Below are 56,369 nucleotides of genomic sequence, written 5' to 3' on the forward strand. Positions count from 1 at the left end.
CCTTACATACCCATTGAAAAAGACGCCTCCTGCTCGCTTCCGATTGTTACACCCGGCCTGTTCGAAGGCTTTGAAAACGGTTCGATCCGCCCGGTGAAAGGCACGTATGAACGCTATGAAGACGGCAAGATCGTTCTGACCAGCGGCGAGACAGTGCCCTGCGACCTGTCGATCCTGGCCGTTGGCTGGAAGCTCGGCATTCCCTATCTGGCCAAGGCGTATCTGGACAAGCTGATCGAGCCTGACGGGCAATACCGTGTCTACCGGCTCTCGGTGAATCCGGACCTGCCCGAGATGGGCTTTGTCGGATTCAATTCCAGCTTTTGCACGGTCTTGTCTGCCGAGATGATTGCCAACTGGCTCGTGCGCTACGCGGATGGCAAATTGGCGAACCAGCCAAGCACAGAGGGCATGATCCGGAACATTGAGGAGATGCTGGCCTGGCGCCGCCAGGAACGTCCTGCCGCAAAGGTCTATGGGGGCCTTTACTCAGCGCCCTTCCACTTCCGCCATTTTGATGAATTGCTGTCAGATATGGGGGCGGCCTGGACCAAGCGGGCCAATCCGATTGCCGAACAGTTTTCCTATCCGGATGCGGAGGCCTATGGGCGCTTTCTGGCCAGCACGCCAGCCTATATGGCCGGCTGAAGCATGCCGGAAGATTTGAAGCCAGCCGGCCTGTAAGCCGGGTTCTGTATGGCCTGCGCGGACCGGAGCCCGGCACAGGCGTGACAGCCATTCATCTGGGATGCCTGTTGCCAGACACCTCTCGCAACCAACCCGGGCAACTGGCCTGGAAACGGACCTGGTCCGGACCCCGGACCGCGCTGCCCCTATTCGGTTTTGCTCCCGGTGGGGTTTACCATGCCGCCCCTGTTGCCAGCGGCGCGGTGGGCTCTTACCCCACCCTTTCACCCTTACTCCGGCACGCCGGAGCGGTTTGCTTTCTGTGGCACTGTCCCTAAGGTCGCCCTCGCCGGGTGTTACCCGGCACCGTGTTTCCCTGGAGCCCGGACTTTCCTCCCCCGCGGCCTTTCGGCGCTTGCGGCAGCGGCTGTCCGGCCGACTGGCGCTTGCGGACTTAAGTGGCTTTGCCCAGAAGGTCAAGCAACGCCGCAAAGCCTTCTGGTCCCACAGTCACCACAAGTCCAAAGAGAGATCAGCCTCCGCCGCAGACCGAATCGGGCCTGCCACCCGATTGAGATCTCTTAAAATTCGCCAAATCTGGTTTTATTTTTAATTTTTACAACCATAAATAACACATCAATAAAGTGCGCTCAAAACCTTAGTAATTATAGGTTTATATACTCTACTTTTACGATAGGGTGCGAACTACTTACACTGCGGAATTAGACGATAGTTTGACAATTTTCAGCCTTAGATACGCGTTTTTTATTTCATGTTAAGGAAACAAGGCGAGCTTCTACAAGTAATTCCTCTAGTGGAGCAACGTCATGCATAGATGGCTAATCTCTTTATCTGCGGCCCTCATTGCCTCTCAGGCGTGCGCAGAAACAGCACCAGACCCCAAGAAACTGATCACGGAACCGGTTATCGAAAGCGTCAGCGAATGGCTGTCCAACCCGATTGTCGCCCTGTCGATCCATGCACAGAACGACCTGCGCGGCACCCTGTCCAGCAGCGAGATTGACGCTCTTGACCAGCAATGGCGCAAGGAGCGGGAAGCAAGCGACAAGCCTCTGATTTCCGCCACCCTGTCAGCCCCTCTGTCCATCTACCTGCTGCGGGTGCAGGCTTCCTCCCTTGGTCTTTATCCGGAAATCTTCGTGATGGACGCCAACGGCCTGAATGTCGGCCAAAGCGCGATCACCGGCGACTACTGGCAGGGCGATGAAGCCAAGTTCCAAAAGACCTTTCCCAACGGTCCCGATGCGGTGTTCATCGACGAAGCCGAATGGGACGAAGACCGGAAAATTTGGCGCGCGCAGCTCAATCTGTCCGTCAAAGACCCGGAGACCGGCAAAGCCATCGGCGCTGCGACGGTGGAATTCAACCTGACAGAACTTCAACGCCGCCTGGCCCCGAACTCGTAAGCGGATCTCCAAGATGCTGAAAAATCTTTCCGTCAGCAAGAAAATTGCTGCAGGCTTCCTGACCCTGGCCCTGATCGGCGCTGTTGCCGGTGGCACCAGTGCCTTCAAGGCGGTGTCGGCTCTTCATGAGGTCACAACAGCCAACCATCTGGCCGATCTCAATTCCGAAACCGCCAACCTCAATCAGGAAATCGTGGCGCAATCCCAGGCGGTCAAATCCTTCCTGCTGACTGGCAACCGAGACTGGCTGGCCAAATCGAACCAGCTGAACAACGACATTTCGGGGCAACTCTCCACGCTGCGGGACGCTATCAGCGGCCCCGCTCCGGAATTTCTGCCCCGCATTGATGCGCTCGAGACAAGCTGGAAAACCTGGTACAGCAAAATTGCCGCCCGCCAGATCGACCTGATGCGCTCCCCGGACACCGTGGACATGGCCCGCGCGATTGAAGTGACCCCGGAAAGCACTCAGCTGCTAGCGGCTGTTCAGGAACAGAGCAAAGTATTTGCCGATGCTGTGGCTGCTGAACGCCAGAAGTCAGCAGCGGCCCAGAACGCGGCCATGAGCACAGTCGTCACCGTTGCAGTTGCAAGCGCGATTGTGATCACGATCCTGGCCATGGTCCTGGGGTTCGTAAGCCATGTTCTTGTGTCCAGCCCGCTGACGGCCCTCACGAAGATCACTGAAAAACTGGCAACAGGCGATACCTCCCAGGCGGTTGAGACCGGCGACCGCCGGGATGAAATCGGCCTGCTGGGCCGGTCCTTGAGCGTTTTCCGCGACAACCTGATCCGCACCCGGGAGCTGGAAGAAGCCGCCGCAGCCGAAAAGGAAAATGCCGAGCGGGTGAAACGCGAGGAAATGGAAAAGGTCGCCAGCGAGTTCGAATCCACCGTTCTCGACATCTGCACCAACATGATCGGCCGCCTGGACGAACTCAACGGCAATGCCGGGTCCCTGTCCAACATTGCCAACCTGACCACGGACCAGGCCTTGTCTGTGTCTGCCGCCGCAGAACAGGCAACCACCAATGTCAATACGGTGGCCAGTGCGACGGAAGAACTGTCCGCGTCGATCCGGGCCATCACGGATCAGGTTCGGTCCTCTTCCGAAATCGCCCATTCGGCCGAACAGGGCGTCAACCGCTCCAACGAAGCTGTTGCCACCGTGCAGCAGGTGGTGGCGCGGATCGGGGATGTCACCAAGCTGATCACCGACATTGCCGAACAAACCAACCTTCTGGCGTTGAACGCGACGATTGAGGCAGCCCGGGCCGGTGAAGCCGGCAAGGGCTTTGCGGTTGTTGCCTCCGAGGTCAAGGCCCTGGCCGAACAGACCTCCAAGGCCACCGAAGAAATCGACCGCCAGATCAGCGAGATGCGCCAGGCGGCCGACGCTTCGACCGACGCAACCGCCTCCGTTGCGGAGATGGTCCAGCGCATTGCCGAAAACACCTCCGCCATGGCAGGGGCCGCTGAAGAGCAGAACCAGGCAACGACCGAGATCGCAGGCAGCGTTGCAGAAGCAGCGCAAGGCACGGAAGGTGTGTCCCAGTCGATTTCAGAGGTCAGCAGCGCTGCAGGTGAAACCGCTCAGCTCAGCTCCAACATGAACGACGCCATCGGCCAGCTGCACGAGCAGTCCAACACCCTGCGCAGGTCTATGCAGGACTTTCTGGCAAAGGTCCGCGCAGCGTAACACATGCCTTGATGCCCCGGTCTTTCAGAAAACCGGGGCTCCCTTGAACCGCCGGAAAGCGTCTATGCAGCTTTCCGGCGTTTTTTGTCTCCCCGCGAAATTCCCCCCAGTTCCGCATCCGTAAGACTACTGCGTCGCACAATCTTCATTTTTCCTGGGACGGTTCAGCCGCTAACGTTGCCGGAAAGGATCGATTGGCGGGGACCTGTGATGAAACGTGCAATCAAGGCAGCCGAAGCAGCCGGGCTCATTCCGGATGGAGCCACTTTGCTGATCGGCGGCTTTATGGGGGTGGGTTCGCCCCACAGGCTGATTGACGCCATTGTCGCGCGCGGCACAAAGGACCTCACCGTTGTAGCCAATGACACGGCCATGCCCGGACGGGGCATCGGCAAGCTGGTGAGTGCGGGCTGCCTGTCCAGGGCCATTGTCTCCCATATCGGGCTCAACCCCGAGACCCAGCAAAAGATGATCGCAGGAGAGATCGCGGTCGAACTGGTACCCCAGGGAACCCTAGTGGAGCGGATCCGCGCGGCCGGTGTCGGCCTCGGCGGCATCCTGACACCGACCGGCATCGGCACGCTTGTGGAAGAGGGCAAACAGACAGTCACCGTCCAGGGCAAGGACTTCCTGCTGGAAGAGCCGCTCCCCGGAGATTTCGCCCTCATCGCCGCCCATCAGGCCGATTATGTGGGCAATCTGGAATATTCGCTCACCGCTCACAATTTCAATCCGGTCATGGCCCTTGCGGGCGGGACGGTCATTGCCGAACCGCAGACCATTGTTCCGGTTGGGGTCATCTCCCCGGACAGCGTAAAGACACCCGGTATCCTGGTGGATCATCTTCTGGAGAGACAGCCCGATGGAAGCTAAGGAAATCATCGCCCGGCGCGTGGCACAGGAAATCGCCCCGGACACGCTCGTCAATCTGGGCATCGGCCTGCCATCCATGGTGGCCAACTACCTGCCCAAGGGTGTGCATGTGTTCTTTCAGGCCGAAAACGGCGTAATCGGCTTGGGCGCCCGCCCTCCTGAAGGCATGGAAGACCCGGACCTGACCGATGCGGGCGGCGGGTTCGTGACCGCCGTTCCGGGCGCCGCCTCCATAGACAGCGCCATGAGCTTCGGCCTCATTCGCGGCGGTCATCTGGACATGACCGTTCTCGGCGGCCTGCAGGTGGACGAACGCGGCTTCCTGGCCAACTGGATGATCCCGGGCAAAATGGTTCCGGGCATGGGCGGGGCGATGGACCTGGTGGCCGGTGCAAAACGGGTGATCGTCTCGATGGTCCACACAGCCCGCGGCAAACCGAAGATCCTGCGCGAATGCACCCTGCCCCTGACCGCCCAGCGCCAGGTGAGCCTGATCGTCACCGAGATGGCCGTGATCGAACCGACCCGGGAGGGGCTGGTGCTGAAGGAAACCGGCCCTGGAACCAGTGTTGACGACGTGATCTCGGCAACCGATGCCAACCTGATCGTTCAAGGCGACGTTCCATCCATGCGGCTTTAAACAACGGTCCCTCAGACAGGTTCCAAGCGTGCCCTGTCATAGCAGCTCAAGAAATAAAGCCCTATTGGATGGTCTTCAGGTTCTCTGGCAAGGAAAGGCACGCAGATCGGCCGGTTGCTCGGGCATGCGGCGAGACTCAGCCCGGCGGGCCTGAAAGAGCCACCGGAGGCTGCGGCATGAGCGCATTCCGCCGTGTCGCGCGTTCTGGACGATGCCCCACATGGCCCTGTGACACGCTCCTTGCTGAACGCTCCCATCTCACGGTCGAATAGGGTCTTCATGGTTGAGGTTGAGGTTGATATCAGATCAGCGCCAAACGCGGATGATCCAGCGGCTACTGCCCCTCAGCCGTTTTTGCTTGCATTGCGCGCGTCAACTCCCTCTAAGGAAACTGGGCTGTGCTCTCACTTGCCGTGCGGGCGCGCCCAGCACCAGGGTTACGACCCGATTTCAGTTCAAGGAGGACCACCATGGGATTTTTTGATTTTGTAAAAGACGCCGGGAAAAGCCTGTTTGGCAGCGATGACGCAGCAGATGCCAGCGCAGAAGCCATTCGGAAGGAAGTGGCCGATCTGGGGCTTGACGGAGATGTCTCCGTTCAGGTCGAGGGCGACACGGTGAAGATTGCCGGCGCGGCGCCGACGCAGGAAGACCGCGAAAAGCTCATTTTGGCTGCCGGAAACGTGCTCGGTGTATCCCGGGTGGCGGAAGAGATTTCCGTAGCTACCGAATCCCCGGAAGCCTCATTCCACACGGTCGAAAAAGGAGACACGCTCTGGAAGGTGGCTGAAAAAGCCTATGGCGACGGATCCAAATATCCGCAGATCTTCGAGGCGAACAAGCCGATGCTGTCCGATCCGGACAAGATCTATCCAGGCCAGGTTCTGCGCATCCCGGCGCTCTGCCCCCCCACGCGGACGGAGGCGCGCACTGCCTCCGGCCGCTGTCATGTCCCTTCAAGCCCGTTGACACTCAGCTTGCGCTGTCTGCTGATCCAGCAGATCACTCAGAACATCAATCCCTTGCCTGATCTGGCTTGGCGCGGCATCGGCAAAACCCATGATCAGCCCTGGCCTTGTCCCTGGGCCCAGATAACAATTGCTGAGCGGTGAAACGGCGAAACCACGGCTCTGCATGGCCAGCGCCAATGCCTTGTCGTCGATGATGTCCCGTAACTGGACAGCGATCTGTACATTGCCGCTTGGCGGCGCCACGCTGACCCGGTTGCCGAGGCGCTCCGCAAGCGAGCGCACCAGGTAGAGCCCCCGTTCTTCATAGACCTGCCGGATGGTTTTCAGATGTTTCTGATAGGCTCCGCTGTCCATGAAATGCGCCAGAGCCGCCTGGACCTGAACACTCGCAGCACAGCCCATATTGCGCATGAACTGTTTCAAGGGGTCTGCCAGACAGGATGGGACAACGCAATACGCTATCCGGAGCCCCGGCATCAGGCTTTTTGAGAAGGTGCCCAGATAGATCACCTGCCCGTCTCCTCCCAGACCGTAAAATGCTGCCACTGGACGGCCGGAAAACAGGAACTCGCTGTCATAGTCATCTTCCAAGATGATTGCGCCTGCGCTCTGCCCGGCGTCCAGAAGGGCAAGGCGCCGGGCCAGAGGCATGCGGGCGCCAAGCGGATAGTGATGGGAGGGGGTCACATAGATCAGCTTCGGCGGCGTGCCACCACCGGGCAGGCGCGACACATCCGCCCCCTGCCCGTCAACCGGCAGAGCCCGGATGGTCAGGCCTGCCATTTGAAAGGCTGTGCGGGCACCTAGATAGCCTGGCTCTTCCAGCCACGCCTCGTCCCCCGGGTCGGACAGGGCCAAAGACAGCAGCGACAGGCTGGCCTGCATTGAACTCGTCACCAGGATCTGATCAGGATGCGCGCGCACACCGCGTTCGGCCGCCAGATGCCGGACCAGCTGCTCCTTCAGCGCAGGCAGTCCGCAGTAATTTCGGTATTGCAGATCCGCACTGCGCTCCATCCGGGCTGCGCGGCGCAAACAGCGCGCCCACTCCTCATAAGGAAAGAGATCCAGCGCCGGGGCACCGGGTTGAAGCGCCCCTTGCCGCTGCGCCCAGCCGTCGCCCCGGCAATTGGCCGACATGGCCTCGCCGCGCGCGGACAAGGCCCGTACAGCGGCAGCAGGCGGACCCGGCACCGTCCTGCCTTCCAGACGCAGCCCCTCGCAGATCTTGGGGCATGCGCCCGCCCGGACATGGACGATGCCTTCCGCCTGCAGCAGCTCATAGGCCCCATTCACCGTGTTTCGGGCCACTTTGAGCGATGCGGCCAGACGCCGTGTGGAAGGCAGCCTGGCACCGGAAACCAGAAGCCCGCTGCGCACAGCTTCACGAACCCCGCGATAGATCTGCTCGGCCAGGGGAACCCCCGAGAACCGGTCAAGGGACAAGATGCCTTCGGGAAAAACTGGTTCTTTCATTTTCTCAAAACCGGACCTTTAACAAGACCAGTTTATCGAAGAAAGACATCCAATCAAGACAAACCTCCCCGAAGACACGGACAGCATCAGGAGCCACCCATGTCAAAACCGCAAAACCGCACCACGGCAAACCTGCCGGGCTACGCCAAGATCCGCCAGATGAACAGGGGCAGCTATGACCGGGATCTTGCCTACGAGATTCTGGATGGGGGCCTAATCGCCCATTGCAGCTTTGTTGATGAGAACAGGCCAATGGTGATCCCGATGGCTTATGCCCGGATCGGAGACAAACTCTATATTCATGGGGCCAGCACAACCCGGATCATCAAGAGCAACGGGACAGGCGTTCCGGCCAGCCTTTGTGTCACGCTGGTTGACGGGCTTGTGGTCGCCCGCTCCGCCATGCACCTTTCCATGAACTACCGCTGTGCCATTGTGCACGGCACGGCCCGGCTTGTGGAAGATCATGACGAACAGATCGCGGCGCTAACGGCCATTACCGACCATCTGCTGCCGGGCCGGTGGGACGAATGCCGGGATATGATGGCAAAAGAGCACAAGGCAACCGGTGTTCTGGAGCTGGAAATCGAGCACCTGAGCACCAAAGTGCGGACCGGCGGCCCGGTTGATGACAAGATTGACCTTGGAAGCGACATCTGGGCTGGTGTCGTGCCGGTGACAACCGCCCTCGGCCAACCCTTCACCGCCTATGATGTGCCCGAGGGAACGCCGGTCCCCGCGTCCGTTCCCGCCGCAAGGCGCAAATTCTCCTGATCCCTGGAAACGCCCCCCCGGCCAGATTTTGAGCGGGGGGAGCCAATTGACCGGCAGACGGTCAAAGGTCAGATGCCTTCCAGAGACCTGCAGTCCTGTTCAGCTATCGGCAAGAATGCTCTTGACCTTCCTGCAATAGCGGCGGCTGACCGGGTTCATGCGCTTGGCATAATGGCCGGCGTTGTAACGCAGGATCGTGCCGCAAAGGTCGCCATTGGCCCTGTGGTGGGCCTCGGCCAGGTATTTCATGCCCCATTCCAGATTGGTTTCCGGATCATAGAGGCCTTTGGTCGAGCCCCGGTAACCGATGCCCCGCGCTGTGGCCGGTTTGATCTGCATCAGCCCGACTTCTCCAGCACTGCCCCGGGCCCGCGGGTTGAAGTTGCTTTCCACCTCAACAACGGCTTTTGCGATCTTCACCGGAACACCGTGTTTGGCCGCGGCCTTGCGGATCAGCCGTGCATAATGCTCCCGCTTCGGCACCCCTTTCCCAGCCCGGGCCTTGGTAACCCTTTTCTTTGCTTTGCCGTACGCAGCCGACTTGTTTTTTTTCTTCGCCTCTCCGCCGCCGGATCCGATCACATAGAGAACCGGCTCGGCCCCGGAGCCAACATGCTCGTGTGTGGCCAGCTCTGCAGCGTCCTTTTTCGCTTTGTCCGGATCGATGATGTGCAAAACTGGTTCGGAACCTGATCCGCTTGCCAGCGCCAGTGGCGAGAAAGCAGATGTTGCAAAGGCGAAAAGGCACAGCGCCCCAGTGAGTTTTTTGAATGACCGTAACATTGTCCAGCCCTTTTGATTTTTGTGGGTGTTGAAATCGGAGCGGAGAAATGCCGGACGCTTGAGACAGAAATGCGCGCAATCAAATAACGAATTATTACATTTTATTTCAGAAATTCATCACAAACCTTGCTTTCAAATTGTCAATTATACGGATTTGCGGTGAAACTAAGACGAAAGTCCGGCCAATTACCGGCAAACTGAAGAAGACTTGTGGCAAGACTGTCTAAGACGGCAAACAAGACATGCTGCACTGCGGGACGTCAGCCCACCCGGCCAGCGCCCGGACATGTGGCAACAGCCCATCCAACGGCCCATCTGGAAAGCAAGACAGCCCGCCTGGTTCTACGCGGAAAAGGACGGCAACCGGCGCAGCAGAAGGTGAAGCGTTTCGATTGTCGAGTGATCGGCAACCCCATCCACCTTTTCCGGCCGGAAATGACGCTGAAACGCCGTCACCACATGCCGTGTTTGCGTGTCAAAGTGGCCACTGATCTCAAGTCCGTAACCATAAAGCCCCAGCATGGATTGCAGGGCCTCCACCGGTTGCCCCTGATCCCCTTCCTGCATCAAAAGACCTGCGACAATCGGATGCGGTTCGACATAAAGGCCAACACCGGCAGCCGCCAGCCGCTCCCAGGGAAACAATTCTCCCGGATCTTCCTTGCGGTCCGGCGCGATATCGGAATGGGCAAGCACCATCCAGGGCTGGATGCTGTGGCGCGCGCAAATATCCTGCAGCAGGCCGGTCAGCGCCTCAACCTGAGCCTCGGGAAAAGGCCGGTAGCCGAACTCATGCCCCGGATTGACAACCTCCACGCCAATGGATCGGGAATTGACGTCCGTCTCCCCTTTCCAGAAACTGCGCCCGGCATGCCAGGCCCGGCGGGCTTCCGGTACACATTGCAGGATACTGCCATCTTCATGAACCAGATAATGGGCGGAGACTTCTGCCCTGGGATCACAGAGCCTGGAGAGCGCTTCCCCGCCGGTCCGCATGCCCGTGTAGTGCAGAATGAGCATATCAATCGGCGCATCCTTTTGCCGGGGCCCGTGGTTGGGGGACGGATGCACTTTGGCCGCCACGCCGGTATCGGTTTCAACGCTCATATGCCTCTTTCCGCGCAGATCTGGGCCCAGGCCTCATTCAAGGCTGCGAGCCGGTCATTAGCGATGCGGACGAATTCTTCCGGAACGCCCCGGGCAATCAGCCGGTCTGGATGGGTTTCCTGAACTTCCCGCCGGTACTGGCTTTTGAGTTCCGCGTCACTGGCTTCCGGCCCCAGCCCAAGAACCTCATACGGGTTGCCATCCTTGCGCACATGGCGGGCAAGAACCTTCGCAAATTCGCGCTCATCCAGACCAAAGACTTCAGCGACCTTGGCAAGGTAAACGATTTCGCTGTCATGGACGATACCATCTGCCTTGGCGATGTGAAACAGACCGTCCAGAATATCGAGAAGTGTCTTGCGGTCATAGGGAAACAGATCTGCCAGCTTTTTGGCATAGACTTCAAAACCGGCCACATCTTCCTGGGCCAGGCTGAACAGCCGGAAGACATTGCGCTCTTCCTTCGGAGGAACTTCAAACAGATCGCGGAACGCCAGAACCTCATCGGTTGTGACCACGCCATCGGCCTTGGCCATTTTGGCCGACAGAGCAATCATCGCGACGGTAAAACCAACCGTGCTGGTGCCCTCAGGACGCGCCAGAACAAGCTGAACAAGCCGGTCGACTATCTGGGCACCACCGGTGCCAATGGCGCTAACAATGCTGCCGATGCTGCTCCAGACGCTCAAAAAGAAGCTCCCCTTGCCCCCGGAAACCGGCGTTGCGCCGTGAGATGAATCACACTTTGAAACCACTCTTATCGGCAGGAACAGGATTTGACTAGGGCGCTCCAGCGATTGCCCGCCGGGTGGGGTCCCAGGGCCCCAAACACGTTCAAGCAGTCCCCGACCCCGGACCGGGACCGCCTCGGCTCCCAAAATTCATCCAATTTCTCTAAAATTCTAACGTAACGTCAAAAATCCATTTTCCTGCAATGGGATTCATGATGGCTAAAGACTTTCATCCTAGGATTATCCCGTATTTGTTCGAACAATGGAACCGGGCCGGATGGCATTCCCTCCTGCTAAAAATAACATTGTTACTCTTTTCATGTCCCTGTCGCTGCTCGCCGCACTGACATGCGGGGTTTATGTCGGCAACCGGATGCTGACCCATTGGATGCTGGTCCGCGGTCTTGAACAGACATTCCTGCCGCAGGAAAGCAGCGTCGCCAGGATCTTGAACACCTTCACGGCCGGGGCTGCGCCCCGCCCGGAGGGCCAGCCGGAAGGCCTGCGGCTGACCCGGACGGATGCCCGCACGGATGACAATGCTCTCCTGCAGGCCAAAGTGGCTCAGATCCAGACCGCACTTGACCAGCAGCGCGCGCCCGCTCAGGTCCTCGATGCCGCGCTTGTCTATCCGGCCGAGACCGTAGCCACAAGACCGGGCCTGCCCGGCTTCTCGCAAATCCCCTGGGCAAAGAACCAGGATCTCAAATCGCCCCGCCCGGTGAACCTTGCCTGGTCCGCCTATAAATCCGGCGACGCAGCCACCGCCATTCCCGACATGACCTGGTTCGGGACATTCGGTGCCAATGCGCTTGTCGTGTTCAATCCGAAAGCCGCCGGGCCAGGTGTGCCCAGCCTGGTGCTCCTGGTCAGCCAGGCGGACCTCCTGAACTCTCTTGCAGGGCTTTTGTGGTGGTGCAATGCGGTCGCAGCCGCCCTGTGTGCCCTGTCCTTCCTGGGCGCAGGCCTCTTGTGGTGGCAGCGCTATTCGGACCAGTTGCGGGCCAACAGCAGCATTCAATATCTGGCCCACCATGATACGCTGACAGGCCTGCCCAACCGGGCGGTCTTCAACGCCAAACTGGCAGAGGCCCTGCGCACCGCCCAAGCCAAGGCCTCCAACATCGGCGTCATGCTGATTGACGTCGATCAATTCAAGGATATCAACGACACCCATGGGCATGGCGTGGGTGACGTTTTCCTGCAGATCGTTGCCGAGCGCCTGGACACGGTGTTTCACAAACACATGGTTGCCCGGCTGTCCGGGGATGAGTTTGCGGTTCTGTTGACCTCGATCTCCGATCCCGCCCGCATGACCCGCCTGGCTGCCGACATGATCTCGGCGACGTCCGCCCCCTGTGTGATTGACGGCAAGGAGATCAAACTGTCCCTGTCCATCGGCATCGCACGGGCGACCGACGGGTCCTGGCGCCTGTCGCGGCTAATGCATTGCGCCGACCTTGCCCTCTACAAGGCCAAACACAGCGGCCGTTCGACCTTTGCCTGGTACACACCGGTCCTGGACGCGGAAGCCCAAAAGCGCAAGGAAGTGGAAAACGGACTGGTCAAGGCCCTCAAACTCGACCAGTTCAAGCTTGTCTATCAGCCCCAATACGGCCTGCGGGACGGAGTTCTGCATGGCTATGAGGCCTTTGTGCGCTGGGAGCATCCGAGCAAGGGGGAAATCCGGCCAGACCTGTTCCTGCCGGTTGCCGAGGATTGCGGTCTGATCGACGAGATCGGCACTTGGGTGCTCAACCACGCCTGCCGGGAGGCCATGCTGTGGACCGACCAAACCCGGCGGATCTCGGTCAATGTCTCAACGGCCCAATTCGTGCCGGGAGAAACCCAGAAGAAAGTGGCCCAGGCCCTGAACAATTCCGGCCTCGATCCCCGCAGGCTCGAAATTGAAGTCACCGAAAGCCTGCTGATCTCCAACACGGAAGCGGTGATCGCCACCTTGCGCCAGATCCACAATATGGGCGTGTCCATTGTTATGGATGACTTCGGCACCGGCTATTCCTCGCTGAGCTATCTGAGCCGGTTCCCCTTTGACAAGATCAAGATCGACCAGGCGTTCGTACACAATCTGGGTAAGGATGAAAGCACGGATGCCATCGTCACATCGATTGTGGGCCTGGGCCGGTCCCTGGATGTGACCATCATTGCCGAAGGTGTCGAAACCGAAGAGCAGGCCGTGCTCTTGAGTGCAGCTGGATGCGATCAGGTCCAGGGCTACATGTTCGGCAAGCCGAACACAGTCGAACACCATGAAGCCAATTACCCGGTCTTTGCCTTGAACGAGACCGGCGGCCTCTGGCTTCCCAACCTGCGCGTGCCCTCAGCCCCGCAGCCGAAGATCTCCCTGTCTCCGGAACTGGCCCAGTTTGCAACACTTGCAGAAAGCGCCCCGCAAACAGACAAGGCCAGCGGCAGCGGCGGCTAAATGTCGAGCCTCGGATGGAGTTGTCTTTCGCTGCCTTTCGTCAGAGGGTTCAACGCAAAAGACAAATCAGTCTGAAACCGGATGAACGTGGCACACGCTAAACGGCAGGCCTGTCAGGCCAACATTCAGCGGGCTTCTATCCTGGTGACGATCGTACCAAGAGAGGATGAGTGATGTATCACCTCATCGCCCGGCATCAGCATGATCTTCTCCTGAAGCGTTGCCTCGGCAATATCCTTCACAACCGAACGGAAGCCGGACATTCCTGACAAAAAGCGCCCGGTCATGACATATTTTGCGCCGAGGATGATGCGGCTGCCAAGGCTCGGGGGCCGAAACAGCACCCCCCCGGCCGTACCTGACAAGAGCACTTGCCCCGGCTCGATCCGCCCGCTCGGCAAAAGACTGACAGGTTTTCCCTGGTAAGACCATTTTGTCTTGTCACCATCTTGAAGCGCAATCCCGGCCATGGAACGGAAATCCTCAATCATCTTGTCACCGGTCGTATATTGCATGGACGCCCCATTCAGACTGGTGCCAATTGCTTGATTTGAGACGAACACTTTCCAATCCTTCGGAACCACCATGTACGGACCGGTGGGAAAGAAGCCCGGAAGGCTCTTTGCGTCGGTAAAGCCAATGCCGCTCAACGTGTCCTCGTTTCCGGGCATGCCTTCCAGCATGCGCTTCCGGTCGGTGAAGTCACCGCACAAAAACAGCACCTTGCGCGCACGGTCAAAATCGTCCAGCGTCGCAATGGCCCTGTCAAAACGCATACAGATCTCGACTTCATAATCGATCATCTCAGTCTCTGGATCAATCAAGAGCGCCGAGCGGGACGCCGTCGGCTCGCTCAGCCGGGGAAACCGGAAGGGGGTGACATTATCCACCTCTTCCCCGTGATCACGGAAATTTGTTCCAAAGGAAATGTGGTGTGCACCCGCTGCTGCCGGCAAGAGAGCGGATTGGGCAAAGGAAGAGGCACGGCCGCCTTGCTCGCGCGCCAGCTTGGTCAGCGTCTGGGCTCCAAAAACATCCAGCGCTTCAAAAGGCTCCTCCAGCGGACGGCCCGCCAGATCCGTCAAATCAATCGCCTTGATGCCGTTTGCGGCGTGCTCTGTGACCAGCAACAGATGCCGGGCACCGGATATGAGGGTTCGGGCAAAGGTCAAGGCGTCCTGGCGCGGCGCCAGCTGTGACACGGGTTGAGGGGCATTTATCGGCTTCGTGCGGAAAACGAGCGGCCGCTGAAGAGCCACCCACAACGCTGCATAGCTGAAAATGATCAAGGCGGCAAAAGACATGGCAAATCGAAGCATGGCATCCTTGGGAATATCTGCTGCCGGAGACGGTGTGCCCCCAACCTGCAAAAATAGATAGGATCACAAGACCAGATCTTGAATTCGCGTTTCCCGGCACCAGAAAGAGAAGATAATCATCTGAAAAAAATATCTTTTTCAGAATGGCCATTGGAACTAACCCTCGGGCCTTCATATTTGGAGGGCATGGCAAGACAGCGATGACAAGCAAAACAGAACGAACAAAGGCTGGCCTCCGGCGTCCGCCCCGGCAGGCAAGAGCGCGGGCAGTGGTGGACGCCGCCCTTGAAGCCACCGAACTTCTTCTGGTGGAAACGGGATATGAAAGTGCCACCACGACACGCATTGCTGAACGGGCCGGAATAAGCATCGGCTCGCTGTACCAGTATTTTTCAAACCGGGACGCCATTTTCGCGGAACTGCAGCGCCGGCATCACCTGAATGCCGCAAAGGTACTGAAAGCTGCCTTTTCTGACGCCCGGGGCTTACCGCTTGAAGCAGCCGTGAGGGCCCTGGTCAAGACCACAGCCAGGCTCCACCTGGACGCTCCGGAGCTGCACAAAGTCCTGCGAGATACCGTTCCTCTGTCTGTCAATGCAGAAAGCCGCAGCGCGTTGCTCAAAACAATCGACGCGGCACACAAAAACTGGCTCCTGACCCACAAGGATAGTTTGAGCTTCACCGACTTTGACGCGACGGCGCTCGTGATCCGCGAGACCGTCGACGCCGGTATTCACAGCGCCTTGCAGCATGGCAGCAGCACGGTGGACACTGTGTCCGAGGAACTTTCCACCATGCTGATTGCCTATCTCCAGTCCCGGACGGCAAAACCCGCGGCAGAACAAGGGCCTTTGGTGCCCCCAGCCTGAAAGCAGAGGAAACAGGCCGCTTCCAAGCGTCATGCCACGCTCACATGAGAGGCCCCGGCGTTGCGCCGCAGGCCATGTCAGCGGACCGCGCCCAGCGCGGCGGTGTCCACTTCCTTGTTTTTCTCCGAAACAGCCTTGCGCTCCGAATACCGGTCGACAAGATACTCAGAGCGGCCCCGCACCAGCAACGTGAACTTCATCAGTTCTTCCATGACATCCACCACCCGGTCGTAGAGCGGGGACGGGTTCATGCGGCCGGCCTCGTCGAATTCCTGATAGGCCTTGGGCACGGAGGACTGGTTGGGGATCGTGACCATGCGCATCCAGCGCCCCAGAACCCGCATCTGGTTGAGCGCATTGAAGGATTGCGAGCCGCCAGAGACCTGCATCAGGGCCAGAGCCTTGCCCTGGGTCGGACGGACCGCCCCTGTGCTCAAGGGAATCCAGTCGATCTGCGATTTCATAACACCGGTCATCGCGCCATGGCGTTCCGGAGAACACCAGACCTGGGCTTCGGACCAGATGCTGAGGGCGCGCAATTCGGCAACCTTCGGATGATCGGCGTCAGCATCGTCCGGCAGTGGCAGGCCCGAGGGGTCGAAAATCTTCGTTTCCGCACCATACGCTTCCAGCAGCCTTTGTGCTTCCAGGGTCAGGAAGCGGCTGTAAGAACGCGCGCGCAAGGACCCGTAGAGCAAGAGTATCCGCGGGGCGCGGTCTTCCGGGTCCGGCGCAAACAGGCGGTCCCGGTCCACAGGCTGAAAGTCGTCCAGGGCCACATTGGTCAGATCTTTGAGCATGTTGCCTCTGTCAGTCATGAGCCGTCCCAGAGCCGACCACCTGACCGTCTTCCTTGGTGAAGGAGCCGATATCAACGGTCAACAGATCCAGGACCTGTTCCGAGGGGCGGCACAGGCGCACGCCCTTGCTGCTGACAACGATTGGCCGGTTGATCAGGATCGGATGCGCCATCATGAAATCGATCAGGTCGTCGTCAGACCATTTGTCCTCCCCGAGACCCAGCTCGTCATAGGGCGTCCCCTTCTGGCGCAGCAGGTCTCTGACCGAAATACCCATCCGGCCGATCAGATCCACCAACTCGTCCCGGCTGGGCGGGGTCTTGAGATATTCGATCACGACCGGTTCGACACCGGCTTTCCGGATCATGGCCAGCGTGTTGCGGGACGTGCCGCAATTTGGGTTGTGATAAATCGTCATGGTCATGGGACATGTCCTGTCAAGTTTCAGAAATCCGGGGGGAGACTGCTCAAGAAGAAGAGAGCTTCAGGGCCTTTGCCGGTCCGCCACAGCCGTGCCGAGAGCCCCTGACGGCGTGTCAAAACAGCAAATCGCCGGATTGCTGCCGCAGCAATCCTCCATCAGAAATGACAAGAGATCCTTCATTTGCCCATATTCGACCGCATAGCGCACTTGCCGACCTTCCCGGTGTGCCGTCAAAAGCCCGGCCCGCTCCAGAGTGGTCAAATGAAACGACATGCGGGTCGGCTGAACATCCAGTTTTTCCGCAACGCTTCCGGAGGGCAGTCCTTGCGAGCCCTGGCTGATCAGCAGCCGGAACGCTGCAAGTCGGTCTTCCTGCGCAAGGGCGGACAAGGCGGCAATGGCTTTCTCTTCTTTCATATTTCGACCCTACAAGAAATCTTGTAGCTTTCAACAAAAAAACACTGCAGCACCTTTTGCGCCGGAGAGCTGCTTTTAAAGATTCGTTGCAACCTGGCCCGCTCACGCTACATAGCGGCAGCGGCCCGGGCTGCCTGATCGTAATTTCCGGACACAAGACGCAAGGTGGCCGCAAGGCGGGACAATTCCTGCTCGTCCAGGCCGAGCGCCTTCATCGGCTCGACGAGAAGCGCTTCCCGCAGGCGCTTGTATTCCTCACAGGCCTTTTCACCGGCCGGTGTGATTTCAGCCGTTTTCTCCTTGCCGCGCCGCCCGGAGACGACCAAACCGGCCTTTTCCAGCTTCTTCAGCGCGTAGGTCACTGTGTGGGTGTCTTCGATATTCAAGACGAGGCAAATATCGGACAAGGTTTTCTTTCGGTCCCGGTGATTGACCGAGTGCAGAATCAGCACGTCCAGCGGTGCAAGCCCTTCTGTTCCACCCGCCGCCATACAGCGTACCATCCAGCGGTGATAGGCATTGACCATCATGGTGACCGCAAATTCGACCTCCGACAGCGCGGGCATTGCCCCGGATGCAAGGTGCGCGGCCGAGACAACAGGGCCAATTCCGGGGGACGGATCTGCATCAGATCCGCCGGATGCGGAGGAGCGGGACGTATCGTTCAAGCGGTAACCCTCTGGCTTTGATCTTGAAAAAACCTGTGACAGTTTAGCGCCTCTTTTCTGGCGCCAAAATCCCCGCACAAAGATATTCTTCAAAGGGGCCGGGCCAAACACCATCCAGTAGGCCAGTACGGGGGAGCCCATGGAAACGGCAGAACATCAAGACAGATCCGGTAAGGTGGGCGGCCTGCTGCTTGGCGCCATTTTGGCCGTTGCAGCCGGCTTGCGGCTGTTAAACCTGGACCGGACCAGCCTGTGGTATGACGAGGCCGTGAGCTGGAATCAGTCCCGCCACAGTCTGCAGGATCTTCTGACAGCCGTTGCCGGGGACAACTATCCGCCGCTGCACAACCTGATCCTGTGGCTGACAATGCCCGTGATCGGCGACAGCGAAACCGCCTTGCGGCTGCCGTCCGCGCTTCTGGGACTGGCCGCCGTCTGGCTAATCTATCTGGCGGGAAAGGAGCTTGCGGGGCGGAACGCCGGACTGCTTGCCGCCACTCTTCTGGCCCTGTCGCCCTTTCACATCTGGTATTCCACCGAGGCCCGCAATTATGCTCTCCTCGCCGCCTGCGGGCTCGTGTTTTTGCTGTTTCTCTTCAAGGTGCTGGAGCGCCCGACCCACACCAGGTTTGCCGGACTCGCCATTGGCGGCACGCTTTTTCTCTACAGCCACACTTATGCGCTCCTGGGATTTGCCGGAACCGGCGCCATCTGCGGCCTGATCGCGCTTTCTGAGATCTGGACCGGAAAGTCTCTGCGCCGGTCAAATGCCTTTGCCGCCTGTCTTGCCATGGGGATCAGCGCCCTGCTGTTCCTGCCCTGGCTGTCCATTCTGGCGGACCGTGCCCACAGCGTTGCCAACAATGGTTTCTGGATCGCCTATCCGGATCTGCTCTTCCTGGAAACCATGGTCTTTACGATCACGGGCTCGCTTGCGCTTTTCTGGGTTCTGTGCGCCCTGGCGCTTACCGGTGTGGCAGCGCTTTGTGTCCGCCCCAACAAAGCAACGACAGGCCAAGTTGAGACACAAAGGACATGGCAAAAAGGCCTTGTCTGTCTTGGTTTTACCGTAGGTCCTCCGCTGCTCGCCTATCTTTATTCGATCACTGTTCAGCCGATCCTGTTTGACCGCTACCTAATCGGTGCCTGGCCGGGGCTTTTGCTGCTGGCGGCGGCTGGCGCAGTCTCGTACCTGCCCCACCTGGCCCTGATTGCAGTGGCTGCAGGCGCGCTTTGGCTCAGTTTTCCCGAGCTTGCCTACACAGTGACACAGAAGCTGCGGCCCGAATGGCGTAAAATCGCTACCTATTATCTTCAGAACCGCAGCCCCGCCGATCGCTTGCTGCTTCACAAGCGCTTCGCCGCACCCGCCCTGACCTATTACCTTCGAGACACAGCCAGCTTCGAACCGCTCATCGATTTCGACAACATCAAGGTGGTTCAGGAGCGGCCGGACGGCGACCGGTTCTGGCTGCTTCTAGTTCATAGCGACGACAGGGAGCTTGTGTTTGCGGAGCGCATCTTTGAGATCAGCAGCACGAATCCGGCCTTGAAAGTTTTCGGCTTTGGCGCGAGCGGCCTCACCCTGATGCCTCCGCCAGACAAGCCGGCACGGAAAGCCTCCGGCAGCCAGGACGAACCAGGCAGCTAAAATTTTCATCGACAATTTATCTATAAAATGTCAACGTATAATCTGAAAAAGATATGGAAGACTGCCGGCCCCTGATCCGAAACGGAAAAAGCGGCCGCACAGAACCGAGGGAAAACATGACGGGCAAATGGGATTTTTGGATCGACCGCGGCGGCACCTTTACCGATATCGTCGGCCGGTCGCCGGACGGAACCCTGCATCCGCACAAGGTCCTGTCAGAAAACCCGGAAGCCTACAGGGATGCTGCCATTCAGGGTATTCGCGACCTTCTGGGCGTAGCCAAGGGCCAACCGATTCCCTCAAATCAGGTGGCGACCGTAAAAATGGGCACGACCGTCGCCACCAACGCCCTATTGGAGCGCAAGGGGGAACGCACGGCCCTGTTCATCACGAAAGGGTTCCGGGACGCCCTGGAAATCGGCTATCAGGCCCGGCCGAAGATCTTTGCCAAGGAGATCCTCAAGCCGGAACTGCTTTACGAAAGCGTCCATGAGATTGCCGAGCGGGTCCGGGCAGATGGAACGGTCGAACAGAGCCTCGAAAAAGACAGCGCCCGCGCCATGATGCAGGCCGCCTGGGACGCAGGCATCCGCTCCATCGCCATCGTCTTGATGCATGCCTATGCATATCCGGCCCATGAAGTGGTGTTAAAGCAGATTGCCGGGGAAATTGGTTTCCCGCAGATCTCCGTCTCCCACGAGGTCTCGCCCCTGATGAAATTGGTCGGCCGGGGCGACACGACGGTCGTGGATGCATATCTGTCGCCGATCCTGCGACGCTATGTGGATCAGGTGCAGGAAGAGCTGGGCGACGGCCCGCGGCTGATGTTCATGCAATCTTCGGGCGGGCTGACCGCAGCGGATCTGTTCCAGGGCAAGGACGCCATCCTGTCCGGCCCTGCCGGCGGCGTGGTCGGTGCCGTGGAAACCTCGCGCATGGCCGGATTTGACAAGATCATTGGCTTTGACATGGGCGGCACGTCCACCGATGTCTGCCATTTTGACGGCGACTATGAACGCGCCTTTGAAACCGAGGTCGCCGGGGTGCGCATGCGCGCGCCCATGATGATGATCCACACGGTTGCCGCAGGGGGGGGCTCGATTCTTCACTATAAGGACGGGCGTTTCCAGGCTGGTCCCGATTCCGCCGGCGCCAATCCGGGCCCAGCCTGCTACCGCAGGGGCGGCCCCCTTACCGTCACCGACGCAAACCTGATGACGGGCAAGCTGGCGCCCGAATTCTTCCCGAAAATCTTCGGCCCCAATCAGGATCAGCCGCTGGATGGCGACGTGGTCCGCCGCAAATTCGCCGATCTGGCCGCAGAGATCGGCGATGGCCGGTCACCGGAGGAGGTTGCGGACGGGTTCTTGAAGATTGCCGTGGAGAACATGGCCAATGCCATCAAGAAGATCTCCGTGCAGCGGGGCTATGACGTCACCGAATATGCCCTGACCTGCTTTGGCGGCGCAGGCGGCCAGACCGGCTGCCGCGTGGCGGACAGCCTGGGCATGAAAACCGTCATCCTCCATCCGTTCTCCGGCATCCTGTCCGCCTATGGCATGGGACTGGCCGACATCCGGGCCGGACGGCAGCAGGCCGTGGTCAAGACGCTGACTGACGGCCTTTTGCCGGACCTGCATGCCCTGAAGGACCAGCTGGCGTCCCAGACCGAAGCGGAACTTGAACGGCAGGCAATTCCGGAAAGCGCCCGGCGCACGGTTGCCATGGCGCATCTGCGCTACGACGGAACGGACACCCCCCTGCCCGTGCCGCTTGCAGGCATTCAGGATATGCGCGCGGCCTTTGAGGACGCCCATAAGAAACAGTTCGGCTTTGCCTATGACAACAAGCCGATTGTTGTGGAAGCTCTGGAGGTGGAAACAGCAGGCGGTGGCGCCGGCCTGGTGGAGCCTGACCAGACCCTGTTCCAGGACACGGCCTCTGCTGAGACGCTGACGCGCATGTATTCAGAAGGGATCTGGCATGACGCGAAAATCTACAAACGCGATGCCCTGAAACCCGGCATGCGGGTCACCGGCCCGGCAGTCATCATTGAATCCCATGCCACCATTGCGGTTGAAGAGGGCTGGCAGGCCGAGATCAACACCAAGGATCACGTCATCCTGAACCGGATTGTCGAGCTGAAACATGCCGGAGCGGTTGGCACCCACGCCGATCCGGTCATGCTGGAAGTCTTCAACAATCTTTTCATGTCGATTGCAGAACAGATGGGCGTGACGCTGCAAAACACCGCCTATTCGGTCAATATCAAGGAACGCTTGGATTTCTCCTGCGCCGTGTTTGATGCGAACGGGGCGCTGGTCGCCAATGCGCCGCATATGCCGGTGCATCTGGGCTCCATGGACCGGTCAGTGGAAACGGTCATCAAGCTGAACAAGGGCAAAATCAGGCCAGGCGACGTGTTTGCCCTGAATGCCCCTTATAATGGCGGCACCCATCTGCCGGACATCACTGTCGTCTCCCCCGTCTTTGACGATGCGGGCGATAAGATCCTGTTCTGGTCCGCCTCGCGCGGCCACCATGCGGATGTGGGCGGCTCCGCGCCGGGCTCCATGACCCCGCGCGCGACAAATGTCGATGAGGAAGGGGTTCTGTTCGACAATTTCAAGATTGTTGATCAAGGCCGGTTCTGCGAACAGGAGCTGATTGAGCTCCTGACCAATCACCCTTACCCGGCCCGAAACCCCCATCAGAATGTGGCGGACCTGTCCGCTCAGATCGCGGCCAATGAAAAGGGCATTCAGGAACTGCGCAAGATGGTGGCGCATTTCGGGCTGGATGTGGTGCAGGCCTATATGGGGCACGTTCAGGACAATGCGGAAGAAAGCGTCCGGCGCGTGATCGAGGCGCTCAAGGAGTCAGATTACGAATATCCAACCGACCAGGGCTCCGTGATCAAGGTGAAGATCACGGTTGACCGGGACAAACGGGAAGCAACCGTTGATTTCACCGGCACATCACCCGTGAAACCCAACAATTTCAATGCGCCCGAACCGGTCACACGCGCCGCCATCCTTTACTGCTTCCGGGTGATGGTGGATGGCGATATCCCCATGAATGCGGGATGTCTCAAGCCGATCCGGATCCTCATTCCGGATGACTGCATGCTGCGCCCGTCCTATCCGGCGGCCGTGGTCGCAGGCAATGTGGAAACCTCCCAGCATGTCACCAATGCGGTTTTTGCGGCGCTGGGCGCCATGGCCAACGCTCAGGGCACGATGAACAATCTGACCTTCGGCAACGATACCTACCAGTACTACGAGACCATCTGCTCCGGCTCCCCGGCCGGGCCGGGGTTCAACGGGACGGATGGGGTTCACACCCATATGACCAATTCCCGCCTGACAGATCCGGAAGTTCTGGAATTCCGCTTCCCGGTGCTGCTGGAGGATTTCCATATCCGCAAAGGCTCCGGCGGCAAGGGCAAATGGTTTGCAGGTGACGGCACAAAGCGAACGTTGCGTTTTCTGGAACAAATGGACTGCGCCATTCTCGGCTCTCACCGGACCCTGCACCCGAAAGGTCTTGACGGGGGCAGCGATGGCGAGCTTGGCCGGACGGAAGTCCGGCGCCTTAACGGCACAAGCGAGACACTGGAAGGCTGCGATCAAACGGTTCTGGAACCGGGCGAAGCCGTTACGGTCATCACCCCGACAGCCGGTGGCTGGGGCCGTCCCTGACAGCCAGCAACCTCTCAACAGCAAACAATTTAGAAAGCCGCGCTCTGCGCGGCTTTTTTTTCCAATGACCTTATGGTCTTCCGGGACAGGAAAAATTCCGGGGTCGAACTTGATTACCGGAGAAGAAGAGGGTGAACTGCTCCTCAGCAATTTTCCTTATGACACTCCTACAGCAACCGGTTTCAAGACACATATGACTGCAAACTTTTCCAGACGTCTCGGCATCGTCTGCCTCACGATCCTCGTGGGCGCTTTCTTTCATCCGCTCGCCAAAGCCAGCCAGGTCACGAAGTCTGCGGCCCCAACCTGGGTCGAAGACGCTGACATTCGCGGACTGGATGCAACTTTCAGCGACGAACATCAAAATGGTGTCGCATGGATCCTGGATGACACCCAGTGGAACTGGGACGGACAGATCCAAACCATGTATGTCCGCTATGTGCTTGAAGTCCTCAACCGGGAAGGCCTTGAATATGCGGCCACGCTCGACATTGAGTTCAATCCGGAGGTTGAGGACCTGGCCCTGCATCGCGCCCGGATCCTTCGCAACGGAATAGAGATTGATATTCTGGACACTCTGGCCCCGGAAGTGCTGCGGCGAGAAGAAGATCTCGAAGAGGGAATCATAGATGGCTGGCTGACCGCACATGACGACATCGAAGGGGTTCAGATCGGAGACCGTATCGAAATCGCCTACACCCTGTCGGAGGTCCGTCCGCTGTTCAAAACAGCGCTCGGCTTCTCCAACGGACTGAAATTTTCCATTCCGGTGGGGCTCAAAAGGATCAAGCTGCGCGTTCCAGCCGGAACGGACTTTCAGCAGGCCACGCACGGCATCGACCTTGCGCCCGAAGTCGAAACGAAGGATGGCTCCGACAACTATGTCTGGCAACTGGACCGGTCAGATGCGGTTCCGGGGGAAGACGACCGCCCGCGCGAGTTCCCGCTCTGGGGCTATCTGGAAGTCTCGGGATGGGAGGACTGGAACGCCGTTCGGGACGAAGTGGCCGGCTATTACCAGCCAGAAGCGGGGCTACCGGACAGGTACCAAAGCGAAATCGCCAACATCCTTAAAACAGCCGCATCTCCTGCTGAGCGCATGAGCAAGGCGCTTCAGTTTGTGCAAAACGATATCAGATATATGAGCAATGCCGTCGGCTATGGCGGCTTTGTGCCGCGTCAGCCAAGCCTCGTGGTTGAGCGCGGATTTGGCGACTGCAAGGACAAGTCGTTGCTGTTGACCGCCGTCCTGCGGGTGATGGGCATCAAGGCGGCCGTTGCCCTCGCCCATACAAGCACTGGATACGGTCTTCCAGACCGTCTGGCCTCGCCTTACCGCTTCAACCATGCAATCGTGCGTGCTGAAATCGGCAAGGACGTGTTCTGGCTGGATCCTACCTGGACCCAAAGTGGCGGTTCGGGCAATTCCATTGTTCAGCCGGACTATGGCTATGCGCTGGTGCTCGACAAAGATCTGGACGGCCTTCAACCCATTGATCCCAAAAGACCGACAAGAACCGCCAGTACCGTTACCGAGAGCTATTGGCTTCCGGACAAGCCTGAAGATCCCGTCCGCTTCCAAATCACGTCCATCTTTCGCGACAGTGAGGCCGATTATATGCGCCGCCAGTTCAGCCGCGTTGGCAAACGGGAAATGAGCCGAAGATATGCAACCTATTACGAAAAGCGCTACCCCGGCCTGGAACGCGCCGACCGCTTGAAAATCGTCGACAACAAAGAAACCAACGAGTTCACGGTCTTTGAAAACTACAGGCTGAGCATAGAAGACTTCTCGCAACCGGAAACGGCAGAGGATTTCGTAATGCGGGCCTCAAGTCTCTATAACTCCCTGCCGACCCCATCCGGTTTCGACCGGAGATCCCCCATCAGGCTAGAATCGCCCAAAACCTATGAACATACAATCAAGGTCACAGAGCCCTTGCTCGGCTTCCGGTCTGAAGAAGACATTGCTATTGAAAATGAAGTCTTTTCCTACCATCGCACCTCACCTGTTACCGATAGGTCGATCGAATATAAATGGCGGCTCGATATCAAGCAGCGCTCCGTTCCAAGAGATCTCGTGAAAACCTATTTGAGAACAGCGAAGGAAGCCAGGCAGGAAAGCTACGTCAGCTACGACTTTTCCAACTATCTCAAAGCTTTGAACGGTGATGCTGAGACCGAACAACCAGAAAGATTCACGCAGCAGGTCGTTTGTGCTGGCCTTTGGAAATATCTTCCCTATTGCAATCCATAGCCCTTCGGGCAGCATTCGCAGGCATATAGGTTGCGAGGTTCCTCCTGGGCCACGCCCGTTTTTGTGTGCGGAACAAGAAAAAGCAGCGAGACAGAAATTCGGGATTGAAGGTTAACTGATTTTTCAACCATCAGTTACAGAATTTGCACTCAATTACGTAGCGTTTTTTTCAACCCAGGACGGGGCAAGCACGCTTATGGGGCAAAGATCCAATCCAATCTCGAAATCAGTAGCGGCGAAAATTCTGTCTCTGGTTTCTTTTCTCTGCATCGGCCTCGTCATTGTTGCCAGCGTGGCAATAATACAGATGAACCTTATCGGAAAAGAGCTTGAGAATATTGCGAAAAAGGATATTCCGCTCACCGAGGCCATCAGCCACGTGACAAACCATCAACTGGAGCAGGCGGCAGTGGTGGAGCGCATGATGCGGGTCGCGGGCCTGCGTGCAGAACACGAAAAAGCAGACCTTGCCGCCCTGCAGGACCAGTTGCGCAATCTTGAAACACAGGTGCGGGAAGAAATCCTGAAAGCTGAAACGCTGGCAGCCGACGCCTTGAAGAAATCAAACTCCGAGGCGGAGCGCAAGGAATTCAGCTCCGCCCTCAGCCAACTGAAACGGATCGACCAGGAATATCAGGTCTACAAGGGTCACCTGGACGACATCATGTTGCAGATCACCCGCAACGATCTAGAAACAGCAGTAGGCTTGCTCAGCACTCTGGAAGAGGAACAGCAGCGTATTGATCAGGAACTGGTGGCCCTGCTGGGAGAAATCGAAAGCTTCACACTGGCTGCAGCACGCGCTGCGGAGGCCCATGAGAAGCAGGCTTTACAGCAGATCATCGTGATTTCTCTCGGCACTCTGGTGCTGTGCAGTTTCGGCTCGGTTCTGTTTGCCCGCTACCTCATTTCAAAACCCTTGAATGAAGTTTCCGGCGGGCTTCTTGAACTGGCGAAAGGCAACACGAACGTTCAGGTGACGGTCCGGTCCGGCGACGAAATCGGTCAGGTGGCAAGTGCTTTTGAAACATTCCGGGAGAACCTGATTGAAATGCAGCGGCTTCAAGAACAGGCCCGGGAAGAGGAACTCCAGACGGAAGCCGCCCAGCGCGAAGCCCGCCTGCGGCTGGCAGATGAGCTGGAAGGCAAGCTGATGGCCAGCTGCGAGATGGTCGTGGAAGCGCTTGAGGACCTGTCGAACGGCGCTCACCTTCTGGCGCAAAACAGCAACGAAACACTGGAGCGGTCCAACACCGTGGCCGCTGCGGCGGAACAGTCGACCGCGTCCGTCCAATCTGTCGCCTCCGCCTCGGAGGAATTGGCCAGCTCCATTCAGGAAATCAGCCGCCAGATCACGCTGGCCAATGGTTCAACCACTCACACCAGTCAGCAGGCAGAAACTTCAAGCGTGACAGTCGGAAGCTTGTCGGATGCGGCGGAAGAAATCACGGATGTCCTGAAACTCATCAGCGATATTGCCGACCAGACCAATTTGCTGGCGCTCAACGCAACAATTGAAGCCGCTCGTGCTGGCGAGGCCGGCAAGGGCTTTGCGGTGGTGGCCTCGGAAGTGAAAGCTCTTGCCAATCAGACGGGCAAGGCAACGGATCAGATCGGCACACAGCTGAGCGGCGTTCAGTCAGGTGCTTCGACCTGTTCCGATGCCATTTCCAAAGTGGTCAAGTCCATGCAGGATATCCGCGAACAGGTCTCCGGCATTGCCTCGGCCATTGAAGAGCAAAATGCGGTCACCTCGGAGATTGCCAAAAACGCCAGCGACGTTGCCCAAGGCAGCGCTGAAATTGCGCACAACATTACCAGGGTCAATCAGGCGGCCCACGCCTCAGGAGACAAGGTCAAGGACGTGGTTGGACGGGTTGAAGACGTCTCCACCCAGATCAGTTCTATCAAGAACGGCCTCTCAGATTTTCTCGGCCATCTGCGCGCAGCATAGCGCGCAGAATTCAAGCATCGGGCGCAATGGCGTATCTTGGCTCTCCTTGTTTCACGGCGCCCCCAGAAGACGGGCATAAAGATCAGATTGCCACACCGGAGCAGCCGGGCTGATCTCAAACCTCACACCATGCCGAACAATTTTTCGGAACGCCCTACACCCTTCCCCGGTCAACCGCAGAGACCCGCTGTCCAAAAGCGCCAGGACCGTAGCGCGTGACATATTCAGCCCCTCTGCCAGGACCCTGTCGAGGCGGACCCGACATTTATCCGGGTTCCAGATCGTCAACCCCACAGGCGCACCAGCTTTGGCCGGGACGGCTCGCCGTGTGAGCGTGAATGCGGCAGCGGCCTGCCTTATGGACACATCTGCATGGGGGCTGGCTGCAAGGGCACATGTTCGGGCCATCACCGGATCGTTCGCCTGCAAGGCAAACAGCACGGAACTAGGGACAGAATGCACAGAGCGCCTTTCAAGAACCGGCCGGTTCCAGCGGGCTCCGCACTCGATGCATCTGTAAATCAACCAGGCATCTAGACGGCTGCCATTTGCATTCACGCGGAACTTTCCGCTTGTTTCAAAAGGTTTCGGACAGCCACAGCGCGCGCAGTGGCGTTCGAGCAAAGGCAGGCTGGCAGCTGATAGGGTCCATTCAATACAAGATAAAGACGACATTCCGTTGGTCTTCCTGAAAGGAGAAGTCCGTCAACGGAAGGTCGGGACGCCAAGGCAACTTATGCCTGTGGTGTGCGGTCTGGCGGCCGGTAACGCTTCAACAGGGAGCTTGCACGCAAACAGGCTGCGGCTGATCCGGCGTATCGGTTCTGGAAAAAGATGGCAAGGGCCGGCCAAACCGGTCCCGATCCGCCAATGACGAACACATCAAACACGCATTCTTGAAAATGCAGGGCGGGATCGAAGACCGGTTAAAGCGTAGGCAAAACACAACATCCTGATGGAAGAAGACGCTGGTTTTTAGCCGGAAACAAGCGCTTTCACAAGCACCTTAAGCAAGCCGTATTTCATCGGGTTTGCCTGTCACTGCCTGAAATCAAAGATCTTAACGCAAAGACAAACCCGTTTGACTCTATTGGAACGCGGCACGCCCTCCTCTAGGCGCCATTCGCCTGCCTGGCCTGTTTGGCCAAGGTTACCAGAAGGGGCCTGACATCCTGCGGCGTTTCCAGCGGCGCCTCGAACCAAAGGCGTTCAACCCGGTCTCCGGCCACCAGATCAAGCCCTTCCGGATCAAGACCTGAAAGAGTCCAATCCGCCGCCTCCGCCTTGCACAACACCTCGGCATAGAGCTGGACAGCATCCTTATGGCCCTCGTTCATATGGGCCACAGCGCCCCCTTCCATGGCCTGCCAGCCATCCGCATCCTTTAATGGGCTCAGAAGATCCTCCCGGGACAGCTCGAACGCCTTGCCAAAGCCGCCATTCAGGCTGGCCCGTTCCAGGTCAAGCCGGAAAAACGAGAAATCGCCAAAGTCCACATAGAGGCCGGCTTTCGGGTGGCGCAGCAAATAGCGTTGCCGCAAGCGCTGATGCGCCTCACTGTTCCGGTCGACCGGCCGGGCCTGACAAAACAACGTGGTTCTGGGATGCGCCAGAGGGTCTCCCTTACCCGGCTCCCCGACCAGGAGCGAGCAGGATGGTGTCTGGCGGATGGCAGCCGTGTGCCCCGACAAGGCGCTGGTCAGGATGACCGGTGTTCCATCAAGATCCGTCGCCGTCGCCACCCGGCTCGCCAGCGGATGGCCGGTTTCTGGTTCCAGAGCTGCCAAAGCACCGAACCGGGCAGTCCGGATCAGGCCTCTGGCCATGCGCCTCGCCTGGTCATCCGTGGGAAGGAGAACTTGCCTTGGCTCTTGATCGGTTTCATTTGAGGGTGTGTCCGGCGGTGTCACGCGCATCTCCTGCCAATTTCCTGCGTCCGGTAAGGTCTCCCAAATGAAGACTGACCACAGCCGGAATCTGAACGCAAGATGAACAGCAATCTCAGAACCGGTTCAGGGCACAAATGTCAATGTCTCATCATCAGACACGGCGCCGGACGATTAAGGCGCAGGTATTTGGAGACATCAGATATGACCCCTTTGAGCAAACGCCTTATTGCCATTGCCCTTTCCGGCGCGCTCGTTGTACCGGCATTTTCCGCTGCCCAGGCTGGTCCCAGAGATGGCTGGCGTGGTCATAACAATCACTATCATAACCACCAGCACCATCATCATCACCGGCACAAGCGTCACAGAAACAATGACAATGTCGGTGCAGCCGTTGCTGCTGGCGTGATTGGACTTGCAGCTGGGGCAATTCTTCTGGGGGCGACCCAAAGGCCGTCCTATACCGCGCCGCCCCGCACCAACTACTATCCGCCGGCCCCGGCGCCGGTTGCAGGGCCGGTTGGCTATCAGCCATGGAGCCCGGCCTGGTATCAGTACTGTACCTCCAAATACCGGTCCTTCAACCCCTCCACCGGTACCTACACCACGTATCGGGGCGTGCAACGTTTCTGCCAATAACCATCCAAGGACGCCCCGCACCTTCCGGCAACAGGCCCCTGCCAGCCCAACTGGCTTCGGCCCGTTGCCGGTTTTTTGCACTTCCTGCGCCCCATCTTCGTCACTGGCAGATCAGATACGTACAAGTTTTTCCGTGACAGCCAATATCCAGATGCAAATGTGATTTGTGAAACGCATCGCCCTCCGGACTGAGCACAGTCGTGAAACGCTTGCAGGCACTTTTTCGGATATGATCCAGAAACCGTCCCTTTGCGGAGCTCGTTCCCCAGTCCTTTTCAACGGAAATATACGTTCCGTCGCTCAGCGCAAAACCGCCAATATCAACGGCCATGCCCAGCGCATGCTCGGACAATTTGCCCTCCAGCCGGTTGTTGCGGCGGCGGCACTGATAGCCAGGTCCCGAGCGGATTCCTTTGAGGTCCAGCTGAAGCCGAGCACGCACAACTGGCGCCACCTCCTCTTTCAGCCAGGCTGTCAGAACCTTGGCAAACTTGCAGGAGACCGTCACCTTACGGGGAAACGCAATGGTCAACGTGCCCTGTTGCACGCCTGAAATGGCAACTGGCTGCTCAATACCACACCCCAAATCCCCAGATGTCTCACCGTGAATAGCCGGAACAGCGGTAAAAAGAACGCCGGATAAATCACATGACGAGGACTTTGCCGCCACGGCCTCTGTCTGGACACCGGATGGTCGGGGCTTCGCTGAAGGGGAACGGGGAGACCAGGACGGCTTTGGCTGAGGCGCATCAACACCTTCCAGAAAGGGCGCCTTGCCTGGAGCCAAAAGCGGCCGCGGGGCCGGAACCGCGTCGGCAGCCAAGGCAAGGGTCATACAGGCCATACCGCAAGACCAGAGAAGTCCCCCGGTCACGCACATCCTCAGCATGATCATTCACCCTCTTGCGGCCAGGTCCGGATTGTGCCTGACTGGGTCTCACAATTCCTGAAGTCAGATCCCTTGTCGAGCCTTCCATGACCCTTGATCTCTATTCAGCCTATATCGCCGCCACCCTTGTCGTTCTGGCCATTCCCGGGCCAACCATCATGCTGGTGGTGAGCTACGCCTTGACCCAAGGAAGCCGGTCTGCCTTTCCTGTGGTTCTGGGAGTGGGGCTGGGGGATGCGACGGCGGCAACGGCGTCGCTTCTGGGTCTTGGCGCAATCCTCGCGGCCTCTGCGACTGCCTTTTCAATCCTGAAATGGGTGGGGGCAGGCTATCTTGTCTGGCTTGGTATCAAAATGTGGCGCAGCCAGCCTGCCGTTTTTGGGGGGCAGCAGATGAAAGCCGTTTCCGCAGGCAAGATGTTCTGGCGTGCCTATATGGTCACGTCCTTGAACCCGAAAGGCATCATCTTTTTCATGGCTTTTCTGCCGCACTTCATTGCCCAAAAGGCAGCAGTCGTGCCACAGCTCACGCTTCTGGGAGCCACTTTTGTGCTTCTCGCCGTCTTCAATGCGACCCTTTACGCACTGGCAGCAGCTGCAGTTGGCACAAAATTGTCGAACCCCTCTCTGCTCCGCTGGATCAACAAGGCCGGGGGAGGCTTTCTGATTTCCGCAGCGGCCATGACTGCCACCTTGCAAAAAACTTCTGGCTAGGGCTCCGCCCTAGCGGCTGGAAGCGAAAGGGATGTCCTTGCGCGCTGAGTCGGCCTCTTCACAGACGGGATCTTCCCCCGTTTTCAGGCCGAAGCTGGCCCCTGATGTTTTCAAAGTGTCCAAGGACCTGCGGGCTCCCTCTTCACTCAAGACAGAATACCGCTGAATAGCAGCGTTCAACCCGCTGCCACCAAGACGCAACCGGCGCGCCCGCATGGTCAAAATGTCCTTGTAGGCGTCAGAGGTTACCCCGTTGGCCTTGCACAGAATGATCAGAGGTTTGTCGCTCGCGCTGAAAAGCAGCTGAGAAACGGCAGCTGGCGGCAGATCGCTCACCTTAGCCAGCAGCATGCCCAGTTCCGCTGTTCTGTCGGCACGTGCAAACTGCTTTATTGCCTCATCAATGGTGGTCTTTTTAGCCACAACATCTTTGATCAAGGCATTCGACTCATCCCGCGCCTTGTCAAGCTTTTGCGTGCGCGCCGCAACTTCTGTTGCCGCACGTTCGGCAAGCAATTGCACCAGCGTGTTGTCCGCACCCAAGGAGGAAATCCGCTCCTTCAACGCCTCCGTGAGAAACGGCAACAGGGCATGTGCCGCTTCTTCCGGTAGGTCCGTCCTGTTGACCAGCGCCGACTGGATGGCTTCATTGGCACGTGCTTTCTCCACCAGCTTCAAAAAGGAGGCATCTGCAAATTCTGCGCCTTCGTTCCCGGCAACCTTGGTCAGAACATTGCTGTCACCGCGGTCGACAAGAACGGTTGTAACCGATTGATCGACGGTTGCCCGGCCAGCAATCGCCCCGAGATGATCCATCGACGCAGATGAAGCAATGGAAACCAGATCATCCGAATTGAGCGCCGGTGAGTTCTCAAGAACCGGCTCGGCTACAGAAAATGTGTCCTGCGCCAGATGCACCATCAGATCGTGAGGCGCACTCGCTTCGGCCGACATCCGTTTGGCCAGGATCATGCGCGTTTCCTCCTCAAGCTGCCCAAGCACCTTGAGAACGATGTCACCAAACAGCAGGCTGATTTGCTCGTCGCGATCATCACCGGCACCGACGAAAAGATCCGTCAGCATGTTGACCAGGCTTCTCCGGCCAGTTGCACTGGTATCCCGAGCCAGTTCTGCCAGTTTGATAAGACTAATCATTGCCGTTCCGCTGCGCCCCCGCGACAGGCCTCATATTAGCGGGCGCTCCTTAATTTTACGCTACTGGAGCTTTTTGCCGTTTTTGCTGGCAATCCAGCTCCGCACTTCAGCTCCAGAAGCTCCATTTCAGGGCCCTCCAGAGGACAGAAACCGCAGAAAACAGCTTACCAGCGCAAAAAAACTCCGCTCGGAAGAGATGCAACAGTTAATGTTGATGATCAAGACCTTAACGGGGACTTAAAAACCGCTCAACCCGTAGATGCATCTCTTTCGCTGCAATGCAATAACTTTTTTCCTTCGCATCACGGCTTCTCTGGCCTAAGATCATGCGTCTAATCAAAGGTAATTCGGGAGTGTACAGATGACCCTTGCGCGGAACCTGAACAGGATTGCCTTCTTTGCAGCTTTCGCTTTTTTGGCTGCAATTGTGGTCGGGTTGATTTGAGGTCACAAAAAAGCGAGTAAATTGAAAGCACTAGAAAGTGCTTTCAATTGCTCCACGAAAAAAGAGAAATTCAGTTCCAAACATCACAGCCTCTGCACCAGAAGGTGCCGCAAAAGAGAAACTGAGCTGCGCTTGAATGAGAGCAATCTGGCTGAGCTTTAGGTTAGCTTTTGACGGCTTACCAAGCCGTCAAAAGAACTTGAAATGCCGAAGCCAAAATCACACTTTTTAGTTGCAATTTAGGCTCTTGGTTTTACCAAGATACTTAGGACCAAATTCAAATTGCCGATGTCCCGGCAGCTGGCTGTTAAGCGGCGAGAGAGAGAACCTTCGCCATCGCCTCTTCTTTGCTGGACGGATCAAGCATCAATTGATCAGCTGCGACGATCGTCACATCCTCAATTCCTATGAAACCAAGAACGTGTTTCAGATAAGTTGCGGCAAAGTCAACGTCGGAGCCCACTTTCGTACCTCCAGAAGCCACAAAGACATAGGCTTTTTTGCCTTCCAGCAAGCCGACTGGCCCTGTTTCCGTATATTTGAAGGTTTCACGTGCACGGGCGATCTGATCGATCCAGGCTTTGAGAGCTGCGGGCACTGAAAAATTGTAGATCGGAGTACCAATCACAATCACATCGGCAGACTTCAGTTCACTGACCAGAGTATCGGACAGGGCAAGTATGGACCGTTGAGCTTCGCTTCTGTCGGCAGGGTCTGTGACATTCGCCCCCACCCAAGCCTCATCGAGAAACGGGAGGCCCTCAGAGACATCCCGCTTGACCACCGTGAGATCCGGTGTCTGGGCCACAAGCCTGGTCACCAAAGTCTCCGTCAATTCCCGCGTCACTGAGGCTGTTTTTCGCGCAGAAGCGTCAATTTGAAGAATGTGTTTCACTGCTTTGGTCATCACCATCTCCAGTTTGCGGTGTCATTCACCGCCTTTGTTCATATTTGAAAGATAGTGATCGCCAAAAAGGCCAACTAGCACCGAATAGGTGAACAGTCTGTTGACCTTTAAACGGTTCAAAACACGAAAAAGAGAAAATTCCAGACCAGCAAACGCCCAACAAAACATGCCTTTGGTCCACCAAGCCACGTAACCAAAAAGCTCGGAGGCAAACACGGTTTCCGCCAAAAAAGCTTGAAATCTGAAACATTTTCCGGAAGGTCTCGAATAAAGTATCTGCGTCAAATTGGGGCCTGAACCGGCCCTGCATTGCGGCAAAAAGCTCCAGAAACCTTACCGTTTTGGCACAGACACGCCTTCCGGATCCAACAAGCGCCAAAAGACCAGGATTGAAAAGAAGATTTGTTTCTTTGTGCCTTGCACCGAATTTTTGGCACTCCTCGGCAGCTGTTCCGTTTCTGAACCGCAGGACATACATAAACCGGACTATGTGGGCTCGCGTATCTACAGCGGGTGTCACCCGGATCAAGCTATGGCCTGGCAACGATCACATCATTCCCAAGCATGTAACGAGTAATGTGTTAACTTAAAAACGCGGAACTTTCAGGGGAGCACGCAAACGATCTAGGTAAACTTGAATTAAGAGCGATTCCAGCTGGGGAAGACGTGATGCTTGTTGCACGGGTCACTCAAGAACAGTTTGATACGCTCTGCGCCCAAGGTGTCGCGTTCGAAGATTGGGAAGATGACGGCAACACAGAAGCTATCATGACAACGTACGGCTGGGTGAGTTAAGCTCTCTTAGGTCGCGGCTGGCTGGCGGGAAAGGTCGGCTATTTTTGCAGTCAGGCGCCGTTAACTGGAGACGATCACCTCAATCGCGTCCAGCGAGAACGTATCCCCTGGATCCCCGCCGCGTGCCCGAGGCCGAACCAGCATCTCAGTGACGTCAGCCGGAATTTCGAAAGAGCCAGTCATGGTTCCAGATGCACCCACACGGCTGGAGGTGCTAAAGATATCCGCAGCTGTGTCAACAGATGTTCCGCAGGTAAATTCCATCTGAACCCCCGTATCATTGTTGCTGGCCGTGACCGACACCGTCACGGTCGAGGACGGCCTCACTGAAAACAGGGCGGTTGCCACGCCGTCATACTCATCGGCAAACACATAGTCCAACTGTGTGTTGACGGTGTCATATGTCAGAGTACCGCCCTTGGTTCCGGTGTAGTTGGCTGACGTGTCCGCCGTGAAAAAGTCCGAGAATATAACGTTCGAGGGCGCTGAGGGTCCTCCGGGCTCGCGGTTTGAAAACCCAAGTTGAATGCTACACCGCATAGATTTGACCCTTTATTTCGAGATAAACGCGACCTTGTCGCCTTCGCGCAAACCAACATCGAGTGCTTGCCCCTGCGCCAGGAACCAGCGCGGCGCCTGGGAGGGGTTTGGAGAAGCGCCAAACGCCACATAAAGATCCGCGTCCCCTGAATTTACGACCCGCGCAAAATCCATAATTCCCGCCGAAATGGTGCTGGCGGTGCTGGCTGTGTCGAGCGTTTCGGATGCAGATGCGGCGCCATCGGGCGCGGGCATCTCTGAGCCGAACGCGGCTCGGCCGCCGACCGGCGCGAAAGTCACTTCAAGCTGTGCTGCCATTTTATTGTCCCTTCGGTAGCTGACATAAAAATAGCCGCCCAAATGAGCGGCCAAGTGAATGGAGGCATTGTTACTGCCCTTTCAGAAATTCCTTGAACCCGACCCATACGGCCAGGAGAGCGGCGGGGATCGCTACCGCGAAGACCGCGCCAAAAAGACGGCCCTTCATGGCGGAGGTTCCCTTGCGCCAGTCCCGCAAGAAAATCATGTCTTCCTGCGTTTCTCGCGGGTTATCGGGATCAAACCCGATCATTTTCAGGACCTCTTTAGCCCCTTCCCGCCCCGCCTCACGGGCGGCCATTGCTTCATCTTCCGTCACCGCCGCCCCCGGATCGCGCTCGAAAGTGCCTGCGCTGTTGCCACCAGCCCACCGGCCCCGAAGATCGAGGCAACAATCGTGTCCACATAAGATTTGACCGATGGCGGGTAATCGGCCACCGACCACGAGAAACTGAAAACCGTGTCCAGCGTGATCGCCAGGAACCAGAAACCGACCGAGCCGGCAAACAGACACCAGATGAACCAAAAGGCCCGATAGCGCCGGGCGTCGGCCCGTTCTTCCGCCGCCGCTTCCGCATAGCGGTTGACCGCGTTCGCCCTGATTTCCTGCCGTTTACTCTCATTGCTGACCGCATGGTCCACACTGTCAAAGATCCGGTTGAACGGACCCGACAGGAACAGGGCGGCAATCTTGCCAAACATCAGGCCACCTCCCGGCCGGTCAGCGCGTTCCAGCGGCGCTGGATGACATCCCGGTAGCGCCAGGCGAAGAAAGCCAGAGCCAGAACGGCCACGGACGCGGCAATGGCGCCCCAAGGAAGGCCGGAGACGGAGGCGATGACACCAGACACCGCAGAGAGCCCGCCGCCCTTCTGCAACGTGTCCTTGACGGCTTTACCATCGCGCCGAAGCTGCGCCAGGGTGGCGGGCCCGATAATCCCGTCATTGGTCAGATGCGGGTGCTGCTTCTGATAGGCCAGAACCGCCGCCTTGGTCTGCTTGCCCATCCAGCCGTCAATTTCGCCCGGATCAAAGCCGAACCGCTTCAAGGCTTCCTGCGCCTCTGTCACGACCGGGTCCGGCCGGACGGGGGCCTTTGCCGCCTCATGGCGCTGCTTTCCCTCGCCCTCGCCCGTATAGACGCCGGTCAGGAAAAGATGCGCCTCTTCCTTCCGGCGCCGGACCAGGCCGGGCAACTTGCGGCCGCCCGCCGTGTTGTAGTGGGTCGCCCAATGCTCCGCCGCCTCCTGGCGCTTGCCAGCCCTCCAGAGCTTTGCCGCCTTCCAGCCCATGAAGCGCGCCCCGAGATTGAAGGTTGCCGAAACCGCTGCATCAAATTCGTGCTGCTTGGCGTCCTTCGGCATCCCGGCCCGCACTGGCGGTTCGTATTCCTCCTTCAAGGCCGCCTTCAAAATCTTCTTGTTCTGGGCCCGGGTGATCGTGTCCCCAGGCTTCAGCTTGCGCCCCCAAAAAGAGCGGAACACGCCGCTGCTGTTGGTGAAGCCGGTCCCGATGGTCAGCACCCCCACCGGGTCCAGATAGGCCCGCGATACAAAGCCCTCATGGGCTTCAACGAAGGCAACCCCGCCCTTGCTCGTTTCCATGTTTCATCCTTTCAGGCACAAAAAAACCGCCTCAAGGGCGGTACCGACAGTTCAAGTTTTCAGATTGGCTAGTATCCCAAGGCCGCAAGCCACATTGTGTCCACCTGCTCGTCTGTCAGACCGATGGCGCTGGCGATGGAAACGACCAGCGAGTTAAGGCGCTCAAATTGAGCGGCCGTTTCCCACTCAATTTCGGCCTCTTGTCGTTCAAGATCATCGGTGATGGCTGCGATCTGAGCCGCTACCGTGGCGAGGGAGATGCTATTCCGAACCAGCCCGAGCTTGAATTGCCGGGCGGTCAAAGGGAGCATCTCCGCTCGTTTTTCCTCGTCTGTCAGCTCCGGCACAACTGGCCGCGAAAACGTACCATCTCCGTTATCCGTGTCTCCTGGGAACACATCGTCAGAAACAACAGGCCACCCCGTATCCGCCTCAAAGCTGATCGTGGTCACGACACCGTCTTGGATCAAAGCATATTTCGTCATTAAATCGCCCTCAGGGTTACTCGGCCGAACACTTCAGTGTCGTGCCCGTTCGCATAGCCAAGACCGTACGTAGTAAACGCGCTGTCGATATTGTACTCAATACGGTACGTCATGCCAGCAGTAAGTATTCCGCGCGCAGTGTATAGAATATACGGACCGTCGGCGGCGCGAGAATAACCGCTAGCGCCGGGGATATGCACAGAACTGCCCGTAACGTCGTACACGCGGATGACAGCGCCAGCAGTCCTATAAAGACCTGCTTCTGCTTGGATCTCACAGTCTACGGTAGGCGTAAAATCATTCCCGACCAGTGAGACGATGCCCTGCGGGTCCAATCTCTCTGTGTTCAGAGGGTAGGTCGTCCATGCGCCCGCAATGGGTGTACCCCCGTGGGTTCCGCTTGGCTGCTGATATTCCAGAATAGCCAATGAGCCCATGCGAGTATTTATGTCTGCGACCCCAGTCGTGTTGCTGCTGATATCGTTCAGGACTTCAGAAGCTTGTAGCTGAGCCGCATCAATAACCACGTGGTACGCAACAATTACTGGCAGGAAAGCGACGTTCTTTGGGCGGGTTTCGTCTGCGGTGCGCACGACGTTGGAAGCATCGAACTCGACAAGGGTTCCACCAGTGGCGGCGGACCCGTCATTTCGCTCAATGTTTCCGTCCCCCTCAGATGTGGAGATTGCCCCAGCGTCGTATGCGCCGTTGCCCGTCCTGTACTCTGCCGAGGATCCAAACGACGCCGTAATGTTCTGTAGGGCGTCGTCCTGATAAGAACCAACGTCACGTGCGTCCCCATAGGCCCGGATGAACTGGTCCCGCAGGTCCGGCAGGGTGAACGTGGTAGATCCATCGCCCGGCCCGAACTCCCCAATACCTTTCGCACCTTCAGTGGCGGCCAGATTTCCCGAAGCCTTAACCCACGTCCAAAGACCCGGATAAGCAGCGCGTGTGATGGTCTGACCGGCCAACGCAAGAGTGCTTGCCGGGGCGGTTGTTCCTGCCACCCAGAGAACCGTTCCGATGGGCATACGGCCGAGCCCAAGCTCTTGCTGTGCGTCGTCTACGTATTGGACCGCTTCATCTCTTGCGTCTTCAGCCCCCTGCCGCGCCGTCTGCGCGTCCGTTCTGGCCGTCTGCGCCTGGTCGCGGGCTTGACCCGCAGAGACCGCCGCGTCGGACGCAACCAAAGCCGAATCTTGCGCCACGTCCCGGGCCTGCCCGGAAGCGGTAACGGCCGAGGAGATGGCCGCGCTGTCGATCAGGGCAGGCACGAGGCCGTCGCCTTGCCGGATAAAGCCCTCGCCGTCCTTCAGGTCAGGCACTTCTAGATTTGGCAGGGTTCCGGCAAGGCTGGGAGAAACGGACAGGGACCGCTGAACCTCTCCGGCAATCGCCTGCACCTGCAAGGCCGTCCGGTCCATAGACCTTTGCAAAACATCGGGATCGATTTCCCCGCCTTCCAGCGTTTGAGGCTGATCATAGGCACTTACCAGAACAACAGTCAGGCGCTCGCCGCTGCCACAATCGGCTGCAGTGAAATGCAGAGTTCCCGTCCCATAGTCGCCGCCAGTAAACGACCAGTTCCCCGGCGATTGCTGATAGGTCCATTCAGTGTCGGCCCCGAGCGCATCCGTGTGGATCACGGTCAGGTCGTTCTGATTGATGAATTGAAACGGGATCGCGACCGTTTCCGTCACCCCGTCGCCGGAGATCTGGACGCGGGTTTCCGTCAAGGCTGCGATTGTCATCGAGCCCTCCTGTGAAGTTGCAGCGCCAAGGCGCCTGTTTGAGGAAGATCTGCATCGCCCTCACCGCGCTGAGAACCGCATCTGCGGTCAGGCGGCGAGCCGGGCGTCACAGTTTAAAAGGCGCTTGAGAAGCCCCTGCGGCCGTTTTGCTCTTGCGGCCAGCAGGTTTCTCCTTTGAGGAATTGTCCAGGCTCGCGGACCTTGTTCCAAAACGCGCGATCACCCTGTTTTCTGCAGAGCGCCCGGACGTTCTTTGAGCATGAAAGTCGCGGAAAGCCACCTGCCGTTCCTTGCGCAGTTTCGGTTGATTGCCTTGCGCGAACCGCTTGGCAATCTCGTCCGGTGTCAAACCGAACCGGCGTTTCAAAACCTCCTGTTTGGTGTGAAACGACCGCAAAGGCTGCTCCTCTTCCAGACCAAGCATGGCACGCCCGCCAGACCTGGCCAGGGCGGAAACGGTGGTGAGCGCCTGCGCGATCTCCGCCTCCCTGGGGCTGGTCAGGGCCGTCGCAAGACGCCGGGCATAGGCGGCCGGCAGAACCCCTTTCTGCTGGACGATGCCGAGTGCCAAAGCGGCCGGATCCGAACCGGTTTTTTCCAGATAGGCAAAGGCAAGATCGGCCCGGTCCCGGTCCTCCTGCTTGAGCGGATCCGCCCGGCCGTTGGACGCAGCCCAACCGGCCGCCACAAGACTGTCCGCGTGGGTTTGCAAATCCCTGCGATAATGATCGTAAAGCTGAAGTTTTGCCTCTGGTCCAAGTTTCGGGTTTTCATCGATTTCGGCCGACCGGAACTGGCCATCGGCTGCATCGATCCGTGCAGCGATCCGCTCTGCCTCGGCGATGCTGTCTGCGGCCTTTTTCTGCAAGGCCTGCTCCAGAAGACGGTTCCGGCTTTCGGGCGGCAGCACACCGGCACGGGCCGCAAACTCATGGGCTGAAAGCCCCCCATCCCCGGCAACAGCCTGCTTTGAGCCAGACGCTGCACTGTCCCCATGGGCAGATGCTGCGCCCGGCTCCGCAGAAAGACCCTCGATCTGGACCTCCAGCGGCTGACGCGCCACCCAGGTCTCCGTCAGGGCCTGGGCGGCTTCAAGCTCCACCTCATCACGCACCCGGCCCGGCAGAGGCACCTGGTCGACAAGATCCTTAAAATGCGCAAACGCCCGGTCAATCCGCTGCGGAATGGCCTCTACGTCCTCCACCGCCTGATCCCGGGAGGCGGCCAGCCCTTGCAGAAAATGGTCCCGGTCTGCAGCCTCCTCCACCGCCGCGACATCATAGAGCAGGTCATCTTGCCGCCGGTCCAGTTCCTTGTTGAACACCGCCTTTTGATCGTCCGGCATCCCGGCCGACATCTTGCGGCTGGTGTCCGCCATGAAGCGCAGCATCTCTTCGCTCAGACCGGAAGCAGGAACCCTTGGCTGATCTTTCGCCGCCCTGGCCCTGGTGCGCACCCCTTGCACAACTTGCACGGCCTTTTGGGCCGCATCGAATTTTATGCGTTTTTGGACACGATCCTCCGCCAAGGATGCCTGTTTATTGGCGTTCGCCTCTTTCTCTTCTTTGACCTTGGCTTGCCTGTTTTTCTTGAGAATTGCGGCGCCGGTTTCCACCAGTTTGGAGACGTCTTGCAAAGATGTCTCAACGGTATCGCCAAGGTCTTTGATTTGAGCACCCACAGCCGTATCTGCCACGACTTGCGGTGTTGCAACGCCGGGCAGCTGGGAGGTGCCAGTGAATTTCAGCAATCGCGTCATGTTCGATCCGTTTGAAAAATAGAAGAACTAGTTTGAAACCTGAAACGGTTTCATCTTGCCCGAACGGTGCTATCCTGCCATCTGGTAGGCCGTATTGCCCAGTGTAGTCAGAGAACTGGTTGCCCCGCCAAGAATGGCGCCAAAGGCGCCGATGCGCCCCGCCTTGCGTTGGGAAGCGGCCCGTTCCCGGGCCGTATTGGCCTCAAAGGTCAGATTGTCCCGCTGCCCCTCCACCCGGTATCGGATGGCCTCAATATTCTGGGCGGTTTCATAGGCATTGTCATCGGCGACATCGCTCAGCGACCCGGTTTCAGACAGACCGCGCTCAGCACCCGCAGCCCGGTTGAACCCCATGATCTTCTGATATTGTTCCAGCGTCCGTTTCCGCTCAAACGAGCCTTGGGTCTGGTTGACCGCCTTCTGTCTTTCCGCGAGCTCCGCCTTCCGCTCCTCTGCCTTCGCCTGGGCTTCCGCCTGCTGCTGAATACCTTGCGCCCGGACCAAGCCGCCAACCGTCGTGGAAGCCGCTGAAAGCCCGGTCGCAATGAGCGTGATAGTTGCTGGTTCACACATGTTTATGGCTCCACATCTCGTCCAAAATTAACCGACAGGATCGTGCAGGGCTTGCCGCCGGAGGCTTCCAGAACAAGCTGGCCGCCTTCCTCCCAGCGGGTTTCCACCGGCTGACCAAGCGCCCCACTATGCAGCGGGGCAGGCTCGCCGTAAGCGTCCCCGGCCTCGTAATAGATCAGCTCGTCCAGATAAGTTTCGTCTGACCCCACCCGCAAAGACCCGGTTTCAAAGACGGCCACCTTGCAATCGTCAATCCGCATTTTCCGGCCCATGGTGGACCCGTCCTGGGCATTGACCGGATAGGGCAAGGTCTTGGCCCGCGCCGCCGCATCCAGCCCGATCAGGATCCTGGCAGCCGTCCGGCCGCTCGGCAGGCTCACCGAGCCCCCGGACACCACGGCCGGATAGTCCGTGCCGTCGGCGTAAAGAACAACAGCCTCCCCTTCCAGATGGGCGAGACCGGACACGGTGTTGGCAGGCGGGCCGCTGTAAAGCGCCGCGCTGTCCAGATGCCAGGCCTCTTCGATCCGGCCGCTCAGAAACGGGCTCTGCATGACTTCGATATAGCGCCGGGTCTCGCCGTTGATGGTCCGCCGGACAATCATCCAGACCGTGTCTGACGAACCGCCGCTGAGATCCGCCATACATTCCACGGCCCCGCCCAGATCATGGCGGTGCATACCGTAGACCTGCTGCTGGCGCTCATAGGTAAACCCGATCACGGCCCCGGTCGTGTCCCAGGCCCAGATGATACTGTCCGGATATTGCTGATAGCAGGCGCCCGACATACCGTTGCGGAAAAGATGCGACTGCACTTCACTCACCGATTGGGAGATCCGGCCATCTGCACTCAGATCATAGGCCATTTCCCGCATGTCCGTGCCATAGGGACCGAAATAGAGCAGCACCGACCCCACCTTGATCGGCGGAATGCCATTTGCTCCGAAATTGGTTTCCGGGGTCTGGTTCACATTTTCCGGGCCATAGGGGTCCTGGGCCGTTGCCTTGCCGAGCGAGCGCACCGCGCGGGTTGTGCCAATGATCAGGTCATTGTCATCCACCAGCCACTGAATGCGGTTCACCTGGCCGGACAAGATGCCCGCTGTCACCGCGTCCGAGGCCTGCAGCACATGGGACACAGCAAAATTGTTGAAATCCTCTGTCTGGCTCTCCCAGACCTTTTGCGGCTCCGTATCGGTTCCGGCAAAGGCCAGCCGGTTTTTGTGCCAGCCAATGGTCTGCGGCCAGCCGGTTGTCTTGGACCAGGACCCCAAACGCCAGATCGTCGTGGCATCCGTGTTGGGCAGGGTCTGGCCATAGACCTGAACCTTGACCCCGGTGGCGGACACCACCTCGGTGATCTTCAGCCAGCGCCAGAACCCGTCGCCCCCCCGGAACCGGATCTGCCGCCCGGCATCAGAGGCAAGGAACCCGGTCCCGCCGTTAATCCCGTCCACCACAGAGGCAGTCAGGTCAAAAGGCGTCTGGCTGGCGCCGGACTGGTGAAAGACAAGCTGCCCGATTGCCGAACTGTCTCCCAGCTTACCGCCGCCTTGCGTAAACTTCAGCCGGTAGTAGACATAGGCCGTTTCGTTGAAAAACGCATATTCCCGCCACTCATTGGAGGCCCAGGTGTCCTGCCCGTCCTGACTGTCCAGAATGGTCCATGTGGTGCCGTCGTTGGACCCTTCAATGTTCCATTGCCAGGGCATGTCATCATTCTGGCTGTTGTCATTCGGCGCCTGCAGCATATAGGCGTCGATCACCACTGCGGCGGGGAACTGGTAGCGGACCCAGCCTTCGGACCCGCCCGACAGCACGACCCTGCCCGGCGCGCGGTTGAAGACTTGCCAGGCCGAGCCACTGCCATTTGACGCGCTGACTGTGCCGCTTGGCGCCGTGTTTGATGTCATGTCCGGCACCGGATTGCCGGTTTCCGAGGGCTTCAGGCTGGATGGGCTGATATTGACATCCAGAAACGGGCCGTCCTCAAAGGCCATGGGGGCAATTGACCAGCTTGTTTCCCCCGAGCGGGTCAACGCCTGCGGCGCAACTCCACCGCCTGCGATAAACAGGGTATCCGTTGACTGGACGAATTTCAGATCGGGCAGAACAGACCGGGCATAGGGTGTTGCCACCTCCACGGTGCCAACCCGCCCCGCGCTGGTGAAGACCCGGAAATAGAAGTCCCCGAATTCCAGCATGTAATTTTGGCCGTTGCCGAATTCGAACGGGATCAGCCACGCCCCGGCCGCACTGTCCTTGACCTCGGCCAGAAACCGGGTGCCCCCCCGGCGCCGGAGGCCGCCGCGTTTCAGGGTGATGAAGTTCCGGCACTCGGCAAGCGAAGAGCGGAAGAACTCGAGATCGGTGCGATAAATCAGTTCCGGGTCGAGTTCCCCCCGGCTGAAAGTCGCTTGCAGGTTATAGCTCATCTTTGGGTAATGATATCCAGGTCAATCATCGGCAGGGCCGTGCCCTGGGCAGCGTCATAGCCGCCCGCCTTCTCAAGGGCGTCCAGGGCCGCCTGGCGCAGAGCTTCGGCCCGGCTGTTCTTGCCGGTGATCACATGGGCGCAAGCGGCGGCCAGAAACAGCGCAAATCCGTGTACGAACAACGGCGGAAACTCGCTTTCCCGGGTCACCCGGCGGATATAGCGCAAGGGAAAGGGCGGGGTCTGATCCGTCAGGATCTTCTGCCCGACCACTTCAAGCCGGATAAGCTGCCCATCCGGCTTGCCGTCCACGGTTTGCTGGGGAACCCGCAGGCAGTCGCTCGGCTTGCGGTATTGGTAGGTCCAGCGGAAGGGCGGCTGCTCGGTCTCTGCGGGCAGCTGCACAAGGCTGGTGGCGAAGTCCCAGTCCTGCTGGGCCAGATAGGCATCCCGGTGCGCCGCATAGTGGTTCTTGAACCAGCGTGAGGCCACCGAGGAATAGTCAAAGGTGCGGATCGGCGCTTCTTTCAGATGCGCCAGCGCAAGATTTGCCACCTCCACGGCGGCATGAACGGTTCCGGACATGAAACAGGCCTTTTCAAAACATCAAACAGGGCCGGTCTCGGCCGCGTCCCTGCCGGGTTCGGAGAGCCCGGCCTCATAGGCTTCCAGCGCCGTCACCGCTTCGCTCTTGTTGCGGGCCTCAACCCCGGCAAAGTCAGCCGCCATGGCCTGAAGGGTCTTCCAGTGCTCCTTGCGCCAGCCCTTGGGCAGCGGGCCGGGGTGGGCGGCCCGCGCCGTTGCCCGCCAGATGCGGTTCCAGCTGGCCGACACAGCGTTGGACACCGCCTCCCGCCGCTGTGCATCCCGGCTCTGTTCTGTGCCGAACCGCTCTTCAAAGTCTTTTGCATGGCTGTCTTCCAGCTGCTGGAGATGCCGGAGCCGGCGCATGATGATCTCATCCATGTGACATTCCTTCCTGTTCGAGACGAAAAAGGGCGGCACTCCGGAGCGAGGCCACCCTTTCAAACCGTTTTGTCTTTTGCGTTGAAAGCTCTGAGGTCCTGCCAACCGCACTTAACAGGACCCCATCTGAGGTGCGGTTGCTATCAGGCTGCGGCAGACAGATCCGTTGAAACGTGCTTGGTACTAGCCGCCGCTTGTCAGATCCGCCCCGCTCTCCGGTTCAGGCCGCCGGGGCGGCACAGGGGCGCCCTTGGCCTGCACCTGCCTGTCTGCCCCGGCCACGGGTTTGCGTCTGGGCAACGCTGCCCTCACCGGCTGTCTGGTCTTTTTTGCGTCATCAGCCGCCTGTTTTGCCCGCTCACGCAGCTCGGGCAATTCCGCTGCATGCTGCAGGCGGGCCCGGGCCGCCTCGAAAGGCGTCATGCCGCTGGTGTCCGGCCAGGCAATGCCGTAGGCTTTGGCCAGCTTGCGGTCCTCACGCTCTTGCGCCGTGTGCCGCCGCTGCCGCGCACTGCCCACATCCGCTTGAAACGCCTCTGTCAGCTTGTGGCGGCGGCCGGTCTCATCCTCATAGAGCAGCGTCATGCGCGGGCCGTAGCCCGTCTCGTCCATAACCCCCTGGGCCCGGTCGGCAGCGGTCTGGCCATTGGGTTCCACAAACCACTTGCGCGCGCGGATGCCCTCGCCTTTCAGCAGCTCTTCCGCCTCCTTGCGCACATAGCCATGGCCGTCCTCTTCCGCGTCCGGATAGGTGGTCTCCACCGGGCCTTTCATCACCGTGCCGTCGTCGGCCGCAAAGGCCGAGGGCTGCCAGCTTTGCTGCAGTTCCTCAAAGGCGATTTCCTCGGCCATGCGGATATCTTCGGTCAGAAGGTAATTTTCCTCCACAAGCGCCTCATATTCGTCCAGCGCCTCGGCCTTTTCCTCCGGTGTGCGCCCCAGTTTGCGGACCCGGTCATAGGAGGTCTGGCGGGCCAGCCGGTCCCCCTTTCCATCTGCCCACGTCTTTTGGCCAGGGTCTGAACCGGCCTCTGATGCGGCATCCGGCACCAGCCTCTCCCCCTGACTCAGGCCCGGCGGCAAAATGGCCTGTGACCCAGCCATCACCTCTTTCTGAGACAGGGGCACATCCCCCGGCAGCGCCAAGGCGCCGTCCAGATCCGGCGCCGCGAAGCCGGGGGCAACCAGCGGAGCCGGTGCGCTGAGCTCGGCCCTTTGCCAAAGCAGTGCCTCAAGTTCAGCCTGCGAGGCGCCCCGGGCCAGGGCTGCCTCCATGTCGCCATCCGTCTCGTCAAGGGCGGTGCGCAGCTGGCCAATCACCTGAGCGGCCTCTTCATCACTGCCGCTGTTGCCAAGCGCCCATCTGATGGCATCGCTCACCGCGCCGGTCAGCGCGTCCCGGCCATCCACATAGGCTTTGAAAACGGCCGAATTGGACACCTCATCCGCCAGCGCCGCCATCTGCTGGATGACTTCAATATGCGGAAAGGCATCACCGTAAACTTTCGCCACAGTCACAAGGTCATCGAAATTACCCAGAATTTCCCAGGCCCGTTTCAACACGCCAACCGGTGTGAAGGAAATGGCAAGGTCAACTCCGGCTGCGGCGGCAAGGGCAATCAACTGGTCTTCGCTGAACCCGGCCAGCCCCAACTCCTGGGCTGCCTCGTCAAAGGAAATACCTTTTTCAGCCGCCACTGCCTGTGTCGTACTCACGACAGGCAAGGCCAACAACCCAAGCATCGCGGTCGACGTTCCACTCCGGAGGATCGCCCGCCAGTTGCGCCCAATTCGTGCACGTCGTTCCTGTTCCGAGAGAGGATTTTTGTTTTGGCCTATTTTTTTAAGGGCTTCCGTTTCCCTGCGAATTTTATTCTGATGCTTCAATTCAAGCGCATGGTCGTAATCTCTTGGAAAACTCAAAGTTCCCTGTTTGAGACCCTTCACATCACCATATTTATCGCCGCGCCAATAATCAGCTATGTTCTCGAATTGTTCTTTCGACAAATTTAAATCGGGGTCAACCGCCAACTCCCCCATCAGCTTTTTCATCGAGGTAAACGTGAAAGGCGTGTCGACAATTTTTTTGCCGCTGCCGCGAATCCTGTTGTCGAAAATGTCTTTATCGCTGGAGATCACCTCGAACTCATAGTCCGGATGTTCGGCCATGACTTTACGGGCGCTCATATCCCAAAGTTCGTCCCCCCCCTTTGTCGTCAACCGTTTGTCGTTTGGATCGTATCTTGCCTTTTCGTGTTCCTGCAAAGGCTTGGGCTCAAGAAGACGCCCGGCACGACGCTGCTTGTCAAGCCAGCCATTAAAAAGATCTCTGTTCTGTTTCTTCTTAAACCAAGATCCTTTTCTCAGCTCTTCCAAAGCGTCATCGCCAAACATAACCAGGTCGCCGCGGCGAAGGACGGCGTCCAGGCCGGCAACCCCTGTCTGATTAACAAGGATATCAATCTTGGCCGCATCCAGAAGGATGACTTTCTTTGTCATGCGCCTTCCTCCCGGTAGATGAAAGACGTGCCATAGTGTTTTCGTGAAAAGGCACTCGCCTCTGCGTAATCGAGTGACGTTAACTCTCCAGCCACCAGATCTGTTGCGAGTTGCATTCCATAGGCTAAAGTAATGTAGCTAAATGGCAGCCCCGCCTTGAACCCGCACCATCTCACGAAGTTCTTTCGGGTCTCCGCAGCCTCCACCGGTTTCAGATCCCAATATTCATCATCTTCACTGCTCAAATCCGGACGCGTCTCCAGAAAAGCCCGGAATTCCACTTCCTGCCTGACAGCCTTGCGCAGCTCGTCATATTTCAGCACAAGCCTTGCCAGATCCAGAATGGCATCGAAAGGAAACTTGTCGGTCTTCCCCACCGTCTCACCCCGAAAATAGGCCCGCCCTTCTTTGCTTTGCGCAAACGCTTCCAGCTCGTCGCGCCAGCCGGTGAGATCGTAAAAATCCGCCATGTCGTTTGTCCTGTTGTTTCTCTTCGAGCGCGTCGCGTTTACTTGAAGTCAGAATGTTTCAGATTTCGCGTTCGAGGCGCAGCCGAGAGACAGTGAAATCTGAAGCCGTTTAGGGCGTGTCGCGTTCAAATGGTTTCAACCCGTTTTGTCTTTTGCGTTGAAATCTCTGATTTCAGGCAGCGAAAGGCAAACCCGATTAATCGCGACACGCTATAAACGCGATTTGCCGCAAAGGATGTTCATGAAATGTTCCAACCAGCTGACGCCGCCGATTTAAATGACCAGGACATCCCCCCTGGAAACGTCCAGAAGAACAATCTTCCTCATGCGCCGTCCTCATTGTAAAAAAAAGGATATCCTAAAATTTTCTTTCGCATAATTTCTCGCTGCTTCATATTCCAGAGACTCCAATTCTCCGGACACAAAAGCAAACGCTAATTCCTCAGCATAGTTCAACGTCAAATAGTCATTTTGAATATTTGACTTAAACGCATACCATCTCCTAAATTTGGTCCGGGTATCAGCGGCATCCACCGGATTCAGATCCCAATATTCATCATCATCGTCGCTCAAATCCGGACGCGTCTCCAGAAAAGCCCGGAACTCCACTTCCTGCCTGACGGCCTCGCGCAGCTCGTCATGTTTCAACATAAGCCTTGCCAGATCCAGAACGGCATCGAAAGTAAGCTTTTTGGTCTCCGTCTCACCTCCAAAATAGGCGTCCCCTTCTTCGCTTTCCGCAAACGCTTCCAACTCGTCCCGCCAGCCGGTGATATTCTCAAAATCCGCCATGTCGTTTGTCCTGTTGCATCCCCTAAAGGGTGTTCATGAATTGTTCCAACTCGCTGACGCCGCTGACTTAAATGACCAGGACATCACTCTTGGAAACGTCCAGAAGAAGAATTTTCCTCATGCGCCGTCTTCATTGTAAAAAAAAGGATATTCTAAAATTTTCTTTCGCATAATTTTTCGCTGCTTCATATTCCAGAGACTCCAATTCTCCAGATGTAAAAGCAAACGCTAGGTCTTCAGCATAATCCAACGTCAAATAGTCATTTTGAATATTTGACTTAAACGCATACCATCTCCTAAATTTGGTCCGGGTCTCCGCAGCCTGCACCGGATTCAGATCCCAATATTCATCATCATCGTCGCTCAAATCCGGACGCGTCTCCAGAAAAGCCCGGAACTCCACTTCCTGCCTGACGGCCTCGCGCAGCTCGTCATGTTTCAACATAAGCCTTGCCAGATCCAGAACGGCATCGAAAGTAAGCTTTTTGGTCTCCGTCTCCCCCCGAAAATAGGCCCGCCCTTCTTCGCTTTCCGCAAACGCTTCCAACTCGTCCCGCCAGCCGGTGATATTCTCAAAATCCGCCATGTCGTTTGTCCTGTTGCATCCCCTAAAGGGTGTTCATGAATTGTTCCAACCCGCTGACGCCGCCGATTTAAATGACCAGGACATCACTCTTGGAAACGTCCAGAAGAACAATCTTCGTCATGCGTCGTCTTCACTGTAAATAAAGGCTTTCCTAAAATTTTCTTTCGCATAATTTTTCGCTGCTTCATATTCCAGAGACTCCAATTCTCCGGACACAAAAGCAAACGCTAGGTCTTCAGCATAATACAACGCCATATAATCAAATGGAATATTTGACTTAAACGCATACCATCTCATAAATTTGCCCCGGGTCTCCACAGCATCCACCGGATTCAGGTCCCAATATTCATCATCATCGTCGCTCAAATCCGGACGCGTCTCCAGAAAAGCCCGGAACTCCACTTCCTGCCTGACGGCCTCGCGCAGCTCGTCATGTTTCAGCAGAAGCCTTGCCAGATCCAGAATGGCATCGAAAGGAAACTTGTCGGTCACCCCCATCGTCTCACCCCGAAAATAGGCCCGCCCTTCTTTGCTTTGCGCAAACGCTTCCAGCTCATCTTCCCAGCCGGTGATATTCTCAAAATCCGCCATCTCGTTTGTCCTGTTGTTTCTCTTGGAACGCGCCGCGTTTACTTAGATGCAGACTGTTTCAGATTTCGCGTTCGAGGCGCAGCCGAGAGACAGGGAAATCTGAAGCCCTTTCAACGCGATTTGCTGCAAAAGGTGTTCATGAATTGTTCCGCGCCGCTAAAGCCGCCGATTTAGATGACCAGGACATCCCCCCTGGAAACGTCCAGAAGAAAAATCTCCCTCATGCGCCGTCTTCATTGTAAAAAAAAGGATATTCTAAAATTTTCTTTCGCATAATTTTTCGCTGCTTCATATTCCAGAGACTCCAATTCTCCAGATGTAAAAGCAAATGCTATGTCTTCAGCATAATCCAACGCAATATAGTCATATGCAATATTTGACTTAAACGCATACCATCTCCTAAATTTGGCCCGGGTCTCCACAGCCTGCACCGGATTCAGATCCCAATATTCATCATCTTCACTGCTCAAATCCGGACGCGTCTCCAGAAAAGCCCGGAACTCCACTTCCTGCCTGACGGCCTCGCGCAGCTCGTCGTGTTTCAACATAAGCCTTGCCAGATCCAGAACGGCATCGAAAGTAAGCTTTTTGGTCTCCGTCTCACCTCCAAAATAGGCGTCCCCTTCTTCGCTTTCCGCAAACGCTTCCAACTCGTCCCGCCAGCCGGTGATATTCTCAAAATCCGCCATGTCGTTTGTCCTGTTGCATCCCCTAAAGGGTGTTCATGAATTGTTCCAACCCGCCAAAGCCGCCGATTTAAATGACCAGGACATCACTCTTGGCAACGTCCAGAAGAACAATCTTCGTCATGCGCCGTCTTCACTTTAAAAAAAGGGATATCCTAAAATTTTCTTCCGCATAATTTTTCGCTTTTTCATATTCCAAAGACTCCAATTCTCCAGATGTAAAAGCAAATGCTATGTCTTCAGCATAATCCAACGCAATATAGTCATATGTAATATTCGACTTAAACGCATACCATCTCATAAATCTGGCCCGGGTCTCTACAGCATCCACCGGATTCAGGTCCCAATATTCATCATCATCGTCGCTCAAATCCGGACGCGTCTCCAGAAAAGCCCGGAACTCCACTTCCTGCCTGACGGCCTCGCGCAGCTCGTCATGTTTCAGCAGAAGCCTTGCCAGATCCAGAACGGCATCGAAAGTAAGCTTTTTGGTCTTCCCCACCGTCTCACCCCGAAAATAGGCCCGCCCTTCTTTGCTTTGCGCAAACGCTTCCAGCTCATCTTCCCAGCCGGTGATATTCTCAAAATCCGCCATGTCGTTTGTCCTGTTGTTTCTCTTACCGCGCGCCGCGTTTACTTAGATGCAGACTGTTTCAGATTTCGCGTTCGAGGCGCAGCCGAGAGACAGGGAAATCTGAAGCCGTTTAAACGCGATTTGCCGCAAAAGAGGTTCATGAATTGTTCCAAGTCTGCTGGCACCGCCCGTCTGATGACCAACAACAATCTTGACCGCATTCAGAAGCATGACCTTCTCTGACCTGCGCATGTTTCCCGATAGATCAGACATTTCTTCTTCGCAAAGGCGCTTGCTCTATTGCAGTAGATCGAATTTATGTCTTTAATCATCAGATCAGTTGCGAGTTATTTTCCATTTTTCTTGGACGTCATGACTCATCTTCCCGAAACAAATTGAAATCAAGATTCTCCTCAATAAAGTCAACGCACTCCCTGGATTCGAGAGAACTGAACACTCCCTCAAGAACGTTAATCGCAGCCGTTTCCCCAAAATTGAACAGACGAAAGTCACTCGCCGGATGGTCTGTTTTCATGCAGTACCATTCGTAAAAAGCATAAAAGAGTTGAATGGCTCCAACCGGAGCATCTAGCCATTCCGGGTCGGTGTCGTCGCAAGAGCCTCCAAGAGAGTCCTTCACTTTTTCCCACGCGCTCAATTTGGTCAGGATGTATCGGGTTTCCTCATGCCTCAGAAGAAGTGCAGCAAACTCTTGAACCTGCGCGACAGGGATCTCCAGTTTCCACACATCAAGACCATCCCGATGAAGGTAGTCATAGGCCTCATCACCGCCTTTTTCGAAATAGTCCTGTAACTCGTCCCACCAGTCAGTAATATCGTCAAGATCCGCCATGTGCCGCCTCGTGTTGCACTGCGCATTTGTTCATGAAACGTTCCTGCCAGCAACCAGAAAATGCACTCCCTCCGTTTCACTCCGAAGGCTTTTCCCGGCTTCTGAGATCTGAAGCCGCCCCGTCCAGATCAAGCCCCGCCAGCAGCCCTGCCAGCAGCCCCGCCCCCGGGGCCGCGTTCGTGCAAGGCACCGGTCAGCGCGGCAGATCAAGCCGCACATGCGGTCCGGGGGGCAGGACCTGGCCGTCAGACCCGGATCAGATATTCACCTTCAGGCAGGCCAGCTTCACATTCTTGCGGGTGTATTTGCGCGTCCAGTTGGCCGCAGCGCGCAGTTCCGCCAGGCTGGCGCCTTGCGATTTGGCCAGCGAGGCCCCGGTGAAATCCATGCCGGCCGGGTGGATCATTTCAAACCGGCGGGTGGTCAGGTAATCCGCCCCGCCGCCATCGCCAATATCCGGGTCCCGGGTGATCTCCGTGCCCTCATTGCCATAGATCGTTTCCCGGTTCGGCACTTCGTCAATATGCATGAAGGCCCCCGGCGCGAACAGGAAGCAGGAATATTCCTGCGAATTCGTGCCATCGCTCACCGGCATCTTTTCCGAATGAAGCACCATCATGCCCGCATAGTAAGGCACTTCGAACGGGGCTTCCGAAGGCTTCTTGAACTCGATCTTTTCATCGTCCAGAAGCGTGCCATAGACGAAGCTGTGCATGGCAATGACCCGCAAGTCATCCAGATTTTCACCCATGGTCAGCCGCGCCCGGTTGATCGCCTGGTAGCTGATCCGGTTGGCCGCAGTCGGGGAGGCCACGTCCGAATAGACGGAAAACACCATGTCGCTGTTATTGTTGGCCACATTGCCCGCAATCACGCCCTCGGCAGTGCCGATGATGCGCTCTTCCTTGCGCCGGCCCCAATAGGCGCTGATGCGCTCGGCAACCCGGTTCATGGCACTGTCGCCCCGGCCGGTGGCCGCATAGCTGGCCACGGTCTTGGCGCCGTATTTTTTCGCCAGCCGGTGCTTGTAGGCCCGCATGTCGCTGGCGGTGATCTTGCTGGTGGCGATCTTGTTGTCGCTGTCGTCGATCACGGTCGGTTCCGTGTCATCAAGGTCTTCCCAGTAGGGCACCTCGATCTGATTGCCGCCCGCCTTGAAGCGCTTGGCGATCTCCGGCGCCGGAGCGGCCAGAATGCCGGATTTTTCCAGCATCACCAGTTTGGCCGGCTTGTTTTCCGCCATGTAAGGCGTGAACACGCGCGGCACCACAATGTCAGAAATCTGTGACGTCATAGAGTTGTCCATGTTTGGAGTTTGAAAGATCCGGCCTGACAAGGCCGGCTTGCGGGCTTCAAGGTCTGCCGCGTCGGCCGTCTGGGCGCCCCTTTGCGCTGAAATCCTCAATTTCAGGCAGCAAAGGGCCCTCCGGCCCCATTTGGCAGGCGCTGAGGCCCGGTGTCGCCACGCCCCTGGGGCGTATCGCGTTGCGAACGGTTCAAACCGTCTTGTCTTTTGCAGTAACCCCTGATGTCAGGCAGCAAAAGACACATCCGATGAAACGCGATGTGCCCAGGGACCGTGGGAAAACCCCAGGAGGGCCCGAGGCTGATCCGCTCAAAGCTGAGCAGAGCGCCCTGAAACACTCCTGAAAATCTGCAAAAATACGTCTCGCTTCAGCCCCGTTTCCCGGTACGACTGTCCCGTACCAATTTGGAAGGAAACGAAAGGAACCCCGTGCGATGATCACCCGCCGCTTTGTGTTGAAAGGGCTTGCAGCCGCCTGTCTGGGCGCCGCAAGCCTGCCCGCCTATGCGGTTGGCATCGAACCGTTCCGGCTGCGCACCCAGCGCTATTTTCTGACCCCGCCCCGGTGGCCGCAGGGGCTGTCACTGACCGCCGCCCTGATCGCTGACCCCCATGTGTGTGATCCCTGGATGGGGCTGGAGCGGCTACGCTTCATTGTGGAACGCACCAACGCCCTCAACCCCGATATCGTCTTGATGCTGGGCGACTATGAGCCCGGCCACAGGTTCCGCACCGGGTCCATTCACTCAAAGGACTGGGCGCCGGTTTTCGCCGGTTTCACAGCCCCGCTCGGCACCCATGCCATTCTGGGCAATCATGACTGGTGGCACGACCTCACGGTGCAGCGCACCGGCAAAGGCCTGCCCTTTGCCGGCAAGGCCCTTATCGAGGCCGGGATCACGCTGTATCAGAACCGTGCCGTCCGGCTGCAAAAAGATGGCCAGCCCTTCTGGCTGGCCGGGCTGGATGATCAGATCGCCCTCGTTCCGAACAAGCAGGCCAACCGCCCCAGATGGCAGGGCAAGGACGATCTGCCGGGCACCCTGGCCCAGGTCACCGATGACGCGCCCGTGCTGCTCATGGCCCATGAACCCAGGATTTTCCGGAAAGTCCCCGAGCGGGTCAGCCTGACCGTGTGCGGGCATACCCATGGCGGGCAGATCAATTTTTTTGGCTACAAACCGGTCAGCGGCACCACGCTTGGCAAGGCCCGCAATTACGGCCATATCCAGTCCCGGAGCCCGCTGCGGGGCGTGGCCGGGTCCGGCCAGCCACCGGGCGAAAGGCACCTGATCATTTCCGGTGGCCTGGGCTGCTCGATCCTGCCGCTCCGCTTCGGCGTCCCGCCCGAAATCACCCTTGTGCATCTGGGGGCGGCGGCATAGCGCAATTCCCCCGGCCACACTCCCTTCGCCAGGATGCTGGCAGGATGCGGACAGGATGCGGGGCCGCAGCCAACGCCCCTAGTCATACCAATCGCAATTGATGATGAGCTATTTGATGTCCCAATTCCGTTCAACGGCTAGGCGCATCGCGCGACCCGGTCTGGTTGACCGGATAAGCGGTGCAACGATGTCCGTTGGGCGCAATTGGGTCACCGGAGGCCGGGCTTGGAGGGTCTTCGGACGTTGTCGCACGTCTGGCCCGATACCCCGTATCGACCTGCGACGCACTCCTAGCCGAAGACCCTCAAAGCCCGGTCAAATAGGTCATCATCAATTGTGATTGGTATCAGCCTCGCAAAACGCTTTGAAAAACGCCAGAGGCTCCTTCAGGCTTGGCTTCGACATCAGCTCTGCCAGCGGTGCAACATAGCCCTTGTCGAGCGCCATCTTTGCGCAGTCGGCCGCCCCACCGCCGGTCATGCACGCATTCATGTCGCGCAACGCCGCGTCTCCAAAATGCACCAGGGTGACCGGGTTCTGCCTTGTCTTCTGAGAAGGCTGATTGTGCGCGCTGTGGTGTTTCCCAAAACACGTGTGATCCAACGATGTCAGCGGGCAAAGGAGACCGGCCCGCCCCTGCGCGGCGGCCGGGATGACAAAGGAAGGAACGGCCCGCTTCAGACCTCAACCAGCCGCCCAATCTGCCACCTCGACCGGCAAACCCGGCAGCCACAATCCCGAAGGACCGCCCACACGCTTTTTTCTCAAGATAGGCCCCCACCCGGAACAAGGGGCCATCAGCCTTCAAAAGCCACGGCCCCCACCGCCCTCACGCAAAGCCAAACAATTCCGGATCCCGTCCAGCAGCCCGGATCATCCGCTTTGCCAGCACAGGATTCTCCTCGATAAGCCTTGCTTGCTGTTTGAGTCTAGGTTTCTCCAACTCAAAAGGGTTATCACCGTACGGTGATGATGGTGCAACTTGACTAGGTTTACTCTTTGGCACAGGAAAAGAAGCATCTTCTGTGTCTTCCACTCTTTCATTTGCAGAGGGAATACCAGAATACTCAGGCTTCGGCCCTGGAGGGAGAGCATGCCCAAAATCTTGCTCAGCCTTTAGTCGCGCAAGTGTCTGGTCGAGAGCAAGATCA

General features: G+C 57.9%; 53 protein-coding genes, 1 other RNA gene and 2 pseudogenes (2 of these 56 running past the window's edge). 17 read left to right on the forward strand and 39 right to left on the reverse strand.

The annotated features are described in order from the left end of the window. A pseudogene (locus tag ACXAH0_RS01510) lies at positions 1-648 on the forward strand (flavin-containing monooxygenase) (it extends 839 nt beyond the left edge of the window). A gap of 17 nt (positions 649-665) precedes the next feature. Here the strand turns inward: ACXAH0_RS01510 and rnpB are convergent. Then, positions 666-1,070, reverse strand: an RNA gene (rnpB, locus tag ACXAH0_RS01515) — RNase P RNA component class A. Positions 1,071-1,454: 384 nt separating this feature from the next. On the opposite strand from rnpB, the gene ACXAH0_RS01520 reads away from it, so the two are divergent. From ACXAH0_RS01520 to lysM, 5 genes and pseudogenes are all read left to right on the forward strand, one after another. Next, positions 1,455-2,054, forward strand: a complete 600-nt coding sequence (locus tag ACXAH0_RS01520) for a hypothetical protein (RefSeq protein WP_475172317.1) — start codon at positions 1,455-1,457, stop codon at positions 2,052-2,054. 13 nt (positions 2,055-2,067) lie between these two features. Continuing rightward, positions 2,068-3,753, forward strand: coding sequence for a methyl-accepting chemotaxis protein (locus ACXAH0_RS01525; protein ID WP_475172316.1), 1,686 nt, complete (start codon positions 2,068-2,070; stop codon positions 3,751-3,753). A 210-nt stretch (positions 3,754-3,963) separates the two neighbouring features. Then, positions 3,964-4,626, forward strand: a complete 663-nt coding sequence (locus ACXAH0_RS01530; RefSeq protein ID WP_475172315.1) for a CoA transferase subunit A — start codon at positions 3,964-3,966, stop codon at positions 4,624-4,626. Then, a complete protein-coding gene (locus ACXAH0_RS01535) occupies positions 4,616-5,266 on the forward strand; it encodes a 3-oxoacid CoA-transferase subunit B (RefSeq protein WP_475172313.1) in 651 nt (216 codons plus the stop codon). Before ACXAH0_RS01530 ends, ACXAH0_RS01535 begins: the two co-directional genes overlap by 11 nt. A gap of 470 nt (positions 5,267-5,736) precedes the next feature. After that, positions 5,737-6,168 (forward strand): annotated as a pseudogene (lysM, locus tag ACXAH0_RS01540) (peptidoglycan-binding protein LysM); the annotation flags it as partial. 54 nt (positions 6,169-6,222) lie between these two features. Here lysM and pdxR read toward each other — a convergent pair. Further along, entirely contained in the window at positions 6,223-7,713 is a 1,491-nt protein-coding gene (gene pdxR, locus ACXAH0_RS01545; RefSeq protein WP_475188554.1) for a MocR-like pyridoxine biosynthesis transcription factor PdxR, read from the reverse strand. Positions 7,714-7,812: 99 nt separating this feature from the next. Between pdxR and ACXAH0_RS01550 the strand changes: the two genes are divergently transcribed. Further along, on the forward strand, positions 7,813-8,487 hold the full coding sequence (locus ACXAH0_RS01550) for a pyridoxamine 5'-phosphate oxidase family protein (RefSeq protein WP_475172308.1): 675 nt from the start codon (positions 7,813-7,815) through the stop codon (positions 8,485-8,487). Positions 8,488-8,586: 99 nt separating this feature from the next. Here the strand turns inward: ACXAH0_RS01550 and ACXAH0_RS01555 are convergent, their stop codons facing one another. The 3 genes from ACXAH0_RS01555 to ACXAH0_RS01565 form a co-directional block, all read right to left on the reverse strand. Beyond that, a complete protein-coding gene (locus ACXAH0_RS01555; RefSeq protein WP_475188748.1) occupies positions 8,587-9,198 on the reverse strand; it encodes a lytic transglycosylase domain-containing protein in 612 nt (203 codons plus the stop codon). A 414-nt stretch (positions 9,199-9,612) separates the two neighbouring features. Then, entirely contained in the window at positions 9,613-10,377 is a 765-nt protein-coding gene (locus ACXAH0_RS01560) for an N-acetylmuramoyl-L-alanine amidase (protein ID WP_475188556.1), read from the reverse strand. Then, positions 10,374-11,066 carry a TerB family tellurite resistance protein gene (locus ACXAH0_RS01565; RefSeq protein ID WP_475172303.1) on the reverse strand — a complete coding sequence of 231 codons (693 nt, stop codon included), beginning with the start codon at positions 11,064-11,066 and terminating at the stop codon, positions 10,374-10,376. The genes ACXAH0_RS01560 and ACXAH0_RS01565 overlap by 4 nt, the downstream gene beginning before the upstream one ends. Positions 11,067-11,427: 361 nt before the next feature. Between ACXAH0_RS01565 and ACXAH0_RS01570 the strand changes: the two genes are divergently transcribed. Continuing rightward, positions 11,428-13,554, forward strand: coding sequence for a putative bifunctional diguanylate cyclase/phosphodiesterase (locus ACXAH0_RS01570; protein ID WP_475188559.1), 2,127 nt, complete (start codon positions 11,428-11,430; stop codon positions 13,552-13,554). Positions 13,555-13,679: 125 nt separating this feature from the next. Here ACXAH0_RS01570 and ACXAH0_RS01575 read toward each other — a convergent pair whose 3' ends face one another. Then, the gene (locus ACXAH0_RS01575; RefSeq protein WP_475172299.1) at positions 13,680-14,873 is read right to left on the reverse strand and encodes a fumarylacetoacetate hydrolase family protein; all 1,194 of its coding nucleotides are present in this window, start codon (positions 14,871-14,873) and stop codon (positions 13,680-13,682) included. A 269-nt stretch (positions 14,874-15,142) separates the two neighbouring features. On the opposite strand from ACXAH0_RS01575, the gene ACXAH0_RS01580 reads away from it, so the two are divergent. Next, entirely contained in the window at positions 15,143-15,742 is a 600-nt protein-coding gene (locus ACXAH0_RS01580) for a TetR/AcrR family transcriptional regulator (RefSeq protein WP_475188562.1), read from the forward strand. A gap of 77 nt (positions 15,743-15,819) precedes the next feature. On the opposite strand, the gene arsH is transcribed toward ACXAH0_RS01580, so the two are convergent. From arsH to ACXAH0_RS01600, 4 genes are all read right to left on the reverse strand, one after another. After that, entirely contained in the window at positions 15,820-16,542 is a 723-nt protein-coding gene (gene arsH, locus ACXAH0_RS01585) for an arsenical resistance protein ArsH (RefSeq protein ID WP_475188750.1), read from the reverse strand. A gap of 10 nt (positions 16,543-16,552) precedes the next feature. Beyond that, positions 16,553-16,966: an arsenate reductase (glutaredoxin) gene (arsC, locus tag ACXAH0_RS01590; RefSeq protein ID WP_475172295.1), complete on the reverse strand. Its 414-nt coding sequence runs from the start codon at positions 16,964-16,966 to the stop codon at positions 16,553-16,555. A 60-nt stretch (positions 16,967-17,026) separates the two neighbouring features. Continuing rightward, a complete protein-coding gene (locus tag ACXAH0_RS01595; protein ID WP_475188565.1) occupies positions 17,027-17,383 on the reverse strand; it encodes an ArsR/SmtB family transcription factor in 357 nt (118 codons plus the stop codon). 107 nt (positions 17,384-17,490) lie between these two features. Next, positions 17,491-17,949 (reverse strand): winged helix DNA-binding protein, encoded by a 459-nt coding sequence (locus ACXAH0_RS01600; protein WP_475172989.1) that lies wholly within the window; start codon positions 17,947-17,949, stop codon positions 17,491-17,493. Positions 17,950-18,190: 241 nt separating this feature from the next. On the opposite strand from ACXAH0_RS01600, the gene ACXAH0_RS01605 reads away from it, so the two are divergent. The 4 genes from ACXAH0_RS01605 (at position 18,191) to ACXAH0_RS01620 (ending at position 27,614) form a co-directional block, all read left to right on the forward strand. Further along, complete coding sequence (locus ACXAH0_RS01605) at positions 18,191-19,702, forward strand: glycosyltransferase family 39 protein (RefSeq protein WP_475188567.1); 1,512 nt, start codon at positions 18,191-18,193, stop codon at positions 19,700-19,702. Between the two features lie 116 nt (positions 19,703-19,818). Then, on the forward strand, positions 19,819-23,403 hold the full coding sequence (locus ACXAH0_RS01610; RefSeq protein WP_475188568.1) for a hydantoinase B/oxoprolinase family protein: 3,585 nt from the start codon (positions 19,819-19,821) through the stop codon (positions 23,401-23,403). 193 nt (positions 23,404-23,596) lie between these two features. Continuing rightward, the gene (locus tag ACXAH0_RS01615; protein WP_475188571.1) at positions 23,597-25,660 is read left to right on the forward strand and encodes a DUF3857 domain-containing transglutaminase family protein; all 2,064 of its coding nucleotides are present in this window, start codon (positions 23,597-23,599) and stop codon (positions 25,658-25,660) included. 307 nt (positions 25,661-25,967) lie between these two features. Further along, positions 25,968-27,614 (forward strand): methyl-accepting chemotaxis protein, encoded by a 1,647-nt coding sequence (locus ACXAH0_RS01620; RefSeq protein ID WP_475188572.1) that lies wholly within the window; start codon positions 25,968-25,970, stop codon positions 27,612-27,614. A 51-nt stretch (positions 27,615-27,665) separates the two neighbouring features. Here ACXAH0_RS01620 and ACXAH0_RS01625 read toward each other — a convergent pair whose 3' ends face one another. Beyond that, positions 27,666-28,289: a DUF1062 domain-containing protein gene (locus tag ACXAH0_RS01625; protein ID WP_475172286.1), complete on the reverse strand. Its 624-nt coding sequence runs from the start codon at positions 28,287-28,289 to the stop codon at positions 27,666-27,668. Positions 28,290-28,726: 437 nt separating this feature from the next. Next, complete coding sequence (locus ACXAH0_RS01630; protein ID WP_475188575.1) at positions 28,727-29,530, reverse strand: HugZ family pyridoxamine 5'-phosphate oxidase; 804 nt, start codon at positions 29,528-29,530, stop codon at positions 28,727-28,729. 174 nt (positions 29,531-29,704) lie between these two features. On the opposite strand from ACXAH0_RS01630, the gene ACXAH0_RS01635 reads away from it, so the two are divergent. Further along, a complete protein-coding gene (locus tag ACXAH0_RS01635; protein ID WP_475188577.1) occupies positions 29,705-30,139 on the forward strand; it encodes a BA14K family protein in 435 nt (144 codons plus the stop codon). A 100-nt stretch (positions 30,140-30,239) separates the two neighbouring features. On the opposite strand, the gene ACXAH0_RS01640 is transcribed toward ACXAH0_RS01635, so the two are convergent. Further along, positions 30,240-30,809, reverse strand: coding sequence for an extensin-like domain-containing protein (locus ACXAH0_RS01640; RefSeq protein ID WP_475188579.1), 570 nt, complete (start codon positions 30,807-30,809; stop codon positions 30,240-30,242). 305 nt (positions 30,810-31,114) lie between these two features. Between ACXAH0_RS01640 and ACXAH0_RS01645 the strand changes: the two genes are divergently transcribed. Beyond that, entirely contained in the window at positions 31,115-31,741 is a 627-nt protein-coding gene (locus ACXAH0_RS01645; RefSeq protein ID WP_475172280.1) for a LysE family translocator, read from the forward strand. A 9-nt stretch (positions 31,742-31,750) separates the two neighbouring features. On the opposite strand, the gene ACXAH0_RS01650 is transcribed toward ACXAH0_RS01645, so the two are convergent. From ACXAH0_RS01650 to ACXAH0_RS01725, 16 genes are all read right to left on the reverse strand, one after another. Further along, complete coding sequence (locus ACXAH0_RS01650) at positions 31,751-32,896, reverse strand: DUF2336 domain-containing protein (protein ID WP_475172279.1); 1,146 nt, start codon at positions 32,894-32,896, stop codon at positions 31,751-31,753. 752 nt (positions 32,897-33,648) lie between these two features. Further along, a complete protein-coding gene (locus tag ACXAH0_RS01655) occupies positions 33,649-34,254 on the reverse strand; it encodes an FMN-dependent NADH-azoreductase (protein ID WP_475172276.1) in 606 nt (201 codons plus the stop codon). A gap of 15 nt (positions 34,255-34,269) precedes the next feature. Further along, the gene (locus ACXAH0_RS01660; RefSeq protein WP_475172275.1) at positions 34,270-34,464 is read right to left on the reverse strand and encodes a hypothetical protein; all 195 of its coding nucleotides are present in this window, start codon (positions 34,462-34,464) and stop codon (positions 34,270-34,272) included. A gap of 639 nt (positions 34,465-35,103) precedes the next feature. Continuing rightward, entirely contained in the window at positions 35,104-35,583 is a 480-nt protein-coding gene (locus ACXAH0_RS01665) for a hypothetical protein (RefSeq protein ID WP_475172272.1), read from the reverse strand. A gap of 12 nt (positions 35,584-35,595) precedes the next feature. Continuing rightward, positions 35,596-35,943, reverse strand: a complete 348-nt coding sequence (locus tag ACXAH0_RS01670) for a hypothetical protein (RefSeq protein ID WP_475188580.1) — start codon at positions 35,941-35,943, stop codon at positions 35,596-35,598. Between the two features lie 28 nt (positions 35,944-35,971). Further along, positions 35,972-36,220 (reverse strand): hypothetical protein, encoded by a 249-nt coding sequence (locus tag ACXAH0_RS01675; protein ID WP_475172268.1) that lies wholly within the window; start codon positions 36,218-36,220, stop codon positions 35,972-35,974. Next, on the reverse strand, positions 36,217-36,603 hold the full coding sequence (locus tag ACXAH0_RS01680) for a hypothetical protein (RefSeq protein ID WP_475188583.1): 387 nt from the start codon (positions 36,601-36,603) through the stop codon (positions 36,217-36,219). Before ACXAH0_RS01680 ends, ACXAH0_RS01675 begins: the two co-directional genes overlap by 4 nt. Next, positions 36,603-37,505, reverse strand: a complete 903-nt coding sequence (locus tag ACXAH0_RS01685; RefSeq protein ID WP_475172264.1) for a glycoside hydrolase family protein — start codon at positions 37,503-37,505, stop codon at positions 36,603-36,605. Before ACXAH0_RS01685 ends, ACXAH0_RS01680 begins: the two co-directional genes overlap by 1 nt. 68 nt (positions 37,506-37,573) lie before the next feature. Beyond that, a complete protein-coding gene (locus tag ACXAH0_RS01690; protein WP_475188585.1) occupies positions 37,574-37,990 on the reverse strand; it encodes a hypothetical protein in 417 nt (138 codons plus the stop codon). Beyond that, complete coding sequence (locus tag ACXAH0_RS01695; protein ID WP_475188588.1) at positions 37,990-39,744, reverse strand: phage tail protein; 1,755 nt, start codon at positions 39,742-39,744, stop codon at positions 37,990-37,992. The genes ACXAH0_RS01690 and ACXAH0_RS01695 overlap by 1 nt, the downstream gene beginning before the upstream one ends. 106 nt (positions 39,745-39,850) lie before the next feature. Then, on the reverse strand, positions 39,851-41,503 hold the full coding sequence (locus tag ACXAH0_RS01700) for a hypothetical protein (RefSeq protein WP_475188589.1): 1,653 nt from the start codon (positions 41,501-41,503) through the stop codon (positions 39,851-39,853). A gap of 69 nt (positions 41,504-41,572) precedes the next feature. After that, the gene (locus tag ACXAH0_RS01705; protein ID WP_475188592.1) at positions 41,573-42,076 is read right to left on the reverse strand and encodes a virion core protein, T7 gp14 family; all 504 of its coding nucleotides are present in this window, start codon (positions 42,074-42,076) and stop codon (positions 41,573-41,575) included. Positions 42,077-42,078: 2 nt separating this feature from the next. Next, entirely contained in the window at positions 42,079-44,511 is a 2,433-nt protein-coding gene (locus ACXAH0_RS01710) for a phage tail protein (protein ID WP_475188593.1), read from the reverse strand. After that, positions 44,508-45,095 carry a phage connector family protein gene (locus tag ACXAH0_RS01715; RefSeq protein WP_475188595.1) on the reverse strand — a complete coding sequence of 196 codons (588 nt, stop codon included), beginning with the start codon at positions 45,093-45,095 and terminating at the stop codon, positions 44,508-44,510. Before ACXAH0_RS01715 ends, ACXAH0_RS01710 begins: the two co-directional genes overlap by 4 nt. A 21-nt stretch (positions 45,096-45,116) precedes the next feature. Beyond that, on the reverse strand, positions 45,117-45,476 hold the full coding sequence (locus tag ACXAH0_RS01720; protein WP_475188597.1) for a hypothetical protein: 360 nt from the start codon (positions 45,474-45,476) through the stop codon (positions 45,117-45,119). A gap of 183 nt (positions 45,477-45,659) precedes the next feature. Further along, a complete protein-coding gene (locus ACXAH0_RS01725) occupies positions 45,660-47,192 on the reverse strand; it encodes a hypothetical protein (protein WP_475188599.1) in 1,533 nt (510 codons plus the stop codon). A 441-nt stretch (positions 47,193-47,633) separates the two neighbouring features. Between ACXAH0_RS01725 and ACXAH0_RS01730 the strand changes: the two genes are divergently transcribed. After that, positions 47,634-47,993 (forward strand): hypothetical protein, encoded by a 360-nt coding sequence (locus tag ACXAH0_RS01730; RefSeq protein ID WP_475188601.1) that lies wholly within the window; start codon positions 47,634-47,636, stop codon positions 47,991-47,993. Here the strand turns inward: ACXAH0_RS01730 and ACXAH0_RS01735 are convergent. The 8 genes from ACXAH0_RS01735 to ACXAH0_RS01770 form a co-directional block, all read right to left on the reverse strand. Further along, positions 47,972-48,445: a hypothetical protein gene (locus ACXAH0_RS01735; protein ID WP_475188604.1), complete on the reverse strand. Its 474-nt coding sequence runs from the start codon at positions 48,443-48,445 to the stop codon at positions 47,972-47,974. The two genes, ACXAH0_RS01730 and ACXAH0_RS01735, sit on opposite strands and share 22 nt — an antisense overlap. Before the next feature lie 336 nt (positions 48,446-48,781). Further along, on the reverse strand, positions 48,782-49,237 hold the full coding sequence (locus tag ACXAH0_RS01740) for a hypothetical protein (RefSeq protein WP_475188605.1): 456 nt from the start codon (positions 49,235-49,237) through the stop codon (positions 48,782-48,784). Between the two features lie 130 nt (positions 49,238-49,367). After that, entirely contained in the window at positions 49,368-49,823 is a 456-nt protein-coding gene (locus ACXAH0_RS01745; protein ID WP_475188609.1) for a hypothetical protein, read from the reverse strand. Between the two features lie 117 nt (positions 49,824-49,940). Further along, positions 49,941-50,414 carry a hypothetical protein gene (locus ACXAH0_RS01750; RefSeq protein WP_475188610.1) on the reverse strand — a complete coding sequence of 158 codons (474 nt, stop codon included), beginning with the start codon at positions 50,412-50,414 and terminating at the stop codon, positions 49,941-49,943. A 233-nt stretch (positions 50,415-50,647) separates the two neighbouring features. Then, a complete protein-coding gene (locus tag ACXAH0_RS01755; RefSeq protein ID WP_475188612.1) occupies positions 50,648-51,103 on the reverse strand; it encodes a hypothetical protein in 456 nt (151 codons plus the stop codon). A 130-nt stretch (positions 51,104-51,233) separates the two neighbouring features. Next, complete coding sequence (locus tag ACXAH0_RS01760) at positions 51,234-51,695, reverse strand: hypothetical protein (RefSeq protein ID WP_475187068.1); 462 nt, start codon at positions 51,693-51,695, stop codon at positions 51,234-51,236. 349 nt (positions 51,696-52,044) lie between these two features. Then, positions 52,045-52,527 (reverse strand): hypothetical protein, encoded by a 483-nt coding sequence (locus ACXAH0_RS01765; RefSeq protein ID WP_475188614.1) that lies wholly within the window; start codon positions 52,525-52,527, stop codon positions 52,045-52,047. A 256-nt stretch (positions 52,528-52,783) separates the two neighbouring features. Further along, positions 52,784-53,821, reverse strand: coding sequence for a hypothetical protein (locus ACXAH0_RS01770; protein WP_475188615.1), 1,038 nt, complete (start codon positions 53,819-53,821; stop codon positions 52,784-52,786). A gap of 446 nt (positions 53,822-54,267) precedes the next feature. Between ACXAH0_RS01770 and ACXAH0_RS01775 the strand changes: the two genes are divergently transcribed. Next, positions 54,268-55,218, forward strand: coding sequence for a metallophosphoesterase (locus tag ACXAH0_RS01775; RefSeq protein ID WP_475188617.1), 951 nt, complete (start codon positions 54,268-54,270; stop codon positions 55,216-55,218). A gap of 330 nt (positions 55,219-55,548) precedes the next feature. Here the strand turns inward: ACXAH0_RS01775 and ACXAH0_RS01780 are convergent, their stop codons facing one another. Next, positions 55,549-55,719, reverse strand: a complete 171-nt coding sequence (locus ACXAH0_RS01780; RefSeq protein WP_475188618.1) for a hypothetical protein — start codon at positions 55,717-55,719, stop codon at positions 55,549-55,551. Between the two features lie 328 nt (positions 55,720-56,047). Then, positions 56,048-56,369: the 3' portion of a cell wall hydrolase gene (locus ACXAH0_RS01785; RefSeq protein ID WP_475188620.1), read on the reverse strand. Its footprint extends 911 nt past the window's final position; only the last 322 of its 1,233 coding nucleotides appear in the window; its start codon lies off the right edge, out of view — the gene reads right to left on this strand; its stop codon occupies positions 56,048-56,050.

The sequence above is a fragment of the Roseibium sp. AWQ4_290 genome, assembly GCF_056160985.1.

Excerpts from the sequence above, each read along its gene's own strand:
- ACXAH0_RS01520 (WP_475172317.1), top strand. The coding sequence starts at position 1,455 with ATGCATAGATGGCTAATCTCTTTATCTGCGGCCCTCATTGCCTCTCAG.
- ACXAH0_RS01525 (WP_475172316.1), top strand. The coding sequence starts at position 2,068 with ATGCTGAAAAATCTTTCCGTCAGCAAGAAAATTGCTGCAGGCTTCCTG.
- ACXAH0_RS01530 (WP_475172315.1), top strand. The coding sequence starts at position 3,964 with ATGAAACGTGCAATCAAGGCAGCCGAAGCAGCCGGGCTCATTCCGGAT.
- ACXAH0_RS01535 (WP_475172313.1), top strand. The coding sequence starts at position 4,616 with ATGGAAGCTAAGGAAATCATCGCCCGGCGCGTGGCACAGGAAATCGCC.
- pdxR (WP_475188554.1), bottom strand. The coding sequence starts at position 7,713 with ATGAAAGAACCAGTTTTTCCCGAAGGCATCTTGTCCCTTGACCGGTTC.
- ACXAH0_RS01550 (WP_475172308.1), top strand. The coding sequence starts at position 7,813 with ATGTCAAAACCGCAAAACCGCACCACGGCAAACCTGCCGGGCTACGCC.
- ACXAH0_RS01560 (WP_475188556.1), bottom strand. The coding sequence starts at position 10,377 with ATGAGCGTTGAAACCGATACCGGCGTGGCGGCCAAAGTGCATCCGTCC.
- ACXAH0_RS01570 (WP_475188559.1), top strand. The coding sequence starts at position 11,428 with ATGTCCCTGTCGCTGCTCGCCGCACTGACATGCGGGGTTTATGTCGGC.
- ACXAH0_RS01575 (WP_475172299.1), bottom strand. The coding sequence starts at position 14,873 with ATGCTTCGATTTGCCATGTCTTTTGCCGCCTTGATCATTTTCAGCTAT.
- arsH (WP_475188750.1), bottom strand. The coding sequence starts at position 16,542 with ATGCTCAAAGATCTGACCAATGTGGCCCTGGACGACTTTCAGCCTGTG.
- arsC (WP_475172295.1), bottom strand. The coding sequence starts at position 16,966 with ATGACCATGACGATTTATCACAACCCAAATTGCGGCACGTCCCGCAAC.
- ACXAH0_RS01595 (WP_475188565.1), bottom strand. The coding sequence starts at position 17,383 with ATGAAAGAAGAGAAAGCCATTGCCGCCTTGTCCGCCCTTGCGCAGGAA.
- ACXAH0_RS01600 (WP_475172989.1), bottom strand. The coding sequence starts at position 17,949 with ATGCCCGCGCTGTCGGAGGTCGAATTTGCGGTCACCATGATGGTCAAT.
- ACXAH0_RS01605 (WP_475188567.1), top strand. The coding sequence starts at position 18,191 with ATGGAAACGGCAGAACATCAAGACAGATCCGGTAAGGTGGGCGGCCTG.
- ACXAH0_RS01610 (WP_475188568.1), top strand. The coding sequence starts at position 19,819 with ATGACGGGCAAATGGGATTTTTGGATCGACCGCGGCGGCACCTTTACC.
- ACXAH0_RS01615 (WP_475188571.1), top strand. The coding sequence starts at position 23,597 with ATGACTGCAAACTTTTCCAGACGTCTCGGCATCGTCTGCCTCACGATC.
- ACXAH0_RS01620 (WP_475188572.1), top strand. The coding sequence starts at position 25,968 with ATGAACCTTATCGGAAAAGAGCTTGAGAATATTGCGAAAAAGGATATT.
- ACXAH0_RS01625 (WP_475172286.1), bottom strand. The coding sequence starts at position 28,289 with ATGTCGTCTTTATCTTGTATTGAATGGACCCTATCAGCTGCCAGCCTG.
- ACXAH0_RS01630 (WP_475188575.1), bottom strand. The coding sequence starts at position 29,530 with ATGCGCGTGACACCGCCGGACACACCCTCAAATGAAACCGATCAAGAG.
- ACXAH0_RS01635 (WP_475188577.1), top strand. The coding sequence starts at position 29,705 with ATGACCCCTTTGAGCAAACGCCTTATTGCCATTGCCCTTTCCGGCGCG.
- ACXAH0_RS01645 (WP_475172280.1), top strand. The coding sequence starts at position 31,115 with ATGACCCTTGATCTCTATTCAGCCTATATCGCCGCCACCCTTGTCGTT.
- ACXAH0_RS01650 (WP_475172279.1), bottom strand. The coding sequence starts at position 32,896 with ATGATTAGTCTTATCAAACTGGCAGAACTGGCTCGGGATACCAGTGCA.
- ACXAH0_RS01655 (WP_475172276.1), bottom strand. The coding sequence starts at position 34,254 with ATGGTGATGACCAAAGCAGTGAAACACATTCTTCAAATTGACGCTTCT.
- ACXAH0_RS01665 (WP_475172272.1), bottom strand. The coding sequence starts at position 35,583 with ATGCGGTGTAGCATTCAACTTGGGTTTTCAAACCGCGAGCCCGGAGGA.
- ACXAH0_RS01680 (WP_475188583.1), bottom strand. The coding sequence starts at position 36,603 with ATGTTTGGCAAGATTGCCGCCCTGTTCCTGTCGGGTCCGTTCAACCGG.
- ACXAH0_RS01685 (WP_475172264.1), bottom strand. The coding sequence starts at position 37,505 with ATGGAAACGAGCAAGGGCGGGGTTGCCTTCGTTGAAGCCCATGAGGGC.
- ACXAH0_RS01690 (WP_475188585.1), bottom strand. The coding sequence starts at position 37,990 with ATGACGAAATATGCTTTGATCCAAGACGGTGTCGTGACCACGATCAGC.
- ACXAH0_RS01695 (WP_475188588.1), bottom strand. The coding sequence starts at position 39,744 with ATGACAATCGCAGCCTTGACGGAAACCCGCGTCCAGATCTCCGGCGAC.
- ACXAH0_RS01700 (WP_475188589.1), bottom strand. The coding sequence starts at position 41,503 with ATGACGCGATTGCTGAAATTCACTGGCACCTCCCAGCTGCCCGGCGTT.
- ACXAH0_RS01705 (WP_475188592.1), bottom strand. The coding sequence starts at position 42,076 with ATGTGTGAACCAGCAACTATCACGCTCATTGCGACCGGGCTTTCAGCG.
- ACXAH0_RS01710 (WP_475188593.1), bottom strand. The coding sequence starts at position 44,511 with ATGAGCTATAACCTGCAAGCGACTTTCAGCCGGGGGGAACTCGACCCG.
- ACXAH0_RS01715 (WP_475188595.1), bottom strand. The coding sequence starts at position 45,095 with ATGTCCGGAACCGTTCATGCCGCCGTGGAGGTGGCAAATCTTGCGCTG.
- ACXAH0_RS01720 (WP_475188597.1), bottom strand. The coding sequence starts at position 45,476 with ATGGATGAGATCATCATGCGCCGGCTCCGGCATCTCCAGCAGCTGGAA.
- ACXAH0_RS01730 (WP_475188601.1), top strand. The coding sequence starts at position 47,634 with ATGTTCGGCCATGACTTTACGGGCGCTCATATCCCAAAGTTCGTCCCC.
- ACXAH0_RS01735 (WP_475188604.1), bottom strand. The coding sequence starts at position 48,445 with ATGGCGGATTTTTACGATCTCACCGGCTGGCGCGACGAGCTGGAAGCG.
- ACXAH0_RS01740 (WP_475188605.1), bottom strand. The coding sequence starts at position 49,237 with ATGGCGGATTTTGAGAATATCACCGGCTGGCGGGACGAGTTGGAAGCG.
- ACXAH0_RS01745 (WP_475188609.1), bottom strand. The coding sequence starts at position 49,823 with ATGGCGGATTTTGAGAATATCACCGGCTGGCGGGACGAGTTGGAAGCG.
- ACXAH0_RS01750 (WP_475188610.1), bottom strand. The coding sequence starts at position 50,414 with ATGGCGGATTTTGAGAATATCACCGGCTGGGAAGATGAGCTGGAAGCG.
- ACXAH0_RS01755 (WP_475188612.1), bottom strand. The coding sequence starts at position 51,103 with ATGGCGGATTTTGAGAATATCACCGGCTGGCGGGACGAGTTGGAAGCG.
- ACXAH0_RS01760 (WP_475187068.1), bottom strand. The coding sequence starts at position 51,695 with ATGGCGGATTTTGAGAATATCACCGGCTGGGAAGATGAGCTGGAAGCG.
- ACXAH0_RS01765 (WP_475188614.1), bottom strand. The coding sequence starts at position 52,527 with ATGGCGGATCTTGACGATATTACTGACTGGTGGGACGAGTTACAGGAC.
- ACXAH0_RS01770 (WP_475188615.1), bottom strand. The coding sequence starts at position 53,821 with ATGACGTCACAGATTTCTGACATTGTGGTGCCGCGCGTGTTCACGCCT.
- ACXAH0_RS01775 (WP_475188617.1), top strand. The coding sequence starts at position 54,268 with ATGATCACCCGCCGCTTTGTGTTGAAAGGGCTTGCAGCCGCCTGTCTG.